A 57,671-nucleotide genomic window follows, 5' to 3' on the forward strand; every position below is an offset into this window, starting at 1 on the left:
CGTTCAGTTACTATTGCTAAGGTTCATGGGAAACACGATAGAATCCGAACAGCACCTCGTGGTGATGCGGTGCAGCCAGCCCTCGAAGGTGCCGGGCTTGTAGTCGTTGAGCGAGCGGAACACCCGGATGAACGTCTCCTGGGTGAGGTCCTCGGCGTCGTGCTGGTTGCCGGAGAGCCGGTAGGCGAGGCGATAGACGCGGTCGGCGTGCTCGGCGACCAGCTCCTCCCACGACGGCATCAACGTCCGGTCCCCCGTCGCGTCGAACCCTGCGGTTCCCGCGAACGGCGACGGGACGGCGTCGTTCTGCTGAGGTTCCTTCACCGGTCTGCTCGACCCCTTTCCGTAGGCTGGTGGGTCCGACGCCCGACACGTCGCCGCTGTTCCCAACCCTGACGAATCACAGCCTCTCCCATGCCCTTGTGGTACCGCTGTTACCCGGCTGAGTGTTTGCTGAGGATGCGAGTCGTGTCCGATCCGGTGTGCCGATGTCACGCGCGGAGACCGACCGTGGCACCCTCGTCTGCATGAAGGACAACTCCGGAAGCCGGTCGCGTTCGGCGGCCGCGCTGGCCGCGTACGCCGATGCCGCGATCATGGAGGACGATGCCCTGCAGGCGGCCCGGGCCCGTGCCGAGGAGCTCGGCGCGTCCACCGTCTCCCCCGCCGCCGGAGCCCTGCTCTCGCTGCTGACCCGGATCGCCGACGCACAGCACGTGGTGGAGATCGGCACCGGAGTCGGCGTGAGCGGGCTGTGGCTGCTGGCCGGCATGCCCGTCGGCGGCGTGCTCACCACGATCGACCCCGAACCCGAGCACCACGCGGCCGCCCGGCTGGCGTTCGCCGACGCGGGCATCTCCCCCAGCCGCACGCGGTTGATCACCGGTGCGCCCGCCGACGTGCTGACCCGGCTGGCCGACGACTCGTACGACGTCGTGTTCATCGACGGGGAGCTGCTGAAGCTACCCCGACTTCGTCGGCGAGGCGATCCGCATGCTGCGCGCGGGCGGCGTGGTGGTGTTGAACAACGCCTCCGCCGACGGCACCATCGCCGACCGGAAGGCCACCGATCCGCGGACGCTGGCCGCCCGCGAGGCCGCCCAGGTGATCGCCGACGACGATCGACTCATCCCCGCGGTGATCCCCGTCGGCTCGGGCCTGCTGGCCGCGGCGAAGGCCCGCCCCCCGGAGTAGAACCGACCCGCTCCGCGGCGTGGGACCTCCGCACGCAGCCTCACACGTCGCTCCCTCACACGTCGGTGGAGAAGCGCACCCCGTTCTCGGGGATCCGGACGCCGGGCCACACCCGGGCGCCGCGCAGCAGTTCGCAGCGCGCGCCGATGTGCGCGTCGTCGCCGATGACCGTGTCGCGGACCAGCGAGTTGCTGCCGAGCCGGGCCCGGAAGCCGACGATGCTGCGTTCGACCACCGCGCCGGCCTCGATCACGGCGCCGTCGAAGATCACCGCGCCGTCGAGCCGGGCACCCGCGCCGATCTGCGCACCGGCGCCCACCACGGTGCCGCCGATCAGCACCGCGCCGGCGGCGACCTGGGCGTCCTCCTTGACCAGCGCCTCGCCGCGGGCGCCGCCCAGCGCGGGCGACGGCGCGATCCCCCGCACCAGGTCGGCCGAGCCGCGGACGAAGTCCTCCGGGGTGCCCATGTCGCGCCAGTACGCGCTGTCGACGTGCCCCTGGACGTGCCGCTTCTCCGAGAGCAGGCGCGGGAACACCTCGCGCTCCACCGACACCGGCCGGCCGGCCGGGATCTCGCCGATCACGTCGCGGTTGAACACGTAGGTACCGGCGTTGATCTGGTTGGTCGGCGGATCCTGGGTCTTCTCCAGGAACGCGGTGACGCGACCGTCGGCGTCGGTGGGCACGCAGCCGAAGGCGCGCGGATCGCCCACCCGGACCAGGTGCAGGGTCACCTCGGCGCCGGATTCGCGGTGCGTGGCCAGCACCTCGCGGACGTCGGTGCCGCCGAGGACGTCGCCGTTGAACACCAGCACGGTGTCGGCGGTGAGGACGTCGTAGACGTTGCGGATGCCGCCGCCGGTGCCGAGCGGCTCGGTCTCGGTGACGTAGGTCAGCTGCACGCCCAGGTCGGAGCCGTCGCCGTAGTACTCGGCGAAGGTCTCGGCCTTGAACGACGTCCCGAGCACGATGTCGGTGACGCCCGCATCGCGGATACGCGAGATCAGGTGCGTCAGGAACGGCTGACCGGCCGTCGGGAGCATCGGTTTGGGCGCCGACAGGGTGAGCGGGCGCAGGCGCGTGCCTTTGCCGCCCACCAGGATCAGGGCTTGGACGTCAGGAGCCACGGGACACCTCTTCGTTGACGGGATTCTGCTGAGCCGCACGCAGTTCGCGCTGTGCGGCGGCGACGGAGATCGCCGAACGCACGGCCAGCCCGGCCTTCAGCGCCCAGCGGACCGGCGCCCAGGCCGGACCGGTGTGCCGGTCGGCGAGGAAGCGGTAGGCGCTGTCGTGGTGCGCCGGAATCATCTTCTCGGGGTGCCTGGACACCGAGTGGCTCTTGGCGTGCACGGCCTTCGCGGTGGGGACGAAGACGTTCAGCCAGCCCGCCTTCGCCAGCCGGTCGCCGAGGTCGACGTCCTCCATGAACATGAAGTACCGGGTGTCGAAGCCGTCGATGCTCTCGAAGGCGGTCCGGCGGACCAGCAGGCACGAGCCGGAGAGCCAGCCGACGGGACGTTCGGTGAGCGCGGCGTCCTCGTTGCGGTAGGCGACGGTCCACGGGTTGTTCTTCCAGATCGAGCCGAGGACCGCGTGGCCGGTGCCGTGCGTGAGGTCGGGGACGCGGCGGGCCGACGGGTAGACGGTGCCGTCGGGCTCGGCGATCAGCGGCCCCAGCGCCCCGGCGCGCGGCCAGCGCTCCGCCGCGGCGAGCAGCTCGTCGAGGCAGCCGGGCGACCACTCGATGTCGGGGTTGGCGATCACGAGGAACTCGATCGACGGATCCACCTCGGCGATGCCGCGGTTCATGCCGCCGCCGTATCCCAGGTTGCCGCCGGTGTGGACCAGCGTGACGTGGTCGTGCTCGGCCGCCGCCTGCTCCGGGGCGCCGTCGTCGCTGCCGTTGTCGGCGATCACCACCCGCACCTCGCGGGAGGTGGCGGCGGGCAGGGTCCGCAGAAAGTTCTTCAGATAGTCACCGGACGAGTAGGTCACGGTCACCACCGCGATCGCGTCGTTGCGCTCGGAAGTCACCCGGACAGCCTAGGACATGCCGCCGGGAAAACCGCCGGAGAGAGATTCAGGACACGATGCCGGCCGCGTCCGTCGCCGGGTCCGCCGCGAGCGCGTCGGTCAGCGCCGCCCGCCAGTCGCGCAGCGGTGTCAGACCCGCCGCCGTCCACGACCGCGGCGACAGCACCGAGAACGCGGGCCGCGGCGCCGGCCGCGGGAAGTCGGCGGTGGTGCACGGCCGGACGCGGGCCGGATCGGCCCCGACGCCGGCGAAGACGGCGCAGGCCAGCTGGTACCAGGTGGCGCTGCCGCCGCCGGTGGCGTGCAGCACCGCGCCCGCCGTCGGATCGTCCCCGGGTGTCCCGGACCCGGCCCCGACCCGTTCGACCAGCTCCCACAGACCCGCCGCGAGGTCGCGCGCATAGGTCGGCGAGCCCCGCTGATCGTCGACGACGGAGATCTCCGGCCTGCTCGCCTCCAGCCGCCGCATGGTGCCCACGAAGTCGGGCGACCCGGCGCCGCCGGTGTAGACCCAGGAGGTCCGCACCACCGTCGTCGCCGGATCCGCGGCGAGGGCGGCCCGCTCCCCGGCGAGCTTGCTGGCCCCGTACACCGACGTCGGCTGCGTCGCCTGGTCGAGGTCGTCGGGTTCGAGCGGCTCGGTGTGCGTCCCGTCGACCGCGAACACGTAGTCGGTGGAGATCTGGATCAGCCGCGCCCCGGCCGCCGCGGTGAGCGCGGCCAGACGCGCCGGACCGGCGGCGTTGAGGGCGTAGGCGCCCTTCCAGTCGGTCTCGGCGTCGTCGACGGCGGTGTAGGCCGCCGCGTTCAGCACCACGTCGCCGGCCCGCAGGTCGGCCAGGCCCGCCTCCACCGAGTCGGAGTCGGTCAGATCCATCTCGCGTGAGCGGTGACACCGCAGACGGACGTCGGCCGGGGCGACGGACTGCAGCGCGGTCCCGAGCTGCCCCGCCGCGCCCACGAGGTGAACGGTGCGCTGCGACATGGCTCCATGGTGCCGCAGCGGCCCACGGCGCGTACAGCGGGGCGGACCGTCGACGATCGGATCACTTTCCGGCATCCGCGGCGTTGCGCGCGAGGTACGGTGCGCCGCGACCATCTAATGTGGAAACACACTTGTCACGTCTGCGCCGTTTCGGTGCGCGTCCTCACGCGCGGCGCGGGTACCGGACGACCGAATCGAAGGGATCGCGCGGGGTGGAACAGCGTCGAGATGGCCGGGGTCGGCCGACCGGATCGCGGGCCGAGTCCGCCTCCGGCGGCCAGCGGCGTCGTCCCCGCCGGCCCCGTGCCACGGACGAGGCCGCCGACGGCGCCGTCGCCCGGCGGCCGAAACCGGCCCGGACCCCGCGCAGCACCCCCGTCTCCACCCGCGAGCGCGGCGGGAAGCGCGCCACGTCCGCCGAGATCCACGCGCGCCCCCGGCGCCGGGAGCACGACGCCGCCGCGGTCGTCCCGCCCCGCGACCGGCGTCCCCGCGGCGCCCGCGCCCCGCGCCCCGCGACCGGCGACCGCGGCGCCTTCCGGCGCACCCGCCACGGCGGCCTCCGGGATCTGCTGCCGATCGGCCGGCTGCTGGCCGCACTGCTCGCCGTCGTCGTGCTGGTGGGGACCGGGATCGGCTGGAACAAGGTCGTCGAACCTCAACTCGAGCGTCACCCTGCTCGGCGGCCTCGGGCTGGGCGGCGGCTCCGACGGCGCCCTGGACATCCTGCTGGTCGGCACCGACTCGCGGCAGGACGCCAAGGGCGATCCCCTCACCCCGGAGGAGCTCAAGTGGCTGCGCGTCGGCGACGAGGTGACCACCTCCACCGACACCATCCTGCTGGTCCGCATCCCGAGCGACGGCTCCGCGGCCACCGCGATCTCCATCCCCCGCGACTCGTACGTGGAGGTGCCGGGCATCGGCAAGAGCAAGATCAACGCCGCCTACGGCGCCACCCGGGAGAGCGTGCGCCGGACCCGGGTGGAGGCCGGCGTCGACGAGACGAAGGCCGCCGAGGAGGGCACCAAGGCGGGACGCAAGGCGCTGATCGGGTCGGTCGCCGACCTCACCGGCGTGACCGTCGACCATTACGCCGAGGTCGGTCTCCTCGGATTCGCGCTGCTCACCGACGCCGTCGGCGGGGTGGAGGTGTGCCTGAACGAGCGGGTCCGCGAGCCGTTGTCCGGCGCCGACTTCCGCAAGCCGGCCGCCAGAACCTCGACGGCGGCCAGGCCCTCAGCTTCGTCCGGCAGCGCCACGGTCTGCCGCGCGGCGACCTCGACCGCATCACCCGCCAGCAGGTCTTCATGGCCTCGCTCGCCCAGAAGATCCTCTCCACCCAGACCCTCACCGACCCCACCAAGCTCAACGAATTGGAGAACGCCGTCTCGCGGTCGGTCGTGATCGACGACGGCTGGGACGTCCTCAAGCTCGCCGAGCAGCTCAAGGACCTCAGCGGCGGCGACGTCAAGTTCACCACCATCCCGGTGGTCACCGACCAGGGGTGGAGCGACGACGGCACGCAGAGCGTCGTCGAGGTGGATCCGAAGCAGGTGCGCACCTTCGTCGCACGTCAGCTCGGCATCAAGTCGACTGACTCCGACGGACGCGGCGCGATCACCGTCGACGTCGTGAACGCGGGCACCGTCGACGGCCTGGCAGCCAACGTGTCCGGTCTGCTCACCGCCAAGGGCTACCAGGAGGGCGAGACCTCGTCGCGGCCGATGAACGAGTTCGACTCGATCGTCTTCGCCCGCAACAAGGACAGCGACGCCGCCAAGCAGCTGGTGACCGATCTCGGCGGCGGCATCGAGATCCGCGAGGACTCGTCGCTGCCCGGTGACAAGCTGCGGGCCGTGCTCACCAACACCTACTCCGGCCTGGGCGCGATCTGGAACACCGGCAGCCAGGGCGAGAACGCGAACGACACGTCGTCGTCGACGTCGGCCAAGAAGAGCGAGGTGAAGGCGGCGCCGGCGATCCGCGCCGACACCGACGGCCCGGTCTGCGTCAACTGAGCCTCCCGGCGCACGTGGATATAGTGGGGATCACGTTCGGTCCGGTCCGCGAACCATCAGGGGGAACCAATGGTGTTCAAGAAGTTCACCAGCCAGCTCGTCGACATCATCGAGTGGCTCGACGACTCGCGCACCACCCTGGCGTGGCGCTTCCCGCGCTACCACAACGAGATCAAGAACGGCGCCGAGCTGATCGTGCGGGAGGGCCAGCGGGCCGTCTTCGTCTACCGCGGTCAGCTGGCCGACGAGTTCGGGCCCGGCCACTACCGGCTCACCAGTGAGAACCTCCCGGTCCTCTCCACCCTGCAGGGCTGGAAGCACGGCTTCAACAGCCCGTTCCGCAGCGAGGTGTACTTCCTCAACACCCGCCCGGTCACCGAGCTCCGCTGGGGCACGGCCAACCCGGTCACCATCCGCGACCCCGACTTCAAGATGGTCCAGGTCCGCGCGAACGGCATGTGCGTGATCCGGGTGGACGACGCCGCGGTCTTCCTCCGCGAGGTGATCGGCACCGACAGCAACGTCGATCTCGACGAGGTGCAGGAACTGGTCCGCCGGACCATCACCCTCGCGTTCTCGGACATGGTGTTGCAGACCGGCCTCGGCGTGCTCGATCTGCAGGGTCGCCAGGTGGAGCTCTCCGAGCAGTTGAAGGACTTCGCCGATCCGCGCATGCGCGAATACGGTCTCAAGGTCCAGTCGATCATGCTCAACGTGACGCTGCCCCAGGAGATCACCGACGCGATCACCCGCGGCGTGGCACGCGGCGTCGAGGAGCAGGGCTTCCTCGATCAGGTGACCGACATGCAGCGCTACCAGCAGGGCAGGCTGGGCGATGCGATGGTCGCCGGCGCCCAGAACCCGGGCGGCTCGTCGGTCGGCGACTTCCTCGGCGCCGGGATGGGCATGGCGATGGGGCAGCAGATGGGCGGCATGGTCGCCGGCCCGCAGGCGCAGCAGCCTCCGCAGCCCGTCGCCCCGCCCCCGATGCCGACGGCCGTGCAGTACCACGTCGACCAGGGCGGCCAGGCCGCCGGCCCGTTCGCGATGCCGCAGCTGCAGTCCATGGTCGCCGCCGGCCGGCTCACCGCGCAGACGGTGGTGTGGACGCAGGGCATGGCCGGCTGGACCCCGGCCGGTCGGGTCCCGGAACTGGCGGCGCTGTTCGACGTTCCGCCGCCGCTGCCGCCGCAGGGCCCGCCGCCCATGCCGCAGTCCTGACCCGGACGACGAACCATGGTGCAGACCTATCCGTGCCTGCAGTGCGGCGCCAATCTGGCCTTCGATCCGGCCACCGGGGCGCTGCTCTGCGGGAGCTGCGGCTTCACCCGGCCCGTCGAACAGGCCCCCGACCGGGAGGTGGCGAGCCACAGCCTGCTGCGACATGCCGGCGCGATCCACGGATGCGCGGCCTGCTGGGCGCGGCCTCGCTCGCCGACGCCGTCTACGAGATCACCTGCCAGAACTGCGGCGGGACCACCACCTTCACCGGCACCCTCACCGCCACCAAATGCCCGTTCTGCGCGACCCCGATCCAGCGCACCGACATCCACGACGCCCCCGACCGGCTGAAGGTCGACGGCGTGCTGCCCTTCGCGGTCTCCGGCGAGCTGGCGCACGCGCAGGTGGACGCGTGGATCGACTCGCGCTGGTTCGCCCCGACCGAGTTCAAGAAGTACCGCGAGGTGGGCGCGCTGAGCAGCGTGTACATGTCGTACTTCTCGTACACCACCGACGCGGTGAGCGATTACGTCGGCGAACGCGGCCGCCGCTACACCGTGACCGTCGGCTCCGGTGAGAACGAGCGGACCGAGACCCGCATTGACTGGACTCCGGTCCGCGGGCGCGTCCACAGCGCGTTCCGGGACGTCCCGGCGCTGGCGAACTCGAACCTCGACGGCGGGCGGGTCGAGGCGCTCAAACCGTGGCCGCTGGAGCAGACCCGGCCGTTCACCACCGAGTATCTCGCCGGGCACCTGTCGAACACCTACGACCGCGGGCCCGAGGAGACCTTCGCGCTGGCGCGGCGGGAGGAGATCGATCCGACGATCGACGCGCGGGTGCGCCGGGACATCGGCGGCGACGAGCAGCGCGTCCACCGCGTCGACTCCATCTTCGACCCGCTCGACTTCCGCTATCTGCTGATCCCGCTGTGGCTGTTGACCGTGGTCTACGCCGGCAAGCCGTTCCAGGTGTACATCAACGGCGTCACCGGCGAGGTGCAGGGCCAGCGCCCGTACAGTGTCGTCAAGATCGTCGCCGCGGTGATCGGCGTCCTCGCCGCGATCGCGGCGGCCTGGCTCCTCGTTCGAATGGTCGGAGGCTGACCGAAACCATGAAGTTCCTCATCGTCGTGCTCGTCGTGCTGGTGGTGCTCGCCGCCGTCGGCTGGCTGGTGGCGCTCGCCCGAAACAGCCGGAAGGTGCGGTCCGGCGATGCCGCTCTGCTCGAGCTCTATCCGGGTCACGACACGAGCGGCGTCCCGGAGTCGTGGGCGCGCGGGCACGACCCCGAAGCCCGCCTGCATCGCCGGATGCGGGAGTCCCTCGCCGCACTCCGCGGTTCCCCCGACGTCGACGTCGCATACCTCGACACGCGGGTGCAGCTGGAGCTCGCGGCGGGCGAGCTGGACCGTCGGCTGATCGCGTCCGCACTCCTCCGCGTCGAGCAGAAGCAGCAGTTCCTCGACCGCGCCGAGACCGCGGTCCGGTCGCTGGAATCGGTCACCTCGACGATGATCGCCGGTCACGCGCCCGCCCCCGCCGAGGTCGACGCCGCGCTGAAGCGCTTGCAGGCATGAGCGGCACGACGATCACCGGCACCGTCCTCGGCGCGGTCGGCGATCCGGCGCGCCCGCTGCTCACCTACTACGGCGAGCGGCAGCGCATCGGCCTGTCCGCGGCGACGCTGGAGAACTGGGCCGCCAAGATCGGCAACTATCTGCGCGACGAGGCCGGGCTGTTCCCCGGCGACGGCGTCGTCGTCGACCTGCCGGAGCACTGGCAGAGCGCCGCGGTGCTGCTCGGCGCCTGGTGGGCGGGGTTGCGCGTCGACCTGCCGGACGCACCCGGCGGCGCGTCGCCGGACCCGGACGCCCGGGTCGTGTTCACCACGCTCGACGGCATCGACCGGCATCCGGACGCGGAGGAGCTCGTCGTCGTGCCGCTGGATCCGTTCGGCGGGCGGGTCCCCGGGCTGCCCGCGTTCGCGAACGACTTCGGCGACACGGTGCGCCCGCACGGCGACCGGTTCTCCCCCGGCGGCGCCGGTCCCGCGGCGCTCGGCGACCGTTCCGTCGACGAGGTGCTCGCCGCCGCGCGGGCGGCGGCGCAGGCCGACGGCATCACGCCCGGCATGCGGGTGCTGTCGTCGCGGCCGTGGGGCACCGCCGACGGCGTCGTCGCCCATCTGCTGGCTCCGCTGACCGCCGGTGCCGCGCTGGTCTGGGTCGACCCCGCCGCCGGCGCCGACCTCGCATCGATCGCCGAGACCGAGAAGACCGGCCTCGCACTCGGGTGAGTGCGAGGCCGGTCTCGGCGGTGTCCGGGCTCGTGCCGAGCCCGCGGATCAGCGCAGGAGCTGACGCGCCATGACCAGACGCTGGATCTGGTTGGTGCCCTCGTAGATCTGGGTGATCTTGGCGTCGCGCATCATGCGCTCGACCGGGAAGTCGGTGGTGTAGCCGGCGCCGCCGAACAGCTGGACGGCGTCGGTGGTGACCTCCATGGCCACATCCGAGGCGAAGCACTTGGAGGCGGCGCTGATGAAGCCCAGGCCGGTCTCGCCGCGCTCGGCGCGGGCGGCGGCGGTGTAGACCATCAGGCGCGCGGCCTCCACCTTCATCGCCATGTCGGCGATCATGAACTCGACGCCCTGGAACGAGCTGATCGTCTTACCGAACTGCTTGCGGTCCTTGACGTAGGCGATCGCGGCGTCGAGCGCACCCTGGGCCACGCCGACGGCCTGCGCGCCGATGGTGGGACGGGTGTGGTCGAGGGTGGCCAGCGCGGTCTTGAAGCCGGTGCCCTCGTCGCCGATGATGCGGTCGTCGGGGATGGTGCAGTTCTCGAAGTACAGCTCCGCGGTGGGGCTGCCCTTGATGCCGAGCTTGTGCTCCAGCGGGCCGACGGTGAAGCCGGGGTCGTCCTTGTGGACCATGAACGCGGAGATGCCGTTGGCGCCCTTGTCGGGGTCGGTCACGGCCATCACGGTGTACCAGGTGGACCGGCCGCCGTTGGTGATCCAGCACTTGGAGCCGTTGATCACCCAGGTGTTGCCGTCCTTGCGGGCGCGGGTCTTCATCGAACCGGCGTCGGAGCCGGCCTCGCGCTCGGAGAGGGCGTACGACGCCATCGCCTCGCCGGAGGCGATCGACGGCAGCACCTTCTGCTTGAGGGCGTCGTCGCCGGACAGGATCAGGCCCATGGTGCCGAGCTTGTTGACGGCGGGGATCAGCGACGCCGACACGTCGACGCGCGCGACCTCCTCGATCACGATGCAGGCCGCGATCGAGTCGCCGCCCTGGCCGTCGAACTGCTCGGGGACGTGGATGGCGTTGAAGCCGCTGGCGACGAGGGCCTCGCGGGCCTCCTCCGGGAAGCGGGCGTTCTCGTCCACGTCCTTGGCGTGCGGGGCGATCGCCTTCTCGGACAGATCGCGGATCGCCTCGCGCAGAGCCTGATGCTCCTCGGGCAGCTGGAACAGGTCGAAATCGGGGTTGCCGAAAGCCATTGTCATCTCCTCTTGGCACGCAGTGCCACACTTGGGCCGCACCAAGTTCACCACGTTCGACGACGACGGGTCAACGTCTTGGGAAAACTCAGCGGAGAAAGAGCCCGTTCCCGACCTCGCCGTCGATCCCGCCTCCCCGCGTCTCCCTCTCCCCCGTGCCTCCCTCGCACCTCTCCGCCCCCGGCGCCTCCCGGTCGCCCGCGCTGCGCGGCGCCCCGTCCGACGGCTGAGCCGCGCCGCGAACGACATGAGCGGCGCGAGTCGAAGCCTCCGCGGCTCGGGTGCCGACGACCCGATGGTCGGCCGTTGCGAAATGGCGGGCCACGAGGGAGATATGCCCTCGTACGCCGATATCTCGCAACGGCCGACCGCGGAGTCGTGCCGTTCGGGCGGCGTCGTTCAGACAGCGGCGTTCGGGCGGCGCTGTTCAGGAGTCGGCGAAGGCGGCGAGCCGCGCCAGCTCGTCGGCGAGCGTCTGTGCGGTGACGCCGGAGTCGCCGCGGCTCATCCGGCGCAGCAGATAGTTGTGCACCCCGGTGACGGCGGCGGCGTACGCGACGATCCGGGTGCGCGGTATCTCCGGCCGGACCCGGCGCAGATAGTCCTCGAAGAGCCGCTGATAGCGCGACGACATCACCAGTTCTCGATCGCGCAGGGTCCGGACCTGCGAGACCACCAGGTAGCGCCGCTCGGCGAACTCCCGGTCGGACCAGAAGTGCGCGAAGACCAGGCCCGCGCCCGCCGCGACGGCCTGCCACGGGTCCAGGTCGGCCTCCGCCGCGGCATCGAGATGCGCGGCGACCAGGTCCAGGAGGGATTCGTGGTCGGCGAAGATCAGGCCCTCCTTGGAGCCGAACTGCCGGAACAGGGTGCGGCGCGAGCTCCCGGCGGCCGCGGCGACGTCGTCGACGGTCGTCGCGTCGTACCCCTGCTCGGCGAACAACCGGATCGATTCGACGACGACGCGCCGCCGCAGGTCCGCCGGGTCGTCGTGGGTCTGATCGCTCACGGCCATGGGTGCCAGTATGGCGCATGGCTCCGGCACCCCGTGCCACCCGCCCTGCGTTCCGCCGAAGGCGCACAACGGCATCGGGCCGTGCCCGAGGCGTGCGACTAGCCTCGTCGTCGTGAACCTCCTTCTTCTCTCCTGGGGCGCGGGCGCCCTCCCCGAGTTCCTCGCGAAGCACACCGGGAAGGCACCCGCCGACGTCCGACTCGGATTCCTGAACGACGCGGTGCTCCCGTTCTCCGAGGAGGAGTTCGCCTCGATCGAGCCCTACCGGCTGCGCGACCTGGGATACCGGCCGACGACGATCACCGCCCGGGACGTCCCCACCGCCGCCGAGTTCGCCCGGGTCCTCGACTCGCTCGACGCGCTGTACGTCTGCGGCGGCGAGACGTTCGTGCTGATGGACCACCTCCGCCGGAACGGGCTCGCCGACGTGCTCGTGGCGAAGGTCCGTGACGGCCTGCCCTACGTCGGGCTCTCCGCCGGTGCGGTGATCGCCGGCGCCAGCATCGAACCGGTGTCGCTGATGGACGATCCGACCACCGCGCCCGAGCTCACCGACCACCGCGGTCTCGGGTTCGTCGCCACGTCGATCGTCCCGCACGCCGACGGGAAGATCGAGATCTTCCCGCCCGAACTGATCGACCGGGTCCGGGAGACCTACGCCGACCGGTTCGACCTCGTCTTCCTGCCCGACGACCGGGCGCTGCTGGTCTCCGACGACGAGGTCGCCCTGATCGCCTCACCCTGAATCGCCCCCGACTGCATCGCCCCGCCCTGAGTCGGCCGGCCCCGACCGCGGTGTCCGGCCCGGCGAGCACCCGTGATCGACGGCGACCGAGGTGCCAGAATGGACCGGTGAGAGTTCCCCGCGTCGTCGCCCGCATGAACAAGTACGTCACCAACCCGATCCAGAGCCTCTGGGCTCCGCGGCTGGCCCCGTGGGCCGTGGTGGAGCACGTCGGTCGCAGATCCGGCACCCCGTATTCCGCACCGGTGCTGGCGTGGGTGTCCGGCGGCCGGCTGTCGATCCCGCTGGTCTACGGCGCCGACAGCGACTGGGTCAAGAACGTGCTCGCCGCCGGGGAGTTCACCCTGGTCCGCGGCGGTCGACGACTGCGCATCGCCGGTCCGCGTATCCTGCCGTCGGACTCCCCCGACGTGGTCGGCCCGGCCAAGTTCGTCGGCCGCCCGTTCGAGGGCGTCCTGTTCGGCCGCGTGGCCGGGAACGCCTCGTGACCGCACTGCTCGACGACTTCGCCGTCGACGAATTCACCCACGACGGCATCACGCACCGCTACTACCGGCTCGGCAGCGGACCGGCCGTGGTCGTGATCGAGGAGATCCCGGGCATCACGCCGAAGGTGATCGAGTTCGCGCGGCGGGTCGCCGCCGTGGGCCTCACCGTCTACCTGCCGTCGCTGTTCGGCACCGACGGCGCCTCGCCCGCACCCGACGGCGTCACCGATCTCCCGCGCGTCGGCGCGACGATGGTCAGGTCGCTCACCAAGGTCTGCGTCTCCCGCGAGTTCACCGTCTTCGCGACCGGGCAGAGCTCGCCGGTGGTCGTCTGGCTCCGGGCGCTCGCCGCCAAGGCCCACGACGAGTGCGGCGGACCGGGCGTCGGCGCGGTCGGCATGTGCGTCTCCGGCGGTTTCGCGCTGGCGATGGCCGTCGACGACCGCATGCTCGCCCCCGTCCTGTCCCAGCCGTCGCTGCCGTTCGGGATCTCGCCGGGCCGCCGCCGGAACATCGACATCAGCCCCGACGACCTGGCGAAGGTCAAGGTCCGCTGCGCGAAGGGTCTGCAGGTGATGGGCGCCCGTTTCGAGGGCGACATGATGGTGCCGAGCTCACGTTTCGAGTTCCTCCGCGAACAGCTCGGCGACGCGTTCCTCGGCGTCGACCTGCCCGATTCGGCGGCCGCTCCGGAGGCGTTGATCCCGCCGCATTCGGTGCTCACCGAGCACCTGATCGACGAACCGGGTCAGCCCACCCGCGACACCCTGGACCGGGTGCTCGACTTCTTCCGCACCAAGCTCGGGGTCGCCGAGTGAGCGAACCGCTGTTCTCGGTGCTCGACGATCCGTTCGGTTCCGCGCTGCGCGGGCGGCACCGCGGGTTCGCCCGCGCGCACGGCACGGCGATCGCCTATCAGCCGGACGTCTCGGTGTTCTTCGCGCACCCCGCGGTGCTCACCGACGAGGCCTACGCCGATCTCGCGGCGCTCGCCGGCCCCGGCGGCACCGTCGGACTGCGCGACCGCACCACCCCCCTCCCCGACGGCTGGCCACTGCTCGCGACCTACGAACTGGTGCTCTACACCGGTGAGGACGTGGCCCCGGCCGCCGATCCGGAGCTGGTCGAGCTCACCCCGGACGACGTCCCGGAGATGACCGCCCTGATCGAGCTCACCCGGCCCGGTCCGTTCGCGCCGCGCACCATCGAACTGGGCGCCTACCTCGGCTACCGCGACCCGGACACCGGCAGACTCCTCGCCATGGCAGGCGAACGCGCCAAACCGGACGGTTGGACCGAGATCAGCGCCGTGTGCACGCACCCGGAGGCGCGGGGCCGCCGGCTCGCCCGCCGACTGATCGGCGCGGTGGTCGCCGGGGTCCGGGAGCGCGGCGACCTCCCGTTCCTGCACACCACCGTCGACAATCCCGCCTGTGCGCTGTACGAGCGGATGGGCTTCGTCCGGCGCGACGTGATGCCGCTGGAGATCGTGCAGATCCCCGGCCGGTAGCCCCGGACGCATCGGTTCCCCGAGAAGAAAGGCCGCGATGTTCGATCCCCGCACCCTGTCCCGCCCGATCGTCGGCGCCCCGATGGCCGGCGGCCCGTCCACCCCCGCGCTCACCGCGGCGATCAGCGCCGCCGGCGGTTTCGGCATGCTGGCCGGGGCGTATCTCTCGCCGACGGCCCTGCGCGACGAGATCGCCGCCGTCCGCGCCCGCACCGCCGCCCCGTTCGGGGTGAACCTGTTCGTGCCGGAGGAGATCCCGTTCGACGCCGAGGCCTTCGAACGCTTCCGGGCCGAGCTGCTTCCGCTCGCCGAACGCCGCGGCGCGGTCCTCCCCGAGTCGGTGCCCTACACCGACGACCGGTTCGACGAGAAGGTCGAGGTGCTCCTCGACTCCGGCGTCGCCGCGGTCTCGTTCACCTTCGGGGTGCCCGAGCCGCAGGTGTTCGCCGCCTTCGCCGAGCGCGGCATCGCCACCGTCGCGACGGTCACCGGCCCCGTCGAGGCCGATGTCGCCGTCGCCGCGGGAGCCGCCGCGCTCTGCGCTCAGGGCGTCGAGGCCGGCGGTCACCGCGGCACCTTCCACATCCTGAACGACGACCGCGAGATCGGCGCCCACGACCTCGTCACGCAGTTGAGCAGGCTCGACGTGCCCCTGATCGCCGCAGGCGGGGTCGGGAGCGCGGCCGACGTGCGGTCTCTGCTCGATGCGGGCGCCGTCGCCGTCCAGGTCGGGACCCTGTTCCTGCGTTGCCCGGAGGCGGGGACGCGCCCGGCGCACCGGGCCGCGCTCGCCGATCCGCGGTTCACCGAGACCGTCACCACCCGCGCCTATTCGGGCCGTCTGGCCCGCGCGCTGGTCAACGACTACGTGCGCTCGTACACCGCGTCCGCACCGCCGGTCTATCCGCAGATCAACGCTCTGACCGGCCCCTTGCGCAAAGCCGCGTCCGACGATCCGGAGGTGATCAACCTGTGGGCGGGCACCGGCTGGCGCGGAGCTCGGGAGATCCCGGCCGCCGAGGTGGTCGCGGCCCTGGACCCGCGGAGCTGAACCGCCCGCGATCCGGCGAGCCCGAGTATCGACAGGCCCCGGCCACGCGACGGTGAGGCTTCGACACGCCCTCCTCACTGCGTTCGGCGACCGGCTCAGCCATCGGCTGGTCGGACCGGTCGCCGTCGGGTGATCGGACCGGTCCTCGGCGGGAGCGGTCTCGACAGAGACCCGGATCGAGCGGAGCCGAGATCTCGACCAACGAAGGGGCTCGCTACAGCGCGCCCCGGAACAGGCGTCCGGAGCGTGAGTACTCGTCTCGACGACGAGAGCGCGGCGCGGACGGTTGCTTCTGAGCGCTCCGCAGTCCTTTCCGGGGACGGGTGCTCGATCTCGGGACGGCCACGAGGACTGCCGAAGAAGCAACCGTCCGCGCCGCGCGCCCAGACGAAGCGAGAAGAGCGGGCGTTCTCAGTTTTCGAGCAACGACCGCCGCAGCTTCTCGTCCTTCTCCAGCACCATCTTCTCCAGGCTCGCCTGGAAGACCTCCATCTTGTCGCGGAGGGCGGGCTCGCTCGCGCCCAGGATGCGCACGGCGAGCAGGCCGGCGTTCCGGGCGCCGCCGATCGACACGGTGGCGACGGGGACGCCCGCGGGCATCTGCACGATCGACAGCAGCGAGTCCATGCCGTCGAGGTGTTTGAGCGGGACCGGGACGCCGATCACCGGCAGCGGGGTGGCCGAGGCGACCATGCCGGGCAGGTGCGCCGCACCGCCGGCCCCGGCGATGATCACCTGCACTCCGCGCTCGGCGGCGCCGCGCGCGTAGTCGATCATGCGCTGCGGGGTGCGGTGCGCGGACACCACTCCCACCTCGAACGGCACACCGAATTCGGCGAGCGCCTCGGCGGCCAGTCTCATCACGGGCCAGTCGGAGTCGCTGCCCATGATCAGGCCGACGCGGGGGGCGGGCGGGGTGTTCTCGGTCATGTCGGGCTCCTTGTGCGATCAGCGGAAACGTACAGCGGATGAGTACATCGGGAACGGACGGATCGCTGAGGCCGGCGATCCCGTCCAGGTCGATCAGTCGGCGTGCGGATCCCAGCCGTCGGTCCACACGCCGTGGCTCATCCAGTGCGCGGCGCGTTCGGCGCGCTCCCGGACGTCGTCGAACGATTGTCCGGGCCGTCCGACGACGTTCACGTGACCCACCTTGCGGTCGGGGCGCTCGGATTTGCCGTACAGGTGCACCTTGGCCTCGGGCATCCGGGCCATCAGGTGGTGCAGGCGCTCGTCGACGCTCATCTCCGGCGCGGTCTCGGCGCCCAGGACGTTCGCCATCACCACCGCGTCCGAGCGGGCCGCGGTCTCGCCGAGCGGATAGTCCAGGACCGCGCGCAGGTGCTGCTCGAACTGGGAGGTCACCGCACCGTCCATGGTCCAGTGCCCGCTGTTGTGCGGCCGCATCGCCAGCTCGTTCACGAGCAGTTCGCCGTCGACCGTCTCGAACAGCTCCATCGCCATGTTCCCGACCACGCCGAGTTCGTCGGCCAGGCCGAGCGCCATCTGCTGGGCGCGCTGCGCGGTCTCGGCGTCGAGGCCGGGGGCCGGCGCCAGCACGACGGCGCACTGTCCCTTGCGCTGGACGGTCTCCACCACCGGCCACGCCGCGCCCTGGCCGTGCGGCGAGCGTGCGATGAGCGCGGACAGCTCCCGCTTCATCGCGACCTTCTGCTCCGCCATGAGGACGCTGTCGTCGTACCGCGCGTCGAACACGGTGAGCGCCTCCTCGGCGGAACCGCTGATCAGCCAGACGCCGCGGCCGTCGTATCCGCCGGTCACCGCTTTGAGGACCACCTGCCAGTCGTGCGCCTCGCCGAAGGCGATCAGCGCGTCCCGGGCCGCCGCGCGTTCCCCGGAGAGGTCGGCGAAGTCCGGGATCGGCAGGCCCAGCTCGCCCAGCCGCACCCGCATCCGCATCTTGTCCTGGGCGAACTGCAGCGCCGCCGACGGCGGGCGCACCGCGACACCGCGCTCCTCCAGCGCCCGCAGATGTTCCAGCGGCACCCCTTCGTGGTCGAAGGTGAGGGCCACCGCGCCCTCGGCGGCGCGCAGGAGGTCGTCGAGGTCGTCGTGCGAACCGAGCACGACGTCGGCGCTCACCGCGGCGGCGGGCTCGGACTCCGACCCGGCGAGCACCCGCAGGCACTGGCCGAGCGCGATCGCGGCTTGATGGGTCATCCGGGCGAGCTGACCACCGCCGATCATGGTGACGGTCGGCAGGCCGGAACTGGGCTGGGCTGGCTTCGCACTCACGCGGTCAATCCTGTCATCCCGGGTCGAGGTGATCACATCGCGGCCGAAGAATGCGGTGTCCTCCGGGCCGCGCCGTACACTGGGATCTTGCGTGCCGAATCGCCGGTGCGCCCGAATGCCGCGCCCCAGCCCGGGCCCGGTGAAGACCAGAATGGACACGATGGCCGATTTCACGCCCGAGCGAATGATGCGCACGGTGCATCAGTTTCTCCGGTTCGCCGTGATCGGCGCGTCCGGTGTCGTGGTGAACATGGCGGTCGCCGTCATCATGAACAAGCTGCACGGCGGCACCGCGAACGCCCAGCACATCATCTGGTCCATTCCCGCGACCGACTTCAATCTCCGGTTCACGGCGCTGGTGTGGATCGTCGCGTTCCTGGTCGCCAACATGTACAACTTCCAGCTCAACCGGACGTTCACGTTCAAGAGCGCCCAGCACGCCTCCTGGTGGAAGGAGTTCTGGCCGTTCCTGATGGTGGGCTCGGTGGCCGCCGCGATCGGCCTGATCATCAAGATCGCGTTGACCAACCCCAGTTCGCCGATCTACCTGCCCGATCCCCCGTTCCACGAGAACGCCGGTCTGGCCTCCCGCGAGTACTGGTCACAGTTGATCGCGATCGTCTTCACCATGCCGGTCAACTTCGTGGTCAACAAGTTCTGGACGTTCCGCGCGGTGCGCCGCCGCCCCATCGTCGAACAGGAAGTGGACCTCGCGCCGGTCGACGCGAAGGACTGAGCGCCGCCCGGCCCGCGGCGCTTACCGCCGCAGGTCCCGGACCGCGGGGGCGTCGTCCTCCCCCTGCGCATCCACGGGTACGACGACGCTGAACACCGCGGGCCGCCGGGCCGCGAGCGAGAGCCGCCCGCCGTCGGCCTCCACCAGGGCCCGCGCCAACGAGAGACCCACTCCCGTTCCGCTGCCCCCGGAGAAGCCGCGCCGGAAGATGTCCGGCGCGATCTCGTCGGGCACTCCGGGCCCCTCGTCGGAGACGGTGATCCGCACGGCCCCGGCTGAACCGAGGTCGTCCACCCGCACCTGAGTGGTTCCGGCGCCGTGCCGCAGCGAGTTGTCCAGCAGGGTGCTCAGCGCCTCGCGCAACCGTCCGGGCCGGCCGTGCACCGTGCGCGGCGGTTCGCCGACCGTCAGTCGCACCGCGCGGTCCTGCGAGGCGAAGGGCCCGGCGAAGTCGTCGATCAGGGTCTCGACCAGCGCGAGCACGTCCAGTTCGGTCCGGGCTCCGCCCTGCGCCCGGGACGCCGACACCAGCTCGTCCAGTTCGCGGGCGAGTCGCTCCACCTGGGCGACGCCCTCCTGCGCCTCGGCGACGACGGCGGGATCCGGGTGCAGCGTCAGCTCGTCCAGGCGCAGACTGATCGCGGTGAGCCTGCTGCGCAGCTGGTGGGAGACGTCGCCGATGATCTGGCCTTCGCGTTCGAGGCGCCGGGCGATCTCGGCGTTGGCGTCGGCCAACGCGGCCGAGACCTGGTCGAGTTCGGCGATGCCGTACTCCGGCCAGGCGGTCGAGAGGTCGCCGCGCGCCATCGCCTCCGCGCGACCGGCGACCCGGGTGAGGGGGTCGGTGAGCCTGCGCGCGGTGAGCGCCGCGATCAGTGCGCCGCCGCCGACCGATCCGGTGATCACCAGGATCAGCAGTCCCACGGCCAGCCACTGCGTCGGCCGGATCTCGCTCCGCGGGATCGACAGCGTCAGCGTGTAACCGGGACCCAGCGTGACCGATTCCGAGATCGGTTCCATCGACGGCCGGGCGCCGACCTCCTGACTTCCCGCCGGGCCGCTCAGCCGCAGGTTCCCCTGGGGCGGGACCAGCAGGTGGAACCGTTCGAGCCGGAGTTCGGACGGTCCGGCCAGGCGGCCGGAGGCCTCCTCGGCCAGCACGTGCTCCGACATCGTCTTGAGCCGGTCGGCCAGGTCGGAGTGCGCGGTGGCCGAGATCCACGACCACACCCCCACGGTGAGCGGCACGCCCAACAGCATTGCCATCGCGGCCAGCGTGGCGATCATGGTCTTGAGCAGGCGGATGCGCACCGGCGGCTACGGGTCGAACCGGAAGCCGACGCCGCGCACCGTCGCGATGTGCTTGCGGCGGCCCGGCTGGTCGTCGCCGAGTTTCCGGCGCACCCACGAGATGTGCATGTCGAGCGTCTTGGACGAGCGCAGATCCGTCGATCCCCACACCTCGTCCATGATCTCGTCGCGGGTCCGCACCTGCCCCGGCGTCTCCATCAGGCAGCGCAGCAGATCGAACTCGCGGTTGGCCAGGGTGAGCTCCTCGCCGTCGACGACGACGCGGCGCGCCCGCGCGTCGAGCTGGATGTCGCCGCTGTCGAGGACCACGTCGTCGCCGCCCGCGCTGCGGCGCAGCAGGGCGCGGACCCGGGCGAGCAGTTCGGCCAGCCGGAAGGGTTTGCCCACGTAATCGTCGGCGCCGGCGTCCAGACCCACCACGAAGTCGACCTCGTCGGTGCGCGCGGTGAGCATCAGCACCGCGAGCTGCGGACGTTCGGCCCGGATCCGGCGGCACACCTCCAGCCCGTCCATGCCGGGCAGCCCCAGATCGAGGATCACCAGGGCGTACGCCCCCGACCGGGCCGCCTCCAGCGCCTCCGGACCGGTCGCGGCGACGGTGCAGTCGTTGCCCTCCCGGATCAGGGCGCGCGCCAGCGGCTCCGCGATCGCCGGATCGTCCTCGGCGAGGAGCACCGCGCGGCTCCCGGTCATCGTCGTCCCCTCTCGTCACTCGGCACGCCGCGCGGCCGCGCGGCGGTGAATCCACCCGTCTGCCGGGCGTCCTCGTCGTCGAGCACCTGCCGGTACAGCAGGGCGTGGACGCTCTCGACCCGCGGGATCGCGGTGAAGGTGAGCGGGTCCTCGGAGGCCGACTGGATCTCCAGCGAACCGGTCCGCAGTATCCGGTCGATCAGGCCGTGCGAGAACTCGACGGTGTTGATCCGGCTGATCGGGATGTCGATCCCCGACCGGGTGAGGATTCCGCTGCGGTGGATCACCCGGCGGTCGGTCACCACGAAATGCGTCGTGATCCACGACGCGATCGGGCGCACCAGCCACCACAGCGCGCCGGCGCCCCACACCGCGCCGAGCGCCACCGTCCCCCAGGTGCGACCCGGACCCGGACCCTGCGCCGTCCACAGCAGACCGAGCGCCAGACCGGCGAGGAGCGAGATCAGCCAGAACATCAGGATCGGCGCGAACAACCCCTTCCAGTGCGGGTGCCGATGCACCACCACCGTCTCGCCGGGCGCGAGGTTCTCCCGCGGATATGCCATAGCGAACAAGGGTAGTCCGCGACGTACGGACCGGTCCTCGGGCTACGTACACTGGAGAGCCGACAGTGCACGTTCGCGAGGAGACCAGGGGCTTCGATGACCTACCCAGAGCAGGACCCACGGCAGACGCCGCCGACGCGGGCGTACAGCCAGGACCCGAACTTCCAGACCGGCGGGTACGAGACCGGACGCTACCAGCAGCCCGACTATCAGACCGGCGGCTACCAGACCGGCGGCTATCAGGATCCCGGTCGGCCCGCCTACGAGCATCAGCCGCCGGCGCGGCCGCCCGCGCCGAGCCGCGCGCCGGACGTCGACCCGATGATGTTCGGCGGCGGCGTGGTGATGACCGGCGTGGTGACCGGCCTCGCCGCCTGGCTGGTGGCCTGGATCATCAGTTCGATCTCGAACAAGGTCACCGCGACCGGCAAGCTCGGCATTCTGGAATCCGTTCGAGCAGGGCGGCGAGTACTGGTTCGCCATCGTCGGCTTCTTCGCGGCGCTGATCGGCGGCGCGCTCTGGTACGTCCTGCAGATGATCACCCCGACCCCCAGCAGCTTCTACCGCTGGATCGTGGGCCTGTTGATCGTCGCGGCGTTCGTGGTGCCGCTGCTGGCCGACGGCGACGTCTGGCGCGGGCTGGCGACCGCGGTCCTGCACCTGGTGATCGGTCTGCCCGTCCTCTCGCTGATCCCCACGATGGGCAACCGCAGCAAGCGCAGCGCCTGACCGGCCGCCGCCGCGGCGCCCGCGCGGTTCAGCGCAGCCGCAGGTGCGTCACGTCGCCCGCCGACGCGGTGACCCGGCCCCGATCGCCGTCGACGACGATGCGCCCCTGATCGTCGACGTCCACCGCGGTGCCGATCACTTCGTCGTCGCCCGGCAGGATCAGACGCACCTCGCGGCCCAGCGTGGCCGAGGCCGCCCGGTACTCGGCGGCCAGCCCGCCGATCCCGTCCGGCCACGAGGCGAGCAGATCCGACAGCGCCCGCAGATAGGCCGCCGTCAGCGTCGTCGGATCGACGACGACGCCGGTGATCCCGCGCAGACACGCGGCGGTCTCGATCGGCGGATCGGCCTGCGTCAGATCCAGGTTGAGACCGGTGCCGATCACCGCCAGACCGCCCTCGCCCGCGGGCCGGAACTCCGACAGGATCCCGGACGTCTTCCGGCCCCCGCCGGGCCCGTCCTCCGGCGCGAGGATGTCGTTGGGCCATTTGAGGTCGACGGCCGCGCCCGTCGTCTCGCCGATCGCCCGGCGCACGGCGAGCCCGGTGAGCAGCGAGAGCCATCCCAGCGACTCCGCCCGGCCCGGACCCACCGCGACCGCGGCGGACACCGCGAGCTGACCGCGCGGGGTCTGCCACACGCGCGTGTGCCTGCCTCGCCCGGAGGTCTGCCGACCGGCGATCCGCACGGTGCCGTCGAGTTCGGCGGGCGGCCGGGTCCGCGCCATCAGATCGGCGTTGGTGGAACCGGTCTCGGGCACCACCTCGATCGTCGTCCAGCGGGTCCCGGCGAGGGCCTCGGTCAGCGTGTCGGGGTCCGGCAGCATGTCGTCGTTCACACCGCCGAGACTAGCGGCCGGGGGACGTGTCCGGGGTCGGCGCGGGGGCACCGGGAAAACGTGAGGGATCACTCATCTTCTGGTCGGTTGACGCAGCCTGGGCGGGCGTCGTTAGCATGAGTGTTCATGACCACCGCTGCCCGCGACGACGACGCCGCACCCGACATCCACACGACGGCAGGCAAGCTCGCCGACCTGCGCAACCGACTCGCCGAAGCCGAGCATCCGGTCGGCGAGGCCGCCGTCGAGCGGACCCACGCCAAGGGCAAGCTGACCGCCCGTGAACGCATCACCCACCTGCTCGACGAGGGCTCGTTCACCGAACTCGACGCGCTGGCCCGGCACCGGAGCACCAACTTCGGTCTGGCCGCCAAGCGGCCGCTCGGCGACGGCGTCGTGGTGGGTTACGGCACCGTCGACGGCCGCGAAGTCTGCGTCTTCAGCCAGGACGCCACCGTCTTCGGCGGCAGCCTCGGCGAGGTCTACGGCGAGAAGATCTGCAAGGTGATGGATCTGGCCGTCAAGACCGGCCGGCCGCTGATCGGCATCAACGAGGGCGCGGGCGCCCGCATCCAGGAGGGCGTGGTCTCGCTCGGCCTGTACGCGGAGATCTTCCACCGCAACGTCCGCGCCTCCGGCGTGATCCCGCAGATCTCGCTGATCATGGGTCCGGCGGCCGGCGGCCACGTCTACTCCCCCGCGCTGACCGACTTCACCGTGATGGTCGACAAGACCAGCCAGATGTTCGTCACCGGCCCCGACGTGATCAAGACCGTCACCGGCGAGGACGTCACCATGGAGGATCTGGGCGGCGCCCAGACCCACATGACCAAGTCGGGTGTCGCGCACTACGTCGCCGCCGACGAGGAGGACGCGCTGGAGTACGTCAAGGAGCTGCTCGGTTACCTGCCGAGCAACAGCCGCGCCGAGGCCCCGCGCCTGGGCGCCCCCGAGCACCCCGGCGCCATCGAGGACAACCTCACCGACGAGGACCTCGAGCTCGACACGCTGATCCCGGACTCCCCGAACCAGCCGTACGACATGCACGAGGTGATCCGCCGGATCCTCGACGACGACGAGTTCCTCGAGGTCCAGGCCGAGCGCGCGATGAACATCATCGTCGGCTTCGGCCGCGTGGACGGCCGCAGCGTCGGCATCGTCGCCAACCAGCCGACTCAGTTCGCCGGCTGCCTGGACATCGACGCCTCGGAGAAGGCCGCCCGCTTCGTCCGCACCTGCGACGCGTTCAACGTCCCGATCCTGACCTTCGTCGACGTCCCGGGCTTCCTGCCGGGCACCGACCAGGAGTACAACGGCATCATCCGCCGCGGCGCCAAACTGCTGTACGCGTACGGCGAGGCCACCGTCGGCAAGATCACCGTCATCACCCGCAAGGCGTACGGCGGCGCGTACGACGTCATGGGCTCCAAGCACATGGGCGCCGACGTGAACCTGGCCTGGCCGACCGCGCAGATCGCCGTGATGGGCGCCTCCGGCGCCGTCGGCTTCGTCTACCGCAGCCGCCTCAAGGAGGCCGCCGCCAACGGCGAGGACGTCGACGCGCTGACCCTGGAACTCCAGCAGGAGTACGAGGACACCCTGGTGAACCCGTACGTGGCGGCCGAACGCGGCTACGTGGACGCGGTGATCCCGCCGAGCCACACCCGCGGCCAGATCGCCAACGCGCTGCGTCTGCTGGAACGCAAGTTCGTGCAGCTGCCGCCGAAGAAGCACGGGAACATCCCGCTGTGAGCGCAGACGAGCGAGGCACCGGCGAACCCGAGGAGAAGTCCGTGACCGAACAGTCCGCACCGTTCCTGACCGTCGTCAAGGGCTCGCCCTCCGACGAGGAGATCGCGGCCCTCACGATCGTGCTCACCGCCGCCGCCTCGGCCGGCGGCGGCGCTCCGGAGTCGGGGCCGACCGATCTGTGGGGCACCGCGACCGACATGCACCGCACCGACTGGGGCATGCCCACCAGCTACGTCCACCGCGGCTGACGTGGCCGGCGCCCTCGCACCGGGCAGGACCCGGGTCCTGCTCGGTTCGGCCTCCCCGGCCCGCCGCCGCGTGCTGCGCGATGCGGGCATCGATCCGCTGGTGCTGATCTCCGACCTCGACGAGGACGCCCTGGTCGCCGGTCTCGCCGGTGCCGCGCCGGCCACCGTCGTGACGACCCTGGCGCAGGCGAAGGCCGAGGCGATCATCGCGGCGGTGCTCACCTCCGACGACGACGAGATCGCCGCCGTCGCCGCCGACGGCGTGATCCTGACCTGCGACTCGATGCTGCTGCTCGACGGCGAGCTGGCGGGCAAACCGAAGACCCCCGAGGTGGCCCGCGCCCGGTGGCGCGCCATGCGCGGACGCCGCGGCGATCTGCTCACCGGGCACTGCGTCACCCGGATGTCCGGCGGCGCCGCGGTCGACACCGCCGTCGACACCATGGGCACCGTGATCCGGTTCTCGGCCGTCTCCGACACGGTGATCGACCGCTACGTCGCCACCGGCGAACCGCTGCAGGTGGCCGGGGCGTTCACCCTCGACGGTCTCGGCGGCTGGCTGCTCGACGGCATCGACGGCGATCCGTCGAGCGTGATCGGGATCAGCCTGCCGCTCACCCGCGAGCTGCTCGACCGGGTCGGCGTGGACGTCACGACGCTGTGGAGCCCGCGGTGAGAACCGGAGCCCCCACCGCTCCCTGAGAGCCCCGTACCGAGACCCTTCACACGGCCCGCTCACGTCGTTCCCGGACCGGCTCGGGGATCGGTGCGGAGACCTCGGGCGGGGTCGCCGACGACGCCACGATGCCGCAGAGCCCGAGGCGGGAGTCGGGGACCCCGGGTACGCTGCACGTTCATAGCGAGAAACCATCGCAGTCCGGCACCGGCGGCGTCGTATCACCCGGAGCGACCTCCGGCCGTATGCTGGGAACCCGAGTGAGGCCACATCCGGTGGCGTGCACGACGATTCAGGAGCATTTCCGTGGCAGTCGACGTCGATCCGAATCCGGCTTTCGCCGCTTACGCCCACCCCGAGCGGCTGGTCAGCACCGAATGGCTGTCCGCGCACCTCGGGACGCCGGGCCTGAAGGTGATCGAGTCCGACGAGGACGTGCTCCTCTACGACATCGGCCACATCCCGACCGCGCAGAAGGTCGACTGGCATCTGCACCTGAACGACCCGGTGACCCGCGATTACATCGACGGCGAGGCCTTCGCCGAACTGATGCGGAGCAAGGGCATCGAGCGCGACGACACCGTCGTGATCTACGGCGACAAGAACAACTGGTGGGCGGCCTACGCGCTGTGGGTCTTCACCCTTTTCGGCCACGAGGACGTCCGGCTCCTCGACGGCGGCCGCACCGCCTGGATGGACGAGCAGCGCGAGACCTCGTTCGACGTCCCGGCCTACCCGCGCAGCGAGTACCCGGTGGTCGAGCGCGACGACACCGCGATCCGCGCCTTCGCCGACCAGGTCCGTTCGGCCGTCGGCACGCAGCCGCTGGTGGACGTCCGTTCGCCGGAGGAGTACACCGGCGCCCGCACCCACATGCCCGACTACCCCCAGGAGGGCGCTCTGCGCGGCGGGCACATCCCCACCGCCGTCTCCATCCCGTGGGCCAAGGCGGCCGCGCCCGACGCCCGCTTCCGCGGCCGGGCCGAGCTCGACGAGATCTACGCCGATCTGGATCCGACCACGCCGACCATCGCCTACTGCCGGATCGGCGAGCGCAGCAGCCACACCTGGTTCGTGCTGACGTACCTGCTCGGGTTCGTCGCCGTGCGCAACTACGACGGCTCGTGGACCGAGTGGGGCAACGCCGTGCGCGCGCCGATCGCGGTCGGCGACGAACCGGGCACCCTCACCCGCTAGTCTTCCGACGATGACCCTGACACCAGCTCTGCAGGAAATCGTCGACGACTTCGCCGCCCTCGGCGACCCGGATCGAGCGACCCTGCTCATCGAGTTCGCCGACGAACTGCCCGACCTGCCCGCACACCTGGAGACCGCCGCGATGGAGCCGGTCCCCGAATGCCAGTCCCCGATCTTCCTGTCGGTGGACGCCGCCGACCCCGCCGCGGTGCGCCTGTACTTCAGCGCACCGCGGGAGGCGCCGACCACGCGCGGTTTCGCCTCGATCCTCCATCAGGGGCTCGACGGCGCCTCCGCCGAGGAGATCTCCGCGGTGCCGCTGGACTTCGTCGACGGCCTGCACCTGGCCTCGGTGGTGTCGCCGCTGCGGCTGCGCGGGATGACCGGGATGCTGACGCGCATCAAGCGTCAGGTGTCCGACGCCGGCCGGGCCTGACCCGGCCGGACCTCCACCTGCCATGGAGTTCATCCAGATCCTGGAATCGGAGATCGAGCCGGGCGGCCTCGTCGAGTGGGTGCCCGCCGCGGCGGGCGGTCTCGGTTCCTGGCTCCGCGATCCGCGCGGGACGTCGCACAACCACGAGCAGCACCTGCGTTCGGCGCACGAACACCTCCGCCGGACGCGCCGCGAGGGCGGCCGGGAGTCGTGGCTGGGCGTCTCGGTGGAGTTCGACGAGCAGATCTCGCTGACCCTCGTCGACAAGGCGATCCGCGCCTACATCGACCGTCACGAGGTGCTCCGCACGCACGTCGTCCTCCATCCCGACGGCCGGACCCAGCGCTACACCACCGGCCCGGGCAGCGTGCACCTGCGGCACACCCGCATCGGCTGGTACGGCGACGCCACGCTCCTGCTGGAACAGATCGCCGGTGCCGTCGACCGAGCGACGGCACCGGTGTACTGGCCGGCGTACCGCTTCGCCACGGTGGCCCGAGCGGGCAGTTTCACGCTGCTGTTCGCGGCCGACCACTCGCTGGTCGACGGCTACTCGCTGGTGCACGCCCAACACGAGTTCCGCGAGCTGTACGCCGCGGCCCGCGAGCAGCGTCCGCCGCAGCTGCCGCCCACCGGGAGCTATCTCGACTTCTCCGGCGCCGAACGCTCCGTCGCCGACGCCTCCGACGAGCGGCACACCGCCGTCGCCGTGTGGCGCGGCTTCCTGGCCGAGTGCGGCGGCGCGCTGCCGCGGTTCGCCCCGCTGCCGCCGGCCCCGCCGCGTCTCGACGACGATCCCCCGGCGCAGGCCGCGCGCACCGCGCTGCTGCTCGACGACGCCGCGACCGAGGCGTTCACCCGGCGGTGCACCGACCGGGACGGCTCCCTGACGGGCGGACTGCTGGCGGTGGCCGCGCAGGTCTATCGTCGTCGTTCCGGCGCCGGGCTCTTCGCCACCGTCATGCCGCGGCACACCCGCAACAAGGCGGTCTTCCACACCGCGCTGGGCTGGTTCGTGGGACTGGCTCCGGTGGCCGTCGCCATCGACGACGACCCCGACTTCCCGACCGCCCTCGACCGCGCGATGGCGTCGCTGGACCGGGCGCGGGAGGGCGCGGCGCTCCCCCTGCTGCGGCTCGCCGAGATCATCGGATTCGACCCGGCGCCGTCGTTCGTCGTGTCGTTCATGGACACCCGCGGGGTCCCCGGCGCGCAGACCGCCGATGCCGGCGGCGCGCGGGCGCTGCGCAGCCACTCGTACTCCGACGACGAGGTGTACATCTGGATCAATCGGACGCCCTCGGGCCTGCGGATCCACGCCCGGTATCCGGCCGAGGAGGACCGGGTCTCGATCCTGCTGAGTTACCTCGACGATTTCGCCGCGCGCCTCGCCGAACTCGCTACGCACGAGTAACCGAGAGGTGACCCGTCGGTAGCCCGCCGGAACGGATTCCCCTGCACGGCCATGCCCTAGACTCCAAGTGTCGTGCCGGTCTCGCCCACCCCGCGGGTCGTGTCGGCCACCGAAAAAACCGTTGTCCGCGACAACGGCCCGCGCACCACGCGGGCCCAGCCCAGGAGAGCCAGTGCCCAACACCGAGATCCCCCAGAAGACCATCCAGAAGGTGCTCATCGCCAACCGCGGTGAGATCGCGGTCCGCGTGATCCGGGCGGCCCGGGATGCCGGCATCGCCAGCGTCGCCGTCTACGCCGAGCCGGATGCGAACGCGATGTTCGTCGCCCTCGCCGACGAGGCCTTCGCGCTCGGCGGCCAGACGTCCGCCGAGTCGTACCTGGTCTTCGACAAGATCCTCGATGCCGCCGCCAAGTCCGGCGCCGACGCGATCCATCCCGGCTACGGCTTCCTGTCGGAGAACGCCGACTTCGCCCAGGCCGTCCTCGACGCCGGGCTCACCTGGATCGGCCCGTCGCCGCAGTCGATCCGCGATCTCGGCGACAAGGTGACCGCCCGGCACATCGCCGAGCGCGCGAACGCCCCGATGGCCGCGGGCACCAAGGATCCGGTCGCCGGCGCCGACGAGGTGGTCGCCTTCGCCGAGCAGTACGGCGTCCCCGTCGCCATCAAGGCGGCCTTCGGCGGCGGCGGCCGCGGCATGAAGGTCGCCCACACCGTCGAGGAGATCCCCGAGCTGTTCGAGTCGGCCACCCGTGAGGCCGTCGCCGCCTTCGGCCGCGGCGAGTGCTTCGTCGAGCAGTACCTCGACAAGGCCCGCCACGTCGAGGCCCAGGTGATCGCCGACCAGCACGGCAACGTCGTCGTCGCCGGCACCCGCGACTGCTCGCTGCAGCGCCGCTTCCAGAAGCTGGTCGAGGAGGCTCCGGCCCCGTTCCTGACCGACGATCAGCGCGAGCGCATCCACTCCTCGGCGAAGGCCATCTGCAAGGAGGCCCACTACTACGGCGCGGGCACCGTCGAGTACCTGGTGCAGGGCGACACCGTCAGCTTCCTCGAGGTGAACACCCGCCTGCAGGTGGAGCACCCGGTCACCGAGGAGACCTCCGGCATCGACCTGGTCCGCCAGCAGTTCCGGATCGCCGAGGGCAAGGAGCTGGAGTTCACCGAGGATCCGACCCCGCGCGGCCACGCGATCGAGTTCCGGATCAACGGTGAGGACGCCGGCCGCGGCTTCCTCCCCGCCCCCGGCCCGATCAGCGTCTACCGCGAGCCGGCCGGTCCGGGTGTGCGCGTGGACTCCGGCGTCCGCCAGGGCGACGTGATCGGCGGCCAGTTCGACTCCATGCTCGCCAAGCTGATCGTGACCGGCGAGACCCGCGAGCAGGCGCTGGAGCGTTCGCGCCGCGCCCTCGCCGAGTTCGAGGTCGACGGCCTGGCCACGGTGATCCCGTTCCACCGCCACATCGTCTCGAACCCGGCCTACGTGGGCGACGGCGAGAGCTTCGAGGTCTACACCAAGTGGATCGAGACCGACTGGGACAACGTCGTCGAGCCGTACACCGGCACCGGCGCCCAGGCCGACGACGACGAGGAGGCGCTGCCGCGGCAGAACGTGGTCGTGGAGGTCGGCGGCCGCCGCGTCGAGGTCTCCCTGCCGGGTGATCTGAACCTCTCCGGCGGCGGGGACGCCGCCGGAGTCCAGCGCCGCAAGCCGAAGCCGCGCACCCGTGCCAAGGCCGGCGCCAAGGCCGCCTCCGGCGACGCCGTGGCCGCCCCGATGCAGGGCACCGTGGTCAAGGTGGCCGTCGCCGAGGGCGACACCGTCGCCGCCGGCGACCTGGTGGTGGTCCTGGAGGCCATGAAGATGGAGAACCCGGTCACCGCGCACAAGGACGGCACCGTCACCGGTCTGGCCGTCGAGGCCGGCGCCGCCGTCACCCAGGGCACCGTCCTGCTGGAGATCAAGTAGTCCGCCGCGAGCCGCTCGGAGACGCGGACGTGAAGGCCGTCGAGATCAACGCCGGTGCGTGGTACCTCCGCGCGCTGCGCGCCGACGACCGCATCTCCGACGTGCCCGCGCTGACCGATCTCGGGGTGCCCGATCCCGCCGCCTACGTCGTCGCCGCCGACGCCGAGGACTCCCTCGGTGACGGCGGCGACGCCGTGTCACGGTGCGTCTGGGCGGTCTGCATCCCGACGACGGGTGAACTGATCGCGCTGATCGGCGTGTCCGGGTCGGCGTCGTCGTCGGTCCTCCGCGGTCGCTCTCGCGCGGGCCACCGGGCGGCGCTCGCCGACGCCGAGGGACCGGTCCGCCGGTTCGCCGAGCAAGCGCTCGGTCTGATTCCGGGCGAATTGATCGACGAATTCCCCTGAACGACCGATACCGGCCGGTTGACCGAGCGGTAGGTGTGTGCTTTCTCGCACCCGACTCGGTTACGGCCCGGTAGGTACTTCCCGTACAGCCGCTCGCCCCTTACCGTGGATTGATCGGCCCGGAACCCCGGAGCCGTGCACTGCCGTGTGTCTCTCGCAGCTCGGGAGGCGGCGCCGTCGATCGCCGCACCACGCACACCGAAACCATCACGCCGCGAGACCCGCGGCACCGACGCAGAGAGGGCGCATGTTCCGTCGTATCGCGATAGTCAACCGGGGAGAGGCCGCCATGCGGCTGATCAACGCAGTCCGAGACCTGAATGCGGAGACCGGGGATTCCGTGCAGACGGTCGCTCTGCACACCGACGTGGACGCCGGCGCCACCTTCGTCCGGGAGGCCGATCTCACCTACGACCTCGGTCCCGCCGCGGAACGCCCCTACATCAACCTCGAGGTGCTCGAACGCGCGCTCGTCGAGTCCGGCGCGGACGCCGCGTGGGTCGGCTGGGGCTTCGTCGCCGAGGACCCGGCCTTCGCCGAACTGTGCGACCGGATCGGCATCACCTTCATCGGCCCCTCCCCCGAGGCCATGCGCCAGCTGGGCGACAAGATCGGCGCCAAGCTGATCGCCGAAGAGGTCGGCGTGCCCGTCGCCCCGTGGAGCGGCGGCGAGGTGGAGACCCAGGAGCAGGCCGTCGCGGCCGCCGAGAAGATCGGCTACCCGCTGATGCTCAAGGCCACCGCGGGCGGCGGCGGGCGCGGCATCCGGCGCGTCGACGACGAGGCCGACCTGGTCGACGCCTACCAGCGCACCCGGGACGAGGCCGAGCGCGCCTTCGGCAGCGGCGTGGTGTTCCTGGAGCGGCTGGTGACCGGTGCCCGCCACGTCGAGGTCCAGGTGATCTCCGACGGCGAGACCGCGTGGGCGCTCGGCGTCCGCGACTGCAGCGTCCAGCGCCGCAACCAGAAGGTGATCGAGGAGTCGGCCTCGCCGGTGCTGGGCCCCGAGCAGGTGGCCGAGGTCAAGAGCGCCGCCGAGCGCCTGGCCGTCAAGGTGGGCTACCGCGGTGCCGCCACCGTCGAGTTCCTCTACCACCCGGGCGAGAAGCTGTTCGCCTTCCTGGAGGTGAACACCCGCCTGCAGGTGGAGCACCCGATCACCGAGGTGACCAACGACTACGACCTGGTCCGCGCGCAGATCCACGTCGCCTCCGGCGGGAAGCTCGACGGCGGGAAGCCGGTCGAGCGCGGGCACGCCGTCGAGGCCCGGCTGAACGCCGAGGATCCCGACCGCGACTTCGCGCCGTCGCCCGGCCACATCGCCCGCCTGGAACTGCCCAGCGGTCCCGGCGTCCGCGTCGACACCGGGGTCAGCGAGGGCGACACCATCCCCGCCGACTTCGACTCGATGATCGCCAAGATCATCGCCTACGGAAGCACCCGCGAGCAGGCGCTGGCCCGGCTCCGCCGCGCCATGGGCCGCACCCGCGTGGTGATCGAGGGCGGCGCCACCAACAGCAGCTTCATCATCGACCTGCTCGACCAGCCCGAGGTGATCGACGGCAGCGCCGACACCGGCTGGATCGACCGGGTCCGCGCCGAGGGTCGCCTGGTCAGCCACCGGCACTCCTCCATCGCACTGGCCGCCGCGGCCATCGACGCGTACGAGGAGGAGGAGCAGGTCGAGCTCAACCGCCTGCTGGCCACCGCGCGCGGCGGACGCCCGCAGGTGATGCACGAGAGCGGCCGGCCGCTCGACTTCAAACTGCGCGGCGTCACCTACCGGGTGCGCGTCGCCCGGGTCGGAGCCCAGCGCTTCCGCGTCGTGATCGAGGCGGGCGCCCAGTCGCGCACCGCCGACGTCGAGATCGAGCGGTACGACGAGCACACCGGCCGCCTCACCATCAACGGCGAGCGCCACCGCGTCCTCACCGACACCCACGGCCCGATCCACCTGGTGGACGTCGACGGGGTGACCCACCGCGTCAGCCGCGACGAGGGCGGCGTGGTCCGCTCCCCCGCCCCCGCCCTGGTGATCGCCACCCCGCTCGAGGTGGGCGCCGAGGTCCAGGCCGGCGATCCGGTGCTGGTCCTGGAGTCGATGAAGATGGAGACGGTGCTGCGCGCGCCGTTCGCCGCCCGCCTCAAGGAGTGCGTGGTGAACGTCGGCGCCCAGGTGGAGACCGGTGCGCCGCTGCTGCGGCTGGAGCCCGTCGGCGACGAGGACGACGCCCAGGACTCCACCGCCGAGGCCGTCGAACTCGACGTCCCCGTCAAACCCGCCGAGACCGATCCGCGCAAGCACGCCGACGGTCTGCGCGAGGACCTGCGCAGCCTGATGCTCGGCTTCGACGTCGATCCCGAGGACAGCTCACGCCTGCTCGACGAGTACCTGCTCGCCCGCCAGGCCGAGATCGACGCGGAACTGCGTCCGCTCGTCGCCGAGGCCGGCGTGGTCCGGGTGTTCGCCGACCTGGCGGAGCTGGCGCGTCGTCGTCCGTCCGACGACGACGTCCACGAGCGCGTCCACTCCGCGCGCGAGCACCTGCACACCTATCTGCAGAGCCTCGACGTGGAACTGGCCGGTCTGCCCGAGCAGTTCGTCACCAAGCTGTCGGCCGCCCTCGCCCACTACGGCATCACCGAGCTCGACCGCACCGAGGACCTGGAGGGCGCCGTCTTCCGGATCTTCCTGGCCGTGCAGCGCCTCGACGACATGGTGCCGGGCATGGCGACGCTGCTGCGCCGCTGGATGAAGGAGCCGCCGCCCGCGCCCGACGACCGCGACGACCTCGGCCACGTGCTGGAGAAGCTCGTCGGCGCCACCCAGATCCGGTTCCCGTCGATCGCCGACCTGGCCCGCGGCGTCCTGTACGCCTGGTACGGCCAGCCGCGTCTGCGCCGCACCCGCGAGCGCGTGTACGCCGCCATCGACAGCGATCTGACCTACCTGGACGCCGATCCGTCGGCCTCCGACCGCGCCGAGCGGATCGCCGAGATGGTCAAGAGCACCGAGCCGTTGGTGCGGGTGCTGAGTCGTCGACTGGCCGATCCGGCGCTCGACAACGCGGTGATGCTCGAGGTCCTGACCCGGCGCTACTACGGCAACAAGGGCCTGGCCGGCGTCGCCACGCACCGCGCGGGCGGAGTCACCTTCGTGCTGGCTCAGCGCGGCGGATCGGTGCTGGTGTCGGCGGCCGCCGACTTCCGGGGCCTGGACACCGCGATCTGCGGTCTCGCCGAGCTGGCCGACGGCGCGGCGTCGATCGACGCCGACGTCTACGTGCGCTGGGACGACCAGCCCGAGGACCTCGACGAGATGGCCGCGCAGCTGCACGAGGTGATCAGCGGCCGGTTCCTGCCGAACCAGGTCCATCGCGTCACGGTCACCGTCGCCGGCCTCGGCGAGGAGGCCATGCACCACCACGTGACCTTCCGCCCCACCTCCACCGGCATGTCCGAGGACCGCCTGATCCGCGGCCTGCACCCGTACATCGCGCAGCGCATGCAGATGGAACGCCTGCGGAAGTTCGACGTGACCCGGCTGCGTTCGTCCGACGACGAGGAGGTCTACCTGTACCGCGCGGTGGCCAAGGCGAATCCGGGCGACGACCGCCTGATCGCCTTCGCCCAGGTCCGCGACCTCACCGCCGTGTGGGAGCAGGACGGCCACATCCTCACCCTGCCGACCGCCGAGCGCACCTTCGAGGCGTGCGTCGACTCGATCCGCCGGGCCCAGGCCAAGCGTCCGTCGTCCAAGCGGTTCAACACCAACCGCATCGTGATGTACATCTGGCCGCCGCTGGACGTGACGCAGGCGCAGCTCGAGCGCACGGTCCGCCACACCCTGGGCACCTCCGCGTCGACCGACGGCGCGGGCCTGGAGGAGATCCTGCTGATCGCCCGCCAGCGCGATCAGGAGACCGGCGAACTCACCAAGGTGGCCGTCCGCGTCGGCTTCGACGCCGCGGGCGAGACCCAGATCGAGGTCGGCGAGCCCGACGACGCCCCGATCGAGCCGGTCGACGCGTACCGCCAGAAGGTGCTGCGCGCGGCCCGCCGCAACACCGTCTACCCGTACGAGCTCACCGACCTGCTCGGCGACTTCACCGAGTACGACCTCGACGAGGCGAACGAGCTGGTCCCGGTGGACCGGCCCAAGGGCGGCAACACCGCCGCGGTGGTGGTCGGCGTGGTGACCACGGTGACCGACAAGCACCCCGAGGGCGTGACCCGCGTGGTGGTGCTCGGCGATCCGACCAAGTCGCTCGGCGCGCTCACCGAAGCCGAGTGTCGGCGGTACATCGCCGCGATGGACCTCGCGCAGGAGCGCGGACTCCCCGTCGAGTGGTACGCGCTCAGCTCCGGCGCCGCCGTCGAGATGGACTCCGGCACCGAGAACCTGGACTGGGTCGCGGTGGCGCTCAAGCGCATCATCGAGTTCACCCAGGACGGCGGCGAGATCAACATCGTCGTGAACGGGATCAACGTCGGCGGCCAGGCCTACTGGAACGCCGAGGCCACCATGCTGATGCACACCCGGGGCATCCTGGTGATGACCCCGGACTCGTCGATGGTGCTCACCGGCAAGCGTTCGCTGGACTTCTCCGGCAGCGTCTCGGCCGAGGACAACTTCGGCATCGGCGGTTACGACCGCGTGATGGGCCCGAACGGCCAGGCCCAGTACTGGGCGCAGAACCTGGCCGGCGCGATCGCCGTGGTGATGAACCACTACGACCACACCTACGTGGTGCCCGGCGAGGACGGGCCGCGCCGCACGGAGTCGTCGGACCCGATCGACCGCGACATCTCCAACTTCCCGCACGAGATCGAGGGCAGCGACTTCACCACGGTCGGCCAGATCTTCTCGGCCGAGTCGAACCCGGAGCGCAAGAAGGCCTTCGACATCCGCACCGTGATGCGCGCGGTGTCCGACCAGGACGCGCAGGCGCTGGAGCGCTGGGCCGACATGGCCGACGCCGACACCGTCGTCGTGCAGGACACCCACATGGGCGGCGAGCCGGTCTGCCTGATCGGCATCGAGTCGAGCCCGATCACCCGCCGCGGTTTCGTCCCGGCCGACGGCCCGGACACCTTCACCGCGGGCACCCTGTTCCCGCTGTCGTCGAAGAAGGCGGCCCGCGCGATCAACGCGGCGAGCGGCAACCGGCCGGTCGTGGTGCTGGCGAACCTGTCCGGGTTCGACGGCTCCCCCGAGTCGATGCGGAAGCTGCAGCTGGAGTACGGCGCCGAGATCGGCCGGGCCATCGTCAACTTCGACGGCCCGATCGTGTTCTGCGTGATCTCCCGCTACCACGGCGGCGCGTTCGTCGTGTTCTCCAAGGCGCTGAACCCGAACATGACGGTGCTGGCCATCGAGGGCTCGTTCGCCTCGGTGCTCGGCGGCGCCCCCGCCGCGGCCGTCGTGTTCGCCGGCGAGGTGCGGGCCCGGACCCAGAACGATCCCCGGGTCCAGGAACTGGAGGCCAGGATGGAGGCCGCGTCGGACACCGACTACGCCGACGTCGCCGCCGAACTCGACGACGTGCGCGCGACCGTGCGCGCCGAGAAGCTCGCCGAGGTGGCCGCCGAGTTCGACGCGGTGCACTCGATCGAGCGCGCGGTGCGCGTGGGTTCGGCCGACGCGATCATCAAGGCCTCGGAGCTGCGCCCGCGGATCATCGAGGCGTTCACCAAGAAGTAACCGCGCCCCCTCACCGGTCGAAGTCCTCTCGCCGGGCGAAGTCCTCTCGCCGGTCGAGGTCCTCTCGCCGGTCGAGCGGAGTCGAGATCACGGCCGCCCCCTCTCCCAGAGGGGGCGGCCGTCGTCGTTCCTCCGTCCGTCCGCTCACCTGATCATCGCCCCCGCCGCACTCGTCCCGCCGGCTGAGCCGCCGCATTCGTCCCACCGCATTCGGACCGCCGCACTCGCCCCGCCGCATTCATCTCGCCGGCTGAGCCGCCGCGCGAACGCAGTGAGTGCGGCGAGTCGAAGCCTCCCCGCGGCGCCTTCCGACCCCCCGGCACAAGAGCTGGACAGGGCACGCCCGCCCGACGCGGTGGTTGGTCATTGCGAAATAGCAGACCACGAGGGATATATGCCCTCGTCACCCGCCATTTCGCAATGACCGACCATGCGACCGCCGAGCCCACGCACCGGAGGCTTCGACTCGCGCCACTCACTGCGTTCGCGACGCGGCTCAGCCGTCGACGGAGTGAACACCCGACCGCCGAGTGATCTCGACTCCGCTCGATCATCGGAGGACTACTGAATCATCGGAGGACTACTCGATCATTGGAGGACTACTCGATCATTGGAGGATTACTCGATCATCGGAGGATTACTCCATTGAAAGGCACACTCCTTCGAAAGACAGCTCGGCGGAGGGTTCGCTCGCTCACTCCGTCCCGACGAAGTACACCTTCGTGACGACCTTGGTGGTCAGCGGGCCCGTCGAATCGCCGACCTCGACGGTCCAGGTGTCGCCGGACTTCTTGATCCCGCCGGGTGTCGCCTCCCGATCGGCCCAGACCGCGTATCCGCCGCTCGCCCCCGACGGGTTCTCGCAACCGTAGAAGCCCACGTAGTTCGGGTTCTGCTCCTGACCCGGCCAGGAACCACCGGTGCGGGCCCGGCATTGCGTGCCGTCCGCCAGCAGCAGACCGATCGGCCGCGGATCGTCGCGCGGGGCGAGACCGTAGTCGACCGAACCGTCGGCCTGCACCCGGACCACCTGCTTGCCGAACGGTTTCTGCAGGCACAGTCCGCTCTGCGAGCCGGACGGGAAGTAGCACGCATCGGCTCCCGCCGCGGACGGCGAACACGACTGCAGCCCGGGCGACTTACCCGCCGGTGCGGGCACCGGATAGGAGCAGTCGACCGGGATCGACGACGAACTCGTGTCGACGGTCCAGCCCGACGCCGGGCCGCCGCCCGTCGCGAACGGACGCAGGATCACCTCCTCGGGCTTCGACGGTCCACTCGGCGCCCCCGCCGGTCGCGGGGCCTCCTCGCATTCGATGGCGGCGCCGGACACCCCACCGCACGCCTCCGACGACTGGCTCGTCGTATCGCACCGGTAGCGGCGCGGCAGCTTCGATTCCGCCAGTTCGCCCTGCCGATCGAGGTGGAAGGCCAGGGCGCCGGCCTGCGCGCAGGTCACCCCGGTCTCCACCACCTTCACCCGTACGAAGCCGCCGCCGACCGAGCCGATGACCCCGCACACCTCACCGGACTTCGCCGGGGACTGCTGGACGGGCCGGTGGACGACGCTCGACACCGCGAAGCCCGACGGCGCACCGTTCACCTGTGTCGCGGCATCCGAGGCGGGCAACAGCGGATTGCCGCATGCGCAACGCACCCGCGGGACGCCCTCGGCATCGACCAGCACCCCGGTGCCGGCCGCGAGCACCGACTGCAACGCCCGCGGCGTGCCCGACTCGTACTCGTGGTTGGTCACCTGCAACGGGACCACCAGCACCTCGGGAGTCAGCCCGTCGATGTACGCGTCGATCTCGGAGACCTGCAGGCCCAGGATCTGCGCCCAGGCCTGCGCCGCCTCCGGTTCGGCCTTCAACTGCGCTTTCAGCTTCTCCGGATCGCAGTCGGTGCTCGACATCGAGGTGACCCGGACGTCGTCGTCGGAGGCGTCCTCCGGCGCGTACACCCGGGGCGTCTCGCCGCCCCCGGTCGGGAGGTCCCCGGCGGGTTCGGTGAACGGGGCCTCCGAGACGTCGTCCGCGCGCTCGTAGCGCGCCGACACGTCCGACTGCCCGAACAGGATCACCGCGACGGTCCCCAACACCAGCGCGAGGATCACCGCCGTCACCGCCAGACCGATGGTCAGCTTCCTCGACCGACCGTCCTGCGGGTGCGCCGGGGCCGCCCCGAAGAACTGCGGCGGACCGACCGGGGACCACGGCGCCCCACCGGGAGGCTGCGGAGGACCCCCGGGATGCTGCGGCGCACCGGCGGGGAACGACGGCGGACCAGCGGACGACCGGGGCGGGCCGCCGGGGAACTGCCGGGGACCGCCGAGAGGCGGAGGAGGACCGCCGGGACGCTGCGGCGCGCCGCCCGGGTACCGTTGCGGACCGCCGGGGCGCCGTCGCGGATCGCCGGGCTGCTGTGGCCCGAACGTCATCGCTGAACCTCCTGTGGGGGAAGACTCCAAACCGAACAATCGAGTATCCGTCGGCGGCGGCGTTCGGCACCAGCCCCCGAACGGAGGACGGGTCGGCGCCGGCCGTCGTCCTTCCCCTCCGACGGCTGAGCCGCCGCGCGAACGCAGTGAGCCCGGCGAGTCGAAGCCTCTCCGGCGACATCTCCGGGCCGATCGGCGCGGGCCCGGAATAAAACCCACGGTATCCGCGCGGTGTGACAGCGCCTATAAGGCTGCACTAATATGGACGACGCAATCGGTTCGTCCGCTGCGTCGTCACTCAGGAGCCCCTGCGACCGCGCGGACGTCGAGTCGGCTCGCTGCTTCGGCAGTCGGTCCGGCGAGAGGGAATCCGGTGAGACTCCGGAGCTGACCCGCAGCGGTATATCGGAACGACCGCCGTCACCACGCACTGGATGCGCAGTTCGCGCGAATCCGGGAAGCGACGGCCAGTAGGAGCACCTTCTCGGTGCGCGCCGATGAGCCCGAAGACCTGCCCGTTGTACCGGGTGCGCCGCATCCGGTGACGTTCCGCCTCGTGGACTCGGGCGAAGTCGAAGCAGGTCTTCTCGTGGGCTCTTCGTGTCTTCTGTTCGAGGTTGGGCGTTCGTCGTCACCTTTGTATGCAGGAGAACTGACAGAAGATGGGTTTCACCACCACTGTTCCGGGTACCGCGCGTATCGGCGCCAACCGTGAACTCAAGTTTGCCGTCGAGGGCTACTGGGCCGGCCGCATCGACCAGGCCGAGCTGGAGAAGGTCGCCGCCGACCTGCGCCGCACCGGTCGGCAGCAGCTGAAGGACGCCGGTTTCGACTCGATCCCGACGGGCACCTTCTCGTACTACGACCAGATGCTCGACGCCGCCGTGCTGCTGGGTGCGCTCCCGCCCCGCGTGGCCGGTGTCGAGAACCCGCTGGACCGCTTCTTCGCCGCCGCTCGCGGCGCCGACGGGATCACCCCGCTCGAGATGACCAAGTGGTTCGACACCAACTACCACTACCTGGTGCCGGAGATCGGCCCGGACACCGCCTTCGCCCTCGACTCGACCAAGGTGCTCGCCGAGTACGCCGAGGCCGTCGAGGACGGCGTCGTCGCCCGTCCGGTCGTCATCGGCCCGATCACCTTCCTCGGCCTGTCGAAGGCGGTCGACGGCGCCGAGGCGCCGCTGAGCCGCATCGACGACCTGCTGCCGCTGTACGAGCAGCTCCTCGCCGAGCTGGCCGCCGCCGGCGCCGAGTGGGTTCAGATCGACGAGCCGATCCTGGTCACCGACGCCCACGACGGCCTGGCGGACCTGGCCGAACGCGTCTACACCCGTCTGAGCGCCGCCGCCGATCGCCCGAAGATCCTGGTGCAGACCTACTTCGGCGATGCGGGCGCCGCCCTCGCCGCCCTGGGCCGCACCGGCGTCGAGGGCGTCGGCGTCGACCTGGTGTACGGCACCGTCGAGTCGGTGAAGGCCGCCGGACTGGGCGACAAGCTCGTCGCCGCCGGTGTGGTCGACGGCCGCAACATCTGGCGCACCGACCTGGACGCCGCCCTGGCGACCCTGACCGACCTGCGCGAGCACGTCGGAGAACTGGCCGTCAGCACCTCCTGCTCGACGCTGCACGTTCCCTACTCGCTGGAGCCGGAGACCGAACTCGACGACGCGCTGCGCGGCTGGCTCGCCTTCGCGGCGGAGAAGTTCGGCGAGGTCGCCGCTCTCGCCGGTGCGCTGGCCGAGGGCCGCGACGCCCGGGCCGAGGCCTTCGACGCCGCCCGCGAGGCGCTGGCCACCCGCGCCACCGACGCCCGTCTGCACGACGCCGCCGTCCGCGAGCGCCAGGGCGCGCTGGGCGAGGACGATCGTCGTCGCACCGATGCCGCGGCCCGCCGCGAGCGTCAGCGCGAGGCGCTGGGCCTGCCGGAGCTGCCGACCACCACCATCGGCTCGTTCCCGCAGACCGGCGACATCCGCAAGGCCCGCCAGGAGCTCAAGACCGGCGCCATCGACGCGAACACCTACCGGGAGCGCATGGAGGCCGAGATCAAGGCCGTCATCGACCTGCAGGAGCAGATCGGCCTGGACGTGCTGGTGCACGGCGAGCCCGAGCGCAACGACATGGTGCAGTACTTCGCCGAGCAGCTCGAGGGCTTCTTCGCGACGCAGAACGGCTGGGTGCAGTCGTACGGTTCGCGCTGTGTGCGGCCGCCGATCCTGTTCGGCGACGTGTCCCGCCCGAACCCGATGACGGTCGGCTGGATCACCCACGCGCAGTCGCTCACCAGCAAGATCGTCAAGGGCATGCTGACCGGTCCGGTCACCATCCTCGCGTGGTCGTTCGTGCGCGACGATCAGCCGCTCGCCGACACCGCCGACCAGGTGGGGCTGGCCATCCGCGACGAGTGCGCCGACCTCGAGCGCGCGGGCGTCGGCATCATCCAGGTGGACGAGCCCGCCCTGCGCGAGCTGCTGCCGCTGCAGTCGGCCGATCGCCAGGCCTACCTGGAGTGGGCGGTGGGCGCGTTCCGGCTGTCCACCTCGGGCGTGGCCGACGAGACCCAGGTCCACACCCACCTGTGCTACTCGGAGTTCGGCGACGTGATCGGCGCGATCGCCGACCTGGACGCCGACGTCACCTCGATCGAGGCGGCCCGCTCGCACATGGAGGTGCTCGACGACCTCAACGCGATCGGCTTCTCCAACGAGGTGGGCCCGGGCGTGTACGACATCCACTCGCCGCGTATCCCGGACGCCGACGAGATGACCGCGCTGCTGCGCGAGGCCCTGGCCGCGGTGCCGGCCGAGCGTCTGTGGGTGAACCCGGACTGCGGTCTCAAGACCCGCACCACCGAGCAGGTCACGGCGGCGCTCACCGCGATGGTCGACGCGGCGAAGGCCGTCCGCTCCTGACCGACTGACGTGCGCGGGTAACGCACGACGGTCACCCGGCTCCCGGACCCCCGCGGTCCGGGAGCCGGTGTCGTCTCCGGGCCGGTCAGCGCCAGGCGAAGAGCGGCTGCTCCAGGTGGTCGACGCGGGTGTCGCGGCCGCGCACGACGACCTCGGCGAACTGGTAGATCACCGCGGCGGTCGGCGCGTGCACCCAGTGCCCGAAGATCGGCAGCCGGATCACCGGGCGGTCGGACTCTTCGATGGTCTCGAAGGCCGGTTCGGCCACCACCTCGTCGAGTGTCGCGAAATGCAGCGTGTGCACCTCCGCCGGGCTGGGGACCGGCGTCACCGGCTCGTCCGCCCAGCACACCACCGGGGTGATCAGGTAGCCCGAGCGGGTCGGGTAGTCGTCGAGCACGCCGAGCACCGAGTCCGGGGCGAGACGGACACCGAGTTCCTCGTCGAGTTCGCGCAGTGCGGCCTGCACGGCCGTCTCCCCCGGATCCAGCTTTCCGCCGGGGAGTGCGAACTGTCCTGGGTGGGCGCGGAGCGTCGCGGGTCGTCGTGCCACCCAGATCCCCCGGTCCGCCCCGCCTCCCGCACTCTCTGAGTTCTCATGAAAGCTCCCTGAGCCCGTCGAAGGGACCACCGTGATCGCGACGGCCGCCGGCCTCAGCCCGGCATCGACGACGGCGCGGCGCTCCCACTGCGAGAGTCGCCGCGCCGCCAGGTCGCGCGTCAGATCCATGTGTTCAGGGTAGGGGCTTCGACACGATCCGCTCACCGCCGTTCGCGAACCGGCTCAGCCGACGGAGGTGGTCTCGACTCCGCTCGACCAGCGAAGAGGGCTGACCAGCGAAGAAGACTCGACCCGTGAGGAAGACTCGACCGACGAAGAGGGCTCGACCCCCTCGATGGTCGAGCGGAGTCGAGACCACACTCCTCCGGACTATCCGAGCTCCACCAGCAGATCGCCCGCGCCGACCTCGGTGGCCGGGTGCACGACGACGCGCTTGACCGTCCCGGCGGTCTGCGCCGAGATCGAGGCCTCCATCTTCATCGCCTCGATGGTGCCGATGACGTCGCCGGGGGCCACCTCGTCGCCGACGGCCACCGAGACCGTGACCACGCCCGCGAACGGTGCGCCGATGTGGTTCGGGTTCTCCTTGTCGGCGCGCTCGCGCACCTCCACCGAGACGTCCGCCGACCGGTCGAGCACCGGCACCGGCCGCAGCTCGCCGTTGAGCGTGCACATCACGGTCCGGATCCCCGCCACGTCGGGTTCGCTGACCGCCTCCAGGGTGATCAGCAGCTGGACGCCGTCGCGCAGGATCACCCGGTGCTCGTAGCCCTGGTTCAGTCCGTAGAAGAACTGGTACGCGGGCAGGCGCGAGGTGTCGCCGTACTCCTCGCGGTGGGCCAGGTATTCGGCGGTCGGGCCGGGGAAGAGCAGACGGTTCAGGGCCGCCTGACGCTCCGGTCCGGGTGTCTCCAGCAGCGCCTGGTCCTCCGGCGCGAGCACCTCTTCGGTCACCTCCGACGACCTCCCGGCCAGGATCTTCTCGCGCAGCGGCTCCGGCCAGCCCGCGGCCGGCTCGCCGAGCTCACCCTGCAGGAAGCCGACCACCGAGTCGGGGATGTCGTACGACGTCGGATCGGCGGCGAACTCCTCGGCGGTGATGCCCTGGGCGACGAAGGCGATGGCGAGGTCGCCGACCACCTTCGACGACGGGGTCACCTTGACCGGGCGGCCGAGCAGGCGGTTCGCGCCGGCGTACGCCTCCTCGACGGCCTCGAACTGGTCGCCGACGCCGATCGAGATGGCCTGCTGACGCAGGTTGGAGAGCTGGCCGCCGGGGATCTCGTGGTCGTAGACGCGGCCCGTCGGCGCCGGGATCCCCGACTCGAAGGTGCCGTACATCTTGCGCAGCGCCTCCCAGTACGGCTCCAGCGAGGTGACCCGGTCCAGGTCCATGCCGGTGTCGTACTCGGTGTGCGCGGCCGCGGCGACGATCGCCGAGAGCGCGGGCTGGCTCGTCGTCCCCGAGAGCGGGGCGCCGGCGCCGTCGACGGCGTCGGCGCCGGCCTCCCAGGCCGCCAGGTAGGTGGCCAGCTGACCGCCCGGGGTGTCGTGGGTGTGCACGTGGATCGGCAGGTCGAACTCCGAGCGCAGCGCGCCGACCAGCGTGCGGGCCGCGGCCGGACGCAGCAGCCCGGCCATGTCCTTGATCGCCAGCACGTGCGCCCCGGCGTCGACGATCTGTTCGGCCAGGCGCAGGTAGTAGTCGAGGGTGTAGACGTCCTCGGCGGGGTTCGCCAGGTCGCCGGTGTAGCTCATCGCGACCTCGGCGACGGTGGTCCCGGTCGCGCGGACGGCGTCGATGGCCGGGCGCATGGCGTCGACGCTGTTGAGGGCGTCGAAGATGCGGAAGATGTCCACCCCGGTGCGGGCGGCCTCGTCGACGAACGCGGTGGTCACCTGCGTCGGGTACGGGGTGTAGCCGACGGTGTTCTTGCCGCGCAGCAGCATCTGCAGGCAGATGTTCGGCAGGGCCTTCCGGAGGCGGGCGAGCCGCTCCCAGGGGTCCTCCTTGAGGAAGCGCAGCGCGACGTCGTAGGTGGCCCCGCCCCAGCACTCCACCGACAGCAGTTCCGGGGTGAGCGCGGCGACGTACGGCGCCACCGAGACCAGGCCGGAGGTGCGGACGCGGGTGGCCAGCAGCGACTGGTGCGCGTCGCGGAAGGTGGTGTCGGTCACCGCGAGCGCCTTCTGTTCCCGCAGCGCCCGCGCGAAGCCCTCCGGGCCCAGCTCGTCGAGCCGCTGTTTGGAGCCGGCCGGCGGGTTCGCCAGCGTCTCCGCGCCGAGCTCGGGCAGCTTCTTGTGCGGGTGCACCGGGGTCGGGACGAGGCCGTGCGGGCGGTGCACGGTGACGTCGGCCAGGTAGTTCAGCAGTTTCGAGCCGCGCTCGGACGAGCGCACCGCGGTGAGCAGTTCGGGCCGGTCGTCGATGAACGACGTCGTGATGGCGCCCGCCTGGAAGTCCGGGTCGGCCAGCACGGCCTTGAGGTAGTCGATGTTGGTGTGCACGCCGCGGATCTTGAACTCGGCGAGCGCGCGCTGCGCGCGCCGGACCGCGGTCGGGAAGTCGCGGCCGCGGCAGGTGAGTTTGACCAGCATCGAGTCGAAGTGGCCGGTCACCTCGCTGCCGAGCGCGGCGGCGCCGTCGAGTCGGACGCCGGTGCCGCCCGGCGCGCGGTAGACGTTGATGCGGCCGGTGTCCGGGCGGAAGCCGTCGGCCGGGTTCTCGGTGGTGATGCGGCACTGCAGGGCGGCGCCGTGGACGGCGATCGAGTCCTGCGAGAGGCCGAGGTCGGCCAGGGTCTCCCCCGCGGCGATGCGCAGCTGAGAGGAGACCAGGTCGACGTCGGTGACCTCCTCGGTGACCGTGTGCTCCACCTGGATGCGCGGGTTCATCTCGATGAAGTAGTGCCGACCGCGCTCGTCGACCAGGAACTCCACGGTGCCGGCGCACGTGTAGTCGATGTGCCGGGCGAAGGCCACCGCGTCGGCGCAGATCCGCTGCCGCAGCTCCGGGTCCAGGTTCGGGGCGGGTGCCAGCTCGACCACCTTCTGGTGGCGCCGCTGCAGCGAGCAGTCGCGCTCGTACAGGTGGATCACGTCACCGGTGTGATCGGCGAGGATCTGCACCTCGATGTGCCGCGGGTTCACCACGGCCTGCTCCAGGAAGACCGTCGGATTGCCGAACGCCGCCTCGGCCTCGCGGGAGGCCGCGCCGATCGCCTCGGCGAGGTTCTTCGGGTCGTCCACCCGGCGCATGCCGCGGCCGCCGCCGCCGGCGACGGCCTTGACGAAGATCGGGTAGGTCATGTCCTCGGCGGCGGCCACCAGCGCATCGACGTCCGACGACGGCGCCGAGCCGGCCAGCACCGGCAGGCCGGCCTCGCGGGCGGCCTGCACCGACTGCTTCTTGTCGCCGGTCAGCTCCAGCACGCGCGACGACGGTCCCACGAAGGTGATCCCGTTCTCCGCGCACGCCGCCGCCAGCTCGGGGTTCTCCGAGGCGAAACCGTATCCGGGGTACACCGCGTCGGCGCCGGCCTGTTGCGCGGCGCCGATCAGCGCGTCGACCGAGAGGTACGCCTGCACCGGTCGGCCCTGCTCGCCGATCTGGTACGACTCGTCGGCCTTCCCGCGGTGCACGCAGTTGCGGTCTTCGTAGGGGTACACCGCGACGGTGCCCGCACCGAGTTCGAATGCGGCACGGAACGCACGCACCGCGATCTCACCGCGGTTGGCCACCAGGACTTTGCTGAACATGTTTGCCTCGTTGCTTGGTTGCATGAGCTGACATCGGCGCGGCCGCCCCGCATCGATGGACCTTCGGGAGAGGCGGATTCACGGAGTGATCCACCTCTCCCGAAGATATACAATATTTAATACCCTATTCGAGGCCGTGTCGGACGGTCTCAGGCCGGGATCGGGCGCTGCACGGGACCGTCGTAGGCCGACAGCGGACGGATCAGCGCGTTCGAACGGGTCTGCTCGACGATGTGCGCCGTCCATCCCGCGATCCGGCTCATCACGAAGATCGGCGTGAACATCGGGATGTCGAAGCCCATCAGGTGGTACGCCGGACCGGTCGGGAAGTCGAGGTTCGGCTTGATCCCGGTCCGGGCGTCCATCGCCTCGGCGAGCTCACGGTAGATACCCAGCCACTTGTCCTCGCCCACGTGCTCGGACACCTTCACCAGCGCGTCGTACATGGTCGGCACCCGCGAGTCGCCGTTCTTGTAGACGCGGTGACCGAAGCCCATCACCTTCTCCTTGGCGTCGAGCTTGGCGTTCAGCCAGTCCTTGGCCCGCTCCGGGCGATCGATCTCGATCATGTCGTACATCACGGCCTCGTTCGCGCCGCCGTGCAGCGAGCCCTTGAGCGCGCCGATGGCCGCGGTCACGGCGCTGTAGATGTCCGACTGGGTGGAGGTGACCACCCGCGCGGCGAAGGTCGAGGCGTTGAAGCTGTGCTCGGCGTACAGGATCATCGACTGCGTGAAGGCGGCGACGATCTCGGTATCGGGCACCTTCCCGAAGCACATGTTCAGGAAGTTCTCCGCGTACCCGAGCCCGTGGTGCGGGGCGATCGGCTCCTGGCCGCGACGCCGGCGGAAGTCGGCAGCGACGATGGTCGGCAGCACCGCCAGCATCCGCAGGCCCTTGTCGAGGTTGGCCTCGGGGGTGGGCACGTCCTCGTCCGGGTCCACACTGCCGAGATAGCTGATCATGGTGCGGACGGTGTCCATCGGATGGCAGTTCTCCGGGATCCGCGCCAGCACGGCCTGCGCCGAGCGGTCGAGCCGCCGGTTGGCCCGCTCCCGCTGGGTGAAGAGCGCGAGCTGCTGCGGCGTCGGCAACTCACCGTGCCAGAGCAGGTAGGCCACCTCCTCGAACGTTTTACTCGCCGCCAGGTCCTGTACCGCGTAGCCGCGGTAGGTCAGGCTGTTGGTCTCCGGGACCACCTTGGAGACGGCGGTGGTGTCGACCACCACGCCTGCCAGCCCCTTGCGGATCTCGATCGACTGTTCGGTCATGACTGCTCCCCCGGTCGGGTGTAGGTGAAGATGGACGAATCGAAGTCGTTGTAGTCGGCGTACCGCAGGAACTCGTAGAGCCGGGCGCGGTGCTGCATGCCGTCGAGCACGCCCGCCTGGGTGCCGTCCTCGGCGATCCGCCGCAGGCCCGCCTCGACGGCGCCCATCGCCAGCCGCAGCGTGGTGACCGGGTAGATCACCACGTTGTAGCCGATGGCGCGGAACTGCTCGGCCGTGAACAGCTCGGACTTGCCGAACTCGGTCATGTTGGCCAGCAGCGGCGCATCCACCTCGTCGCGGAACCGCTTGAACTCGTCGAGGTCGGCGAGCGCCTCGGTGAAGATCAGGTCCGCACCGGCGGCGACGTACTCCTTGGCGCGGGCGATGGCCGCGTCGAGTCCCTCGACGCCGCGGGCATTGGTCCGGGCGCAGATCACGAAGTCCTCGTCACGGCGCGCACCGACGGCGGCCCCCAGCCTGCGGACCATCTCCGCCGCCGGGACCACCTCCTTGCCGTCGAGGTGTCCGCACCGCTTCGGATTCACCTGGTCCTCCAGGTGGCAGCCGGCCAGGCCGGCGTCCTCCAGGACCGCGACGGTGCGGGCCGCGCTCATCGGTTCGCCGAAACCGGTGTCGGCGTCGATCAGCGTCGGCAGATCGGTGGCGCGGGCGATCGCCCCGCCCCGGGCGGCCACCTCGGTGAGGGTGGTCAGGCCGATGTCGGGCAGACCGAGGTCCGCCGAGAGGGCCGCGCCGGAGACGTAGACGCCCTCGAAGCCCGCGTCGGCGACGATCTTGGCGACCAGCGGCGAGAACGCCCCCGGCCAGCGCTGCAGCTCACCGGAGGTCAGCCCGGCCCGCAGCGCCTTGCGCTTGTCGGCGTCGGTGACGCCGGACGAGAAGAGAGCCATCTCAGAGGATTCCCTCGCCGGTCGACGGCGCCGAGGCCAGCACGTCGTCGAGCACGCGCACGTTGAGCGCGCCCAGGCCGCCGGCCGGGATGTCGGCGAGACCGGTGGCCGCGGCGGTGAAGCGCTCCTGCTCGGCGGGGTCCACGACGCCGTCGGCCATCCGGGCGAACTTGGTCAGGTACTGCTCGCGGGCGAACGGCCGGGCGCCCAGCGGGTGCGCGTCGGCCACGGCCAGCTCGTCGGTGATCACGTCGCCGTTCTTCATGGTGATCACCGCGCGGGCGCCGAAGGCCTTCTCGTTCGGGTCGGTCGAGTGGTAGCGGCGGGTCCACTCCGGGTCCTCGACGGTGGAGATCTTCTTCCACAGCTCGACGGTGTCCGGGCGGCCGGCGCGCTCGGGGGCGTACGACTTCTCGTGGTCCCAGTCGCCGTCCTGCAGCGCCACGGCGAAGATGTACATCACCGAGTGGTCCAGGGTCTCGCGGCTGGCCTTCGGGTCGAACTTCTGCGGGTCGCCCGAGCCGGTGCCGATCACGTAGTGGGTGTGGTGGCTGGTGTGCAGCACGATCGACTCCACCTCGGCGGTGTCGCCGACGCGCTCGCGCATGCGGCGGGCCAGGTCGATCGGGGCCTGGCTCTGGTACTCGGCCGAGTGCTCCTTGGTGTAGGTGTCCAGGATACCGCGCTTGGCCTCGCCGGGGCCCGGCAGCGGCACGGTGTAGCGGGCGTCGGGGCCGCCGAGCAGCCAGGCGATGACGCCGTCCTCGCCCTCCCAGATCGGCGACGGGGCGCCCTCTCCGCGCATGGCGCGGTCGACGGCCTCGACGGCCACCTTGCCGGCGAGCGCCGGGGCGTAGGCCTTCCAGCTGGAGATCTCGCCCTTGCGCGACTGGCGGGTGGCGGTGGTCAGGTGCAGCGCCTGGCCGACGGCCTGGTAGATGGTCTCGATCTCCAGGCCGAGCATGGTGCCCAGGCCCGCGGCGATCGACGGGCCGAGGTGGGCGACGTGGTCGATCTTGTGCTCGTGCAGGCAGATGCCCTTGACCAGGTCCACCTGGACCTCGTAGGCGGTGGCCAGGCCGCGGATCAGGTCGTGGCCGTTGGCACCGACGCGCTGGCCGACGGCGACGAGCGCCGGGATGTTGTCCCCGGGGTGGCTGTACTCGGCGGCCAGGAAGGTGTCGTGGAAGTCGAGTTCGCGGACGGCGACGCCGTTGGCCCAGGCGGCCCACTCCGGCGCGTACTCGCCGTCGATGCCGAAGACGCCGGAGCCGCCGGTCAGCGGACGGGTCTGGGCCTGGCGGCGGGCGCTGGTGACCGGACGGCGGGCCACCGAGGCGGCGCTCACGGCGGCGTTGTCGAGGATGCGGTTGATGATCATCTCCGCGGTGTCGGCGGGGACCTCGACCGGGTCGACGGCGATCTGGGCGATCTTGTAGGCGAGGTGCTCTTCCTTCGGGAAGGTCTCGGAACTGCGGCGCGTGTAAACCTCGTGATTGATCATGTTTGCACCGTACGCACGGGGTGGACACCGGGAAAAGACCTAGCAAATGCGTATTCTTGCGAATCTTCACGGGCGATTCTGCGAATGTTGCGGACGCCGGGAGGAGTAGTCTTCCATGACATGGCGAAGACCTATGTGGGCGCCCGACTGCGCCGTCTCCGCGAGGACCGCGGCATCTCGCAGGCGTCGCTCGCCCGTCGCCTCGACCTCTCCACGAGCTACGTGAACCAGCTCGAGAACGACTCCCGGCCGATCACCGTCCCGGTCCTGCTCAAACTCACCCGGGAGTTCGAGCTGGCCCCGGACTTCTTCGCCGCCGACGGCGACGCGCGCCTGACCGCCGACCTCGCCGACGTCCTGCGGGAGCACGGCGAGGCGCCGCTCTCCCAGGCCGAGGTGACCGAACTCGTCTCGCGGATGCCCGACGTGGGACGCACCCTGGTGAGCCTGCACCGCCGACTGGCCGCCGCCACCGGCGAACTGGAGAGCTACCGCAGCGACCCCACCGGCAGTCCGCACGACGAGGACGCCGCCCCCGGCACCCCGTTCGAGCAGGTGCGCGACTACTTCTACGACCGCCGCAACCACATCGCCGAACTCGACGACGCCGCCGAGAAGATGTTCGCGCGCGCCGGGCTGCGGATCGGCGGACTCGACGTCCAGCTGGCCCGGTTCCTGGCCACCGACTACGGGATCAGCGTCCGCTACATCGACCCCGCTCCCGGCACCGAGGTCGACACCACGCCCAAACGCCGCTACGACCCGTCGACGGCCACCCTCTCCCTCGCCCGCCGACTGACCCGCGGTCAGCGGGCGTTCCAGCTCGCCACCCAGCTCGCGCTGCTGAGTCAGCGCGAGTTGATCGACCGCCTGGTCGACGACGCCGCGAACCCCTCGGCGGCGCATCGGACGGGGGAGCTGGACCCCGGATCGATTCCGGTGGCCCGGACCGGCCTGGCCAACTACTTCGCCGGCGCACTGGTGCTGCCGTACACCCAGTTCGCGGCGGCCGCCCGGCACGTGCGATACGACGTCGACCTGCTCAGCCGTGATTTCGAGGTCGGCTTCGAGACCGTCTGCCACCGCCTGTCCACGCTGCAGCGCCCCGGCGACCGCGGGATCCCGTTCATCTTCGTCCGCGTCGACAAGGCCGGGAACATCTCCAAACGCCAGTCCGCGACCGCGTTCCACTTCTCCCGGGTCGGTGGCAGCTGCCCGCTGTGGGTGGTGCACGACGCCTTCTCGATGCCCGGGCGCATCCACACCCAGGTGTCGGAGATGCCCGACGGCCGCACCTACTTCTGGCTGGCGCGCACTACCGATCCGACGCAGCAGGGCCATCTCGGCACACCGTCGCACTTCGCCGTCGGCCTCGGCTGCGACCTCTCCCACGCCGAGGAGCTGATCTACGCGACGGGGATCGACATCCGCGAGCCGCGCACCGTGATCCCGATCGGCGCCGGCTGCAAGGTGTGCCCGCGACCGAGCTGCCCGCAGCGCGCCTTCCCCCTCCTCGGGCGCCCCATCGCGCACGACGAGACGATCAGCGCCGCGGTCCCCTACCAGCCGGTGGTGTGACCCCCCCCCCGATCCCGCCTACGCTCCCGAGCCCCGCCAGTGCCACACCTCCAGGGCCGCGGCGACGGCGACGGCGTTGTCCGCCAGCGGGACCGGCAGCAGTTCCTCGGCCTTCGCCAGGCGCCGCACGACGGTGTTGCGATGCGTGTACAGCCGTTCAGCGGCGGCACTGGCGTTGCACCGCTGGGCGAACCACACGCGGAGGCACTCGACCACCTCGGGTTCGGCGTCGAGCAGAGCGCCGAGCGTGGCGGACACGAAGCCGGAGACCTTCTCGTCGTCGTCGCTCATCGCGTCGATCAGGCGCACCTCGCCGTACTCCGCGACGGTCCGGTCGACGCCCGCGCGTTGCAGTATCCGGTGGACGGTGAGCGCCTGGAAGTGGCTGCGCCGGAAGCCCTCCCGTCCCTCGCCCGGCGAGCCGACGGCGATCCGCACGTCGTCGTAGGTCCGGGCGGCCTCGTCGAGCACGAGGTCGACGGCGGGAAACCACACCCACAGCTGCGATGCCCCGGCCAGCACCACCAGCCGCCGGGTGATCCCGCCGGCCTGCATGATCGCCTCGCACGCCGACTCCAGGCGCTCGGCCGGAACACGCGGTCCGCCGGAGATCACCGCCGCGAGCTGGGGGCCGTCGAGCCGGTACCCGAGCTGCGCGTGGGCCCGCGCATCGGAGACCGGTGCGCCCTCGAGGACCAGCGCGACCGCGGCGCGGCGCTGCGCGTGGGTGTCGCCGGCCAGCTCGGCGCGGGCGACGTCGATCATCTCCGCCAGCGAGCGCACGGTGTCGTCGATGTAGGTCGCGATCGAGGCGGACGTGACCTCCAGGAGTCGCCGCAGCAGGTCGCGGTCGTCGGTCAGGGTGAAGCAGATCTGCATCCACAGCTGCCAGGCGACGTTCTGCGAGGTGCGGAACGAGTCCAGCGTGCTCGCGTCCAGACCGCGCCGCACCAGGTCGCGGACGAACACCTCCATGTCGTCGGCGGTGCGGACGCTCACCCGCACACCGGGCTCCGCCAGGTTCGCGGCGGCCCAGTGCTCGATGTTGGCGGCGGTCGTCCGCAGGGCGATGTCGAGCAGTTCCGGATCCTCGGCGACCGCGTCCATGCCGGTGCCCTGCAGCACGCTCTCGTCGAGCGCCCTGGCCCACTCCGGGGGCGCGGCCAGCACCAGCCGAACGCCCTCTCGGATCAGATCAGCCACCGCGGGATCGACCGCCACCGTCACCATATGGTCGATTATGCACCATGAATATCGATAACGGGGTGCATATCGACCTTGCATATTTCCACGATGCCAACGATCATTGGTACATGCGGCGGTGCAGCCCCGCCCCGCCTCCTCGACCGAACGGAATCGACACCCATGACGACCGAGACCACCCCCGGCACCGACGTCCTCGACGTCCTGATCATCGGCGCCGGGATCTCCGGCATCGGCGCGGCGCACTACCTCAAGACCGAACACCCGGACAAGAGCTTCACGATCCTCGAGTCGCGCCACACCCTCGGCGGCACCTGGGACCTGTTCAAGTACCCGGGCCTCCGCTCCGACTCGGATCTGCACACCTTCGGCTTCGGTTTCAAGCCGTGGATGGACAACCAGGCCATCGCCGACGCCGACCGGATCATCGACTACCTGACCGAGGCCGCCGACGACGACGGCCTGACCGAGAAGATCCGCTTCCACCGGCGGGCCGTCGGCGCCGACTGGAACACCGCCGACCAGGCCTGGCACGTCACCGTCACGAACACCGATCCCTCGGCGGTCGCGACGGAGGGCGAGGACGCCCCCACCGAGTTGATCCGGGCCCGCTGGATCTTCGCCGGCACCGGGTATTACAACTACGACGAGGGCTTCACCCCGGACTTCCCCGGCAAGGAGCGCTTCACCGGACAGATCATCCACCCGCAGCACTGGCCGGAGGACCTGGACTACTCCGGCAAGAAGATCGTCGTGATCGGTTCCGGGGCCACGGCGGTGACCCTGGTGCCGTCGATGACCGACGACGCCGCCCACGTCACCATGCTCCAGCGCACCCCGACCTACGTGATCCCGCTGCCCCGCGAGGACGCCGTCGCCAACGTGCTGAAGAAGGTCCTCGGCGCCGACCTCGGCTACAAGCTCTCCCGGGAGAAGAACATCCTGCAGCAGCGCGTCATGTACGAACTCTGCCAGCACTTCCCGACCCCAATGCGCGCGGTGATCCGCGGCACCAACAAGGCCATGCTCGGCAGGGACTTCCCGCTGGATCCGCACTTCAACCCGCCGTACAACCCGTGGGATCAGCGCCTGTGCGTGGTGCCCGACGGCGACATGTTCCGCGCACTCAAGCGCGGTGACGCGTCGATCGTCACCGACCGGATCACGACCTTCACCGAGAAGGGCATCCTGCTGGAGAGCGGCCGGGAGCTGGAGGCGGACATCATCGTGACCGCCACCGGACTGAACCTGCAGATGTTCGGCGGCATGGACCTGGCCGTCGACGGCGAGCCCGTCGTGCTGAAGGACGCCGTCGCCTACCGCGGCGTCATGCTGTCGGGGCTGCCGAACCTCGCGATGGCGCTCGGCTACACCAACTCGTCGTGGACGCTCAAGGTCGACATGCTGTGCCGGTACTGGTGCCGCATGCTGGACCACATGGACGCCCACGGCTACACCAGCGTCCGCCCGGAGGTCCCCGCGGGACTGGAGACCCGTCCGCTGCTCGACTTCGGCGCGGGCTACGTCAAGCGTGCGCTGGACGGTCTGCCCAAGCAGGGCACCGAGAAGCCGTGGACCATGTCGATGAGCGTCTACACCGACCGCGGCCAGCTCGATCGCGGCCCGGTGGACGACGAGTTCCTCACCTACTCCGCGGCGCCCGCGCAGGCTCCGGCGGAGACGGACGCCGCACCGACCAGCCCCGCGACCGTCTGACCGCACTCGACCGACTTCGACGAACCCCGCACCGCCACGGTGTGGGGTTCGTTACATTCGCGCCACAGGCGTGCTCACGCCCGCCGGAAGCGACGACGAGGAGACGGAACCACATGACCGGTTTGAGCAGTTGGATCACCCGCCGGGCCGAGCGCACCCCCAATGCGGTGGCCCTGATCGACGCCCCCACGGGCACCGAGACCACCTACGCCGCACTCGCCGATCAGGCCGCGCGCCGCGCCGCCGCGCTCCGCACGCGCGGGGTCCGGCGCGGCGACCGCGTCATGATCCTCGGCCTCAACTCGACGACGCAGCTGGCCACGATGTTCGCCGTCGCCCGGCTCGGCGCCGTCAGCGTCCCGGTGAACTTCCGCCTCGGCCCCGCCGAGATCGCCTATCTGATCTCCAATGCCGCCCCGGCCCTGCTGCTGCACGACGACGTGTTCGCCCCGCTCGCCGCGGACTCCGCCGAGGCCGCCCCGCGGGCGGTGGATCTGGTCCACCTGGATGCCCTCGACGAGCCGGAGGACTCCTTCGCCGACGAGGAGCCGGTCGGCGCCGACGACGTCGCCATGCTCATGTACACCTCCGGCACCACCGGAAAGCCCAAGGGCGCCATGCTGACCCACGGCAACTTCGAGTGGAACGCGATCAACATGCTGGTGGCCGGCGAGGGGCTCACCCCGCGCGACCGGACCCTGGCCGTCGCACCGCTGTTCCACATCGGCGGGCTCGGCCTCTACGTGCTGCCGATCCTGTACTCCGGCGGCAGCGTCGTCGTCGCGCCGGCGTTCGACCCGGCCCAGACGCTGAAGATGCTCGCCGACTTCCGCATCACGGTGCACTTCATGGTTCCGGCGATGTGGGCGGCGATGACCAAGGTGCCCGATTTCGACGACCACGACCTCTCCGCGCTGCGCTGTCTGCTCTGCGGCGGAGCCCCCTGCCCGCTTCCGGTGATCGACTTCTACCAGGGCAAGGGCCTCACCTTCATGGAGGGCTTCGGCATGACCGAGCTCTCCCCGACCGCCTGCGTCCTGGAGTCCCGTTACGTGCGCAGCCACGCCGGTTCGGTCGGACGACCCGTCCTGCACGTCTCGGCACGGATCGTCGACGACGAGGACCGCGACGTCGCGACCGGCGAGGTGGGCGAACTGCTGATCGCCGGACCGAACGTGTTCGCCGGCTACTGGGGGCTGCCCGCGGTGTCGGCGCACGAGAAGCGGGGCGGCTGGTTCCACACCGGCGACCTCGCCCGCCGCGACGCCGAGGGGTTCGTCACCCTGGTCGACCGCAAGAAGGACATGATCGCCACCGGCGGCGAGAACGTCTACCCGATCGAGGTGGAGCAGGTGCTCTTCGCGCACGACGACGTCGACGACGTCGCCGTGATCGGACTGCCGGACGAGACCTGGGGCGAAGCGGTGACGGCGATCGTCACCCTCCGCGACGGCGCCACCGCCGCCGCCGACGACCTGATCGCGTTCTGCCGCAGCAGGATCGCCGCCTTCAAGTCCCCGCGCCGCGTGGAGTTCGTCGACGCGCTCCCCCGCAACGCGACCGGCAAACTGCTCAAGCGGAGCCTGCGCGAGATCTTCGGCGACACCGCCTCGGCGGTCAGCCGCTGACCGGCCCGCCTCCCCCGTCGAGTCGCAGGCCCTCGTCGAGCCGCCGTCCTTCGTCGAGTCGCAGCGCCAGCGCGACCAGGAGACGGTCGTCCGGATCGTCCAGCCGCAGCCCGGACACCGTCTGGGCCCGTTCGAATGCGGTAGCGCAGCGTGTTGACGTGGATGCCCAGGACGCGGGCCGCGTCCCGGACGTTGCCGTGGGCGTCGCTCCACGCGCGCACGCTGGCGACCAGTTCGGCGGCGTGCTGGGCGTCGTAGTCCCGCAGTCGGGCCAGGCGCGGATCCGCCAGTTCGGGCAGTCCGGAGAGCCGGTCCACGATCTCGGTGAGCAGCACCGCGGTCCGCGACTCGGCCAGGGTGGTGACGCGCGGCGCGGTGCCGGTGGTGGCCGCGAGCACGCGGTCGCATTCGGCGCGGGCCGCCGGGACCGCCTCCAGCCCGCTCACCGGGGTGACGATCACCGCGCGCAGCCGGCCGCGCCGCACTCCGTCGGCACCGGAGGCACGACGGCCGGACGGCGTGCTCGCAGGCTCCGGGGCCCCCGGCGGATCGAACCGGTTCAGCAGCGACTCGACCCACTCGGTGAGCCGGTTGCCGCCGCGCTCGGGCACCAGCAGATACGCCCGCGCGCCGATCACCGCGGTCACCGCGCTCGCCGCGAACGCGCTGGCCTGCAGGCGCAGCGCTCCGCCGAGCGCCGCGATCGTCTCGGCGTCCCGCCCGTCCCGGTCGGCCGCCGCGAGTCCCACCAGCGACACCTCCCGGCGGGCCGGGATGCCCAGGTAGGCGCTCGCCGAACCGGCGTCCACCCCGCCGTGCTCACCGAAGACGCGCTGCACCAGCTGCGCCTCCGTCGACGGCGCCTGGAACACCCGGGTGAGGATCCGCGCGGCCACCGCGGCGGCCCCGCGGAGGACCTCCCCGGCGTCGTCGTGCAGGGGCTCGGCGCCCTCCTGCACCCAGATGGAACCGAGGTGCCTGCCGGTCGGTCCGTGGACGCCGATCACCAGTCGCCGATGCCACGACTGCTCGGGGTTCTCCGGGACGTCGACCACCTCCCCGCCGCGCCGGATCGCCTCGAAGACGCCGGCGCGGCGCAGCAGCGCCAGATATTCGGGCGGCCCGCCGCGGCCCAGGATCGTCTCCACGCGCAGTCGATCGGCCTCGCCGCGCGACGGCGAGTAGGCGAGCACCCGGGTGCTCGTCGGGTCCTCGATCGAGACCAGGCCCCCGGTGCCGTCGGCGATCAGCGACACCAGGCCGTACAGATCCAGGTCCGCCGACGTCGGATCGGCCGGCCCGATCTCCCGCGCCCGGTCGAGCCGGTCCCCGATCACCGCCAGCACCCGGTCCCAGCGGACGCCGCCCACGATCGTCACCGCGGCCGACCCGGCCTCCGTCGCGGCCCGGGCCACCGCGAGCGACTTCGTGATCACCGCGGACGGACCGTGCTCACCGGCCGTCACCCGGGT

The 57,671-nt window shown here is 71.2% G+C and carries 42 protein-coding genes, 6 pseudogenes and 1 riboswitch (1 of these 49 running past the window's edge); of the genes and pseudogenes, 28 read left to right on the forward strand and 20 right to left on the reverse strand.

Translation table 11 applies throughout. The annotated features are described in order from the left end of the window. Nucleotides 1-36: 36 nt before the first annotated feature. Nucleotides 37-324: pseudogene (locus QM809_RS17555) on the reverse strand (sigma factor); the annotation flags it as partial. Nucleotides 325-527: 203 nt separating this feature from the next. Between QM809_RS17555 and QM809_RS17560 the strand changes: the two are divergent. Continuing rightward, nucleotides 528-1,194 (forward strand): annotated as a pseudogene (locus tag QM809_RS17560) (O-methyltransferase). Between the two features lie 55 nt (nt 1,195-1,249). Here QM809_RS17560 and QM809_RS17565 read toward each other — a convergent pair. From QM809_RS17565 to rfbD, 3 genes are read right to left on the reverse strand one after another with little or no spacing between them, the layout of a single operon-like run. After that, on the reverse strand, nt 1,250-2,323 hold the full coding sequence (locus tag QM809_RS17565; RefSeq protein ID WP_415047151.1) for a sugar phosphate nucleotidyltransferase: 1,074 nt from the start codon (nt 2,321-2,323) through the stop codon (nt 1,250-1,252). Further along, nucleotides 2,313-3,233: a glycosyltransferase family 2 protein gene (locus QM809_RS17570; RefSeq protein WP_415047152.1), complete on the reverse strand. Its 921-nt coding sequence runs from the start codon at nt 3,231-3,233 to the stop codon at nt 2,313-2,315. The genes QM809_RS17565 and QM809_RS17570 overlap by 11 nt, the downstream gene beginning before the upstream one ends. Before the next feature lie 46 nt (nt 3,234-3,279). Continuing rightward, nucleotides 3,280-4,218, reverse strand: coding sequence for a dTDP-4-dehydrorhamnose reductase (gene rfbD, locus QM809_RS17575; protein WP_415047153.1), 939 nt, complete (start codon nt 4,216-4,218; stop codon nt 3,280-3,282). Between the two features lie 228 nt (nt 4,219-4,446). Here rfbD and QM809_RS17580 point away from each other — a divergent pair. The 7 genes and pseudogenes from QM809_RS17580 to QM809_RS17610 all read left to right on the forward strand — a co-directional run. Then, nucleotides 4,447-5,355 (forward strand): annotated as a pseudogene (locus tag QM809_RS17580) (LCP family protein); the annotation flags it as partial. A gap of 14 nt (nt 5,356-5,369) precedes the next feature. Further along, a pseudogene (locus QM809_RS17585) lies at nt 5,370-5,492 on the forward strand (hypothetical protein); the annotation flags it as partial. A gap of 33 nt (nt 5,493-5,525) precedes the next feature. Continuing rightward, on the forward strand, nt 5,526-6,236 hold the full coding sequence (locus tag QM809_RS17590; RefSeq protein WP_415047449.1) for a LytR C-terminal domain-containing protein: 711 nt from the start codon (nt 5,526-5,528) through the stop codon (nt 6,234-6,236). 69 nt (nt 6,237-6,305) lie between these two features. Continuing rightward, complete coding sequence (locus QM809_RS17595; RefSeq protein WP_415047154.1) at nt 6,306-7,457, forward strand: SPFH domain-containing protein; 1,152 nt, start codon at nt 6,306-6,308, stop codon at nt 7,455-7,457. Between the two features lie 182 nt (nt 7,458-7,639). Then, a complete protein-coding gene (locus QM809_RS17600; RefSeq protein ID WP_415047155.1) occupies nt 7,640-8,563 on the forward strand; it encodes a hypothetical protein in 924 nt (307 codons plus the stop codon). A gap of 8 nt (nt 8,564-8,571) precedes the next feature. Further along, nucleotides 8,572-9,036 (forward strand): hypothetical protein, encoded by a 465-nt coding sequence (locus tag QM809_RS17605; RefSeq protein WP_415047156.1) that lies wholly within the window; start codon nt 8,572-8,574, stop codon nt 9,034-9,036. Further along, nucleotides 9,033-9,755: a TIGR03089 family protein gene (locus QM809_RS17610; protein WP_415047157.1), complete on the forward strand. Its 723-nt coding sequence runs from the start codon at nt 9,033-9,035 to the stop codon at nt 9,753-9,755. The genes QM809_RS17605 and QM809_RS17610 overlap by 4 nt, the downstream gene beginning before the upstream one ends. 48 nt (nt 9,756-9,803) lie before the next feature. Here the strand turns inward: QM809_RS17610 and QM809_RS17615 are convergent, their stop codons facing one another. Both QM809_RS17615 and QM809_RS17620 read right to left on the reverse strand, forming a co-directional pair. Further along, nucleotides 9,804-10,967, reverse strand: coding sequence for an acyl-CoA dehydrogenase (locus QM809_RS17615; protein WP_415047158.1), 1,164 nt, complete (start codon nt 10,965-10,967; stop codon nt 9,804-9,806). Between the two features lie 427 nt (nt 10,968-11,394). After that, complete coding sequence (locus QM809_RS17620; RefSeq protein ID WP_415047159.1) at nt 11,395-11,982, reverse strand: TetR/AcrR family transcriptional regulator; 588 nt, start codon at nt 11,980-11,982, stop codon at nt 11,395-11,397. A 112-nt stretch (nt 11,983-12,094) separates the two neighbouring features. Here QM809_RS17620 and QM809_RS17625 point away from each other — a divergent pair, with 112 nt between their 5' ends. The 5 genes from QM809_RS17625 (at nt 12,095) to QM809_RS17645 (ending at nt 15,776) form a co-directional block, all read left to right on the forward strand. After that, nucleotides 12,095-12,727 (forward strand): Type 1 glutamine amidotransferase-like domain-containing protein, encoded by a 633-nt coding sequence (locus tag QM809_RS17625; RefSeq protein ID WP_415047160.1) that lies wholly within the window; start codon nt 12,095-12,097, stop codon nt 12,725-12,727. A gap of 107 nt (nt 12,728-12,834) precedes the next feature. Then, nucleotides 12,835-13,215, forward strand: coding sequence for a nitroreductase family deazaflavin-dependent oxidoreductase (locus QM809_RS17630; protein ID WP_415047161.1), 381 nt, complete (start codon nt 12,835-12,837; stop codon nt 13,213-13,215). Further along, on the forward strand, nt 13,212-14,033 hold the full coding sequence (locus tag QM809_RS17635) for a dienelactone hydrolase family protein (protein ID WP_415047162.1): 822 nt from the start codon (nt 13,212-13,214) through the stop codon (nt 14,031-14,033). The genes QM809_RS17630 and QM809_RS17635 overlap by 4 nt, the downstream gene beginning before the upstream one ends. Further along, complete coding sequence (locus QM809_RS17640) at nt 14,030-14,725, forward strand: GNAT family N-acetyltransferase (RefSeq protein ID WP_415047163.1); 696 nt, start codon at nt 14,030-14,032, stop codon at nt 14,723-14,725. Before QM809_RS17635 ends, QM809_RS17640 begins: the two co-directional genes overlap by 4 nt. Nucleotides 14,726-14,762: 37 nt before the next feature. Next, nucleotides 14,763-15,776, forward strand: coding sequence for an NAD(P)H-dependent flavin oxidoreductase (locus QM809_RS17645; protein WP_415047164.1), 1,014 nt, complete (start codon nt 14,763-14,765; stop codon nt 15,774-15,776). Between the two features lie 411 nt (nt 15,777-16,187). Here QM809_RS17645 and purE read toward each other — a convergent pair whose 3' ends face one another. Beyond that, complete coding sequence (gene purE, locus QM809_RS17650) at nt 16,188-16,706, reverse strand: 5-(carboxyamino)imidazole ribonucleotide mutase (protein ID WP_415047165.1); 519 nt, start codon at nt 16,704-16,706, stop codon at nt 16,188-16,190. A 93-nt stretch (nt 16,707-16,799) separates the two neighbouring features. Beyond that, entirely contained in the window at nt 16,800-18,032 is a 1,233-nt protein-coding gene (locus tag QM809_RS17655) for a 5-(carboxyamino)imidazole ribonucleotide synthase (RefSeq protein WP_415047166.1), read from the reverse strand. 160 nt (nt 18,033-18,192) lie between these two features. Here QM809_RS17655 and QM809_RS17660 point away from each other — a divergent pair, with 160 nt between their 5' ends. Continuing rightward, a complete protein-coding gene (locus tag QM809_RS17660) occupies nt 18,193-18,768 on the forward strand; it encodes a GtrA family protein (RefSeq protein ID WP_415047167.1) in 576 nt (191 codons plus the stop codon). A gap of 21 nt (nt 18,769-18,789) precedes the next feature. On the opposite strand, the gene QM809_RS17665 is transcribed toward QM809_RS17660, so the two are convergent. Genes QM809_RS17665 through QM809_RS17675 form a run of 3 tightly spaced genes read right to left on the reverse strand, consistent with a single transcriptional unit; the run spans nt 18,790 to nt 21,338 of the window. Next, nucleotides 18,790-20,079 carry an ATP-binding protein gene (locus QM809_RS17665; RefSeq protein ID WP_415047168.1) on the reverse strand — a complete coding sequence of 430 codons (1,290 nt, stop codon included), beginning with the start codon at nt 20,077-20,079 and terminating at the stop codon, nt 18,790-18,792. A 6-nt stretch (nt 20,080-20,085) separates the two neighbouring features. Further along, the gene (locus QM809_RS17670; protein WP_415047169.1) at nt 20,086-20,772 is read right to left on the reverse strand and encodes a response regulator transcription factor; all 687 of its coding nucleotides are present in this window, start codon (nt 20,770-20,772) and stop codon (nt 20,086-20,088) included. Then, a complete protein-coding gene (locus QM809_RS17675; RefSeq protein WP_415047170.1) occupies nt 20,769-21,338 on the reverse strand; it encodes a PH domain-containing protein in 570 nt (189 codons plus the stop codon). The genes QM809_RS17670 and QM809_RS17675 overlap by 4 nt, the downstream gene beginning before the upstream one ends. 96 nt (nt 21,339-21,434) lie before the next feature. Here QM809_RS17675 and QM809_RS17680 point away from each other — a divergent pair. Next, nucleotides 21,435-22,068: pseudogene (locus QM809_RS17680) on the forward strand (DUF6069 family protein). 28 nt (nt 22,069-22,096) lie between these two features. Here the strand turns inward: QM809_RS17680 and QM809_RS17685 are convergent. After that, nucleotides 22,097-22,894, reverse strand: coding sequence for a biotin--[acetyl-CoA-carboxylase] ligase (locus tag QM809_RS17685; RefSeq protein WP_415047450.1), 798 nt, complete (start codon nt 22,892-22,894; stop codon nt 22,097-22,099). Nucleotides 22,895-23,032: 138 nt separating this feature from the next. Here QM809_RS17685 and QM809_RS17690 point away from each other — a divergent pair, with 138 nt between their 5' ends. The 9 genes from QM809_RS17690 to QM809_RS17730 all read left to right on the forward strand — a co-directional run bounded on the left by QM809_RS17690 (nt 23,033) and on the right by QM809_RS17730 (nt 36,712). Beyond that, nucleotides 23,033-24,658: an acyl-CoA carboxylase subunit beta gene (locus tag QM809_RS17690; protein WP_415047171.1), complete on the forward strand. Its 1,626-nt coding sequence runs from the start codon at nt 23,033-23,035 to the stop codon at nt 24,656-24,658. A 41-nt stretch (nt 24,659-24,699) separates the two neighbouring features. Then, nucleotides 24,700-24,906 (forward strand): acyl-CoA carboxylase subunit epsilon, encoded by a 207-nt coding sequence (locus QM809_RS17695; RefSeq protein WP_415047172.1) that lies wholly within the window; start codon nt 24,700-24,702, stop codon nt 24,904-24,906. Between the two features lies 1 nt (nt 24,907). Next, nucleotides 24,908-25,582 carry a Maf family protein gene (locus QM809_RS17700; protein WP_415047173.1) on the forward strand — a complete coding sequence of 225 codons (675 nt, stop codon included), beginning with the start codon at nt 24,908-24,910 and terminating at the stop codon, nt 25,580-25,582. Nucleotides 25,583-25,888: 306 nt separating this feature from the next. After that, complete coding sequence (locus tag QM809_RS17705; RefSeq protein WP_415047174.1) at nt 25,889-26,779, forward strand: sulfurtransferase; 891 nt, start codon at nt 25,889-25,891, stop codon at nt 26,777-26,779. A gap of 10 nt (nt 26,780-26,789) precedes the next feature. After that, nucleotides 26,790-27,215, forward strand: coding sequence for a SufE family protein (locus tag QM809_RS17710; RefSeq protein WP_415047175.1), 426 nt, complete (start codon nt 26,790-26,792; stop codon nt 27,213-27,215). Nucleotides 27,216-27,237: 22 nt separating this feature from the next. Further along, nucleotides 27,238-28,629: a condensation domain-containing protein gene (locus QM809_RS17715; protein WP_415047176.1), complete on the forward strand. Its 1,392-nt coding sequence runs from the start codon at nt 27,238-27,240 to the stop codon at nt 28,627-28,629. A 172-nt stretch (nt 28,630-28,801) separates the two neighbouring features. Beyond that, complete coding sequence (locus QM809_RS17720) at nt 28,802-30,601, forward strand: acetyl/propionyl/methylcrotonyl-CoA carboxylase subunit alpha (RefSeq protein ID WP_415047177.1); 1,800 nt, start codon at nt 28,802-28,804, stop codon at nt 30,599-30,601. A gap of 29 nt (nt 30,602-30,630) precedes the next feature. Further along, entirely contained in the window at nt 30,631-31,008 is a 378-nt protein-coding gene (locus tag QM809_RS17725) for a hypothetical protein (RefSeq protein ID WP_415047178.1), read from the forward strand. Nucleotides 31,009-31,255: 247 nt separating this feature from the next. Continuing rightward, on the forward strand, nt 31,256-36,712 hold the full coding sequence (locus tag QM809_RS17730) for a carboxyl transferase domain-containing protein (RefSeq protein ID WP_415047179.1): 5,457 nt from the start codon (nt 31,256-31,258) through the stop codon (nt 36,710-36,712). 694 nt (nt 36,713-37,406) lie between these two features. Here the strand turns inward: QM809_RS17730 and QM809_RS17735 are convergent. Further along, the gene (locus QM809_RS17735) at nt 37,407-39,152 is read right to left on the reverse strand and encodes a DUF6777 domain-containing protein (protein WP_415047180.1); all 1,746 of its coding nucleotides are present in this window, start codon (nt 39,150-39,152) and stop codon (nt 37,407-37,409) included. A 322-nt stretch (nt 39,153-39,474) separates the two neighbouring features. Next, a riboswitch (cobalamin riboswitch) is annotated at nt 39,475-39,686 on the forward strand. A gap of 128 nt (nt 39,687-39,814) precedes the next feature. Between QM809_RS17735 and metE the strand changes: the two genes are divergently transcribed. After that, a complete protein-coding gene (gene metE, locus QM809_RS17740; RefSeq protein WP_415047181.1) occupies nt 39,815-42,067 on the forward strand; it encodes a 5-methyltetrahydropteroyltriglutamate--homocysteine S-methyltransferase in 2,253 nt (750 codons plus the stop codon). Between the two features lie 85 nt (nt 42,068-42,152). On the opposite strand, the gene QM809_RS17745 is transcribed toward metE, so the two are convergent. From QM809_RS17745 to prpD, 5 genes are all read right to left on the reverse strand, one after another. Continuing rightward, complete coding sequence (locus QM809_RS17745) at nt 42,153-42,797, reverse strand: NUDIX hydrolase (protein WP_415047182.1); 645 nt, start codon at nt 42,795-42,797, stop codon at nt 42,153-42,155. 201 nt (nt 42,798-42,998) lie between these two features. After that, nucleotides 42,999-46,388 (reverse strand): pyruvate carboxylase, encoded by a 3,390-nt coding sequence (locus QM809_RS17750; RefSeq protein WP_415047183.1) that lies wholly within the window; start codon nt 46,386-46,388, stop codon nt 42,999-43,001. 149 nt (nt 46,389-46,537) lie between these two features. Further along, entirely contained in the window at nt 46,538-47,659 is a 1,122-nt protein-coding gene (locus QM809_RS17755) for a bifunctional 2-methylcitrate synthase/citrate synthase (RefSeq protein ID WP_415047184.1), read from the reverse strand. Beyond that, a complete protein-coding gene (prpB, locus tag QM809_RS17760) occupies nt 47,656-48,570 on the reverse strand; it encodes a methylisocitrate lyase (RefSeq protein ID WP_415047185.1) in 915 nt (304 codons plus the stop codon). The genes QM809_RS17755 and prpB overlap by 4 nt, the downstream gene beginning before the upstream one ends. Nucleotide 48,571: 1 nt before the next feature. After that, nucleotides 48,572-50,074, reverse strand: coding sequence for a 2-methylcitrate dehydratase PrpD (gene prpD, locus QM809_RS17765; protein WP_415047186.1), 1,503 nt, complete (start codon nt 50,072-50,074; stop codon nt 48,572-48,574). Nucleotides 50,075-50,194: 120 nt separating this feature from the next. On the opposite strand from prpD, the gene QM809_RS17770 reads away from it, so the two are divergent. Then, on the forward strand, nt 50,195-51,652 hold the full coding sequence (locus QM809_RS17770; protein WP_415047187.1) for a short-chain fatty acyl-CoA regulator family protein: 1,458 nt from the start codon (nt 50,195-50,197) through the stop codon (nt 51,650-51,652). A gap of 18 nt (nt 51,653-51,670) precedes the next feature. On the opposite strand, the gene QM809_RS17775 is transcribed toward QM809_RS17770, so the two are convergent. Continuing rightward, nucleotides 51,671-52,882 (reverse strand): PucR family transcriptional regulator, encoded by a 1,212-nt coding sequence (locus QM809_RS17775; protein WP_415047188.1) that lies wholly within the window; start codon nt 52,880-52,882, stop codon nt 51,671-51,673. Between the two features lie 135 nt (nt 52,883-53,017). Here QM809_RS17775 and QM809_RS17780 point away from each other — a divergent pair, with 135 nt between their 5' ends. Together QM809_RS17780 and QM809_RS17785 are read left to right on the forward strand one after the other, a co-directional pair. Next, entirely contained in the window at nt 53,018-54,571 is a 1,554-nt protein-coding gene (locus QM809_RS17780) for a flavin-containing monooxygenase (protein ID WP_415047189.1), read from the forward strand. Nucleotides 54,572-54,684: 113 nt separating this feature from the next. Further along, nucleotides 54,685-56,199, forward strand: coding sequence for an acyl-CoA synthetase (locus QM809_RS17785; protein WP_415047190.1), 1,515 nt, complete (start codon nt 54,685-54,687; stop codon nt 56,197-56,199). Between the two features lie 164 nt (nt 56,200-56,363). On the opposite strand, the pseudogene QM809_RS17790 reads toward QM809_RS17785, so the two are convergent. Continuing rightward, nucleotides 56,364-57,671 (reverse strand): annotated as a pseudogene (locus QM809_RS17790) (CdaR family transcriptional regulator) (its annotated part continues 87 nt past the right edge of the window); the annotation flags it as partial.

Source organism: Gordonia sp. (in: high G+C Gram-positive bacteria), assembly GCF_047600385.1.
Taxonomy (GTDB): domain Bacteria; phylum Actinomycetota; class Actinomycetes; order Mycobacteriales; family Mycobacteriaceae; genus Gordonia.

Excerpts from the sequence above, each read along its gene's own strand:
- QM809_RS17590 (WP_415047449.1), top strand. The coding sequence starts at position 5,526 with ATGGCCTCGCTCGCCCAGAAGATCCTCTCCACCCAGACCCTCACCGAC.
- QM809_RS17645 (WP_415047164.1), top strand. The coding sequence starts at position 14,763 with ATGTTCGATCCCCGCACCCTGTCCCGCCCGATCGTCGGCGCCCCGATG.
- prpB (WP_415047185.1), bottom strand. The coding sequence starts at position 48,570 with ATGGCTCTCTTCTCGTCCGGCGTCACCGACGCCGACAAGCGCAAGGCG.
- QM809_RS17780 (WP_415047189.1), top strand. The coding sequence starts at position 53,018 with ATGACGACCGAGACCACCCCCGGCACCGACGTCCTCGACGTCCTGATC.
- QM809_RS17660 (WP_415047167.1), top strand. The coding sequence starts at position 18,193 with ATGGCCGATTTCACGCCCGAGCGAATGATGCGCACGGTGCATCAGTTT.
- QM809_RS17710 (WP_415047175.1), top strand. The coding sequence starts at position 26,790 with ATGACCCTGACACCAGCTCTGCAGGAAATCGTCGACGACTTCGCCGCC.
- metE (WP_415047181.1), top strand. The coding sequence starts at position 39,815 with ATGGGTTTCACCACCACTGTTCCGGGTACCGCGCGTATCGGCGCCAAC.
- rfbD (WP_415047153.1), bottom strand. The coding sequence starts at position 4,218 with ATGTCGCAGCGCACCGTTCACCTCGTGGGCGCGGCGGGGCAGCTCGGG.
- QM809_RS17605 (WP_415047156.1), top strand. The coding sequence starts at position 8,572 with ATGAAGTTCCTCATCGTCGTGCTCGTCGTGCTGGTGGTGCTCGCCGCC.
- QM809_RS17770 (WP_415047187.1), top strand. The coding sequence starts at position 50,195 with ATGGCGAAGACCTATGTGGGCGCCCGACTGCGCCGTCTCCGCGAGGAC.
- QM809_RS17755 (WP_415047184.1), bottom strand. The coding sequence starts at position 47,659 with ATGACCGAACAGTCGATCGAGATCCGCAAGGGGCTGGCAGGCGTGGTG.
- QM809_RS17620 (WP_415047159.1), bottom strand. The coding sequence starts at position 11,982 with ATGGCCGTGAGCGATCAGACCCACGACGACCCGGCGGACCTGCGGCGG.
- QM809_RS17600 (WP_415047155.1), top strand. The coding sequence starts at position 7,640 with ATGCGCGGCCTGCTGGGCGCGGCCTCGCTCGCCGACGCCGTCTACGAG.
- purE (WP_415047165.1), bottom strand. The coding sequence starts at position 16,706 with ATGACCGAGAACACCCCGCCCGCCCCCCGCGTCGGCCTGATCATGGGC.
- QM809_RS17690 (WP_415047171.1), top strand. The coding sequence starts at position 23,033 with ATGACCACCGCTGCCCGCGACGACGACGCCGCACCCGACATCCACACG.
- QM809_RS17610 (WP_415047157.1), top strand. The coding sequence starts at position 9,033 with ATGAGCGGCACGACGATCACCGGCACCGTCCTCGGCGCGGTCGGCGAT.
- QM809_RS17775 (WP_415047188.1), bottom strand. The coding sequence starts at position 52,882 with ATGGTGACGGTGGCGGTCGATCCCGCGGTGGCTGATCTGATCCGAGAG.
- QM809_RS17715 (WP_415047176.1), top strand. The coding sequence starts at position 27,238 with ATGGAGTTCATCCAGATCCTGGAATCGGAGATCGAGCCGGGCGGCCTC.
- QM809_RS17595 (WP_415047154.1), top strand. The coding sequence starts at position 6,306 with ATGGTGTTCAAGAAGTTCACCAGCCAGCTCGTCGACATCATCGAGTGG.
- QM809_RS17675 (WP_415047170.1), bottom strand. The coding sequence starts at position 21,338 with ATGGCATATCCGCGGGAGAACCTCGCGCCCGGCGAGACGGTGGTGGTG.
- prpD (WP_415047186.1), bottom strand. The coding sequence starts at position 50,074 with ATGATCAATCACGAGGTTTACACGCGCCGCAGTTCCGAGACCTTCCCG.
- QM809_RS17785 (WP_415047190.1), top strand. The coding sequence starts at position 54,685 with ATGACCGGTTTGAGCAGTTGGATCACCCGCCGGGCCGAGCGCACCCCC.
- QM809_RS17685 (WP_415047450.1), bottom strand. The coding sequence starts at position 22,894 with ATGCTGCCGGACCCCGACACGCTGACCGAGGCCCTCGCCGGGACCCGC.
- QM809_RS17750 (WP_415047183.1), bottom strand. The coding sequence starts at position 46,388 with ATGTTCAGCAAAGTCCTGGTGGCCAACCGCGGTGAGATCGCGGTGCGT.
- QM809_RS17745 (WP_415047182.1), bottom strand. The coding sequence starts at position 42,797 with ATGGATCTGACGCGCGACCTGGCGGCGCGGCGACTCTCGCAGTGGGAG.
- QM809_RS17615 (WP_415047158.1), bottom strand. The coding sequence starts at position 10,967 with ATGGCTTTCGGCAACCCCGATTTCGACCTGTTCCAGCTGCCCGAGGAG.
- QM809_RS17670 (WP_415047169.1), bottom strand. The coding sequence starts at position 20,772 with ATGACCGGGAGCCGCGCGGTGCTCCTCGCCGAGGACGATCCGGCGATC.
- QM809_RS17735 (WP_415047180.1), bottom strand. The coding sequence starts at position 39,152 with ATGACGTTCGGGCCACAGCAGCCCGGCGATCCGCGACGGCGCCCCGGC.
- QM809_RS17730 (WP_415047179.1), top strand. The coding sequence starts at position 31,256 with ATGTTCCGTCGTATCGCGATAGTCAACCGGGGAGAGGCCGCCATGCGG.